The sequence below is a fragment of the Rhodococcus sp. ACT016 genome (assembly GCF_050477185.1).
Taxonomy (GTDB): domain Bacteria; phylum Actinomycetota; class Actinomycetes; order Mycobacteriales; family Mycobacteriaceae; genus Prescottella.
Map to the genome: position 1 here is coordinate 5,424,972 of NZ_JBEAET010000001.1, position 57,671 is coordinate 5,482,642.

Genomic DNA, 57,671 nt, shown 5'->3' on the forward strand with positions numbered 1-57,671 from the left:
TCATCGAGCGCCGGCACGCCGAGTGCCCGCTGACGACCTACCTGCTCACCGGGTTTTCGCAGGGCGCGGTGATCGCGGGTGACGTCGCGGCGCGCATCGGCGCCGGAGACGGTCCGGTGTCGCCGGATCTGGTGCTCGGCGTGGGCCTGATCGCCGACGGCCGACGGGATCCGGCTGCCGCACCGACCGTCGGTCCCCAGGTCGCCGGTGTCGGCGCCGAACTGTCGCTCTCCGGTCTCAAACTCCCCGGCATCACGATGACCGGGGCCCGGCCCGGCGGGTTCGGGGCACTAGCCGACCGAGCAGTCCAGATCTGCGCACCCACCGACGGTATCTGTGACGCGCCCGCGGACGCACTCAAACTCGGAAACTGGCTCAGCAGCGCATCACGGCTCGGCGAGTACTACAACAATCCGGTTCACGCGCAATACAACTCGTTCGTCGTCGACGGAAACGGGACAACCGCGACACAGTGGATCACCAGCTGGGCCAGCGAGAAGGTCGAAACGGCACCGTCACCCGCGCACGAGTAGCGAGTCTCGCCCGAGTCTGCGCGAAGCGCCTCCAGACTCGGACGTGGGCGGTAGTGTCCGTCCTCGCGACCCGACCACGGGCCGCAGGGGTGGGTCCCTATGCTGATGGGTTGGTGCCGTGTGGCGCCGCCTGCTTACATGCGTGAACGAGGAAGAAGGCTTTGATGAGTTCCACCGACCGCTCGGACGCCATTGCTGGCGTCTCGGTGCCGCGTAAGTTCCGTTTCGCGGCCGGTGGTGAGGGCAACGCCGAGGAGGGCGGCGCCCGTCGATTCGTCAAGCTCGCGCAGAAGGCCGAGGAACTCGGCTACGACAGCTTCATGATCCCCGATCACCTGGGCAACCAGGTCGGACCGATCGCGGCGCTCGGCGCCCTCGCGGTCGCGACCGACAAGATCCGGCTCGGGACGGCCGTGCTCGCGAACGGCTTCCGGCATCCGGCGGTCCTCGCGAAGGACGCCGCCACCATCGACGTCCTGTCGGGTGGACGTCTGGAACTGGGCATCGGTGCCGGCTGGATGCGGGAAGAGTTCGAAAAGGGCGGCATCGAGTACGAGCGACCCGGTGTCCGAATTGCGAAGCTCGAGGAGTCTCTGCAGATCCTGGACACGCTGCTGCGGGGCCAAGAGTGCAACTTCGAGGGCAAGTTCTACAAGATCGACGGCCTGAAGGGCAGTCCGCGCCCGCGGCAGGGCCCGCGTCCGCCGATCGCGGTCGGCGGTGGCGGCCCGAAGATGCTCGCGCTGGCGGCCAAGTACGCCGACATCATCTCGGTGGCCACTCCGACCAGCGCCGACGGCCGTCTGCTGCTGTCGGGCATCACGATGGAGCAGACCATCGCTCGGGTCGAGCAGATCCGCGAGGCAGCGGGTGATCGCTTCGCCGACATCGAGCTGAACTGGACCATCACGGCGATCATGGTCACCGACGATCGGGAGCAGGCCGCCGAAATGGCGCTGGCCGCGATCGATCAGGGCTTCCCGCCGAACATCGAGGCGGACGTCACGTTGTCGGTCGAGGAGATCCTCAACTCGCCGTACCTCGCGATCGGCACCTACGAGGAAATCGCCGACCAGATCCGTAACGTACGGGAGAAGACGTCGATGTCATATGTGGGCGTATTCCCGACTCAGCTGGAAGCTTTCGCGCCGGTGATCCCGTTGCTCCGAGGCGAGTGAGCCGATGCACATCTGTAACATGTTGCTGGTTTCGAGCCGATGGACTGACTCGTAGGTGTGTCGTCTGCGTCCAGATGGTTGCAAGTCGCTACAACTAGGGGATGTAGCGATAACCCGAAAAACAGCAGGCACGACCGACGAAGTAGTGACAATGCAAATGAATCCGCGCGGCGAAGGAAGTCTGGGGCGCAACCATGTCCGTTGATGGTTGTGTGATCGCTTCGACAGGAGAAGGAATGAACGCAATGTTCGACGACTACCTCGACGAACAGGGCCAGATTCGGCTCACGCCGGGTCACACGTTGATCGACTATGTCGACGACCACACGCGCAACAACGCAAGCGAGCTGGTGTACCGCTACGTCGACTACTCGCGTGAACGGGACGGCGAGGCTCACGAGCTGACGTGGGGTCAGTTCGGTCTGCGTCTGCGCGCCGTTGCGGCACGACTGCAGCAGGTGACCGCGCCCGGCGACCGCGTCGCGATCCTCGCGCCGCAGGGCCTCGACTACGTCACGTCCTTCTTCGCCGCGATCCACGCCGGCCGCATCGCGGTCCCGCTGTTCGATCCGGACGAGCCCGGTCACACCGACCGCCTGCACGCGGTCCTCGGCGACTGCGAGCCGGCCGCAATCCTGACGGCTACGTCGTCCGCCGCCGGTGTGCGTCAGTTCTTCCGCTCGCTGCCCGCCGCGAAGCGTCCTCGGATCATCGCCGTGGACGCGATCCCGGACAGCGTCGGCGAGACGTGGACCCGTCCCGACGTCGGCCTCGACGACATCGCCTACCTGCAGTACACGTCGGGCTCCACCCGCACGCCCGCGGGCGTCGAGATCACGCACCGCGGTGTCGCCACCAACGTGCTGCAGATGGTCGACTCCATCGGCCTGAGCGAGCACTCGCGCGGCGTGACGTGGCTGCCGCTCTACCACGACATGGGCCTGCTGACGGTGATCCTGCCCGCGCTGGGCGGCCAGTACATCACGATCATGAGCCCGCGTGCGTTCGTCCAGCGTCCGTACCGCTGGATCAAGGAACTCGCTGCGATCGCGGACGGCGCCGGCACCTACGCGGCCGCGCCCAACTTCGCGTTCGAACACGCCGCGGTCCGCGGTCTGCCCAAGGACGGCGAGCACCTCGACCTGAGCAACGTCATCGGCCTGATCAACGGCAGCGAGCCGGTGACCGTGTCGTCGATGCGCAAGTTCAACGAGGCGTTCGCGCCCTACGGTCTGCCCAAGACCGCGATCAAGCCGTCGTACGGCATGGCCGAGGCCACCCTGTTCGTCTCCACGACGCACCCGGCCGAGGAAGCCAAGGTCATCTACGTCGACCGCGAGGAGCTCAACGCCGGCCGCATGGTCCGCGTCGACCAGGATGCGCCCGGTGCGGTCGCGCAGGTCGCCTGCGGCGCCGTCTCGCGCAGCCAGTGGGCCGCGATCGTCGACCCCGACACCGCGTCGGAGCGCTCCGAGGGTCACGTCGGCGAGATCTGGCTGCACGGCGACAACATCGGTCAGGGCTACTGGGGTCGTGAGCGGGAGACCGCCGAGACCTTCCACAACAAGCTGCTCGAGCGGCTGCCCGCGGGCTCGCACGCCGATGGCGCCCCCGAGGACGCCAACTGGCTGCGCACCGGCGACTACGGCGTCTACGTCGACGACGAGCTGTACATCACCGGTCGCGTCAAGGACCTGGTGATCGTCGACGGTCGCAACCACTACCCGCAGGACCTCGAGTACTCGGCGCAGGAGGCCAGCGCCGCGCTGCGCCCTGGCTTCGTCGCCGCGTTCGCGGTGCCGGCCAACCAGCTGCCGCCGCAGGTGTTCGAGAACTCGCACTCGGGACTGGTGTTCGACCAGGACGACGCGTCCGAGCAACTGGTCATCGTCGCGGAGCGCGCTCCGGGTGCCGGCAAGGCCGACCCGCAGCCCATCGCGGACACCGTCCGCGCCGCCATCTCGTCGCGCCACGGCGTCACCGCACGGGACGTGCTGCTGGTTCCGGCCGGTTCGATTCCGCGTACGTCCAGCGGAAAGCTGGCGCGACGGGCGTGCAAGGCGGCCTACGTCGAGGGGACGCTGCGCGGCGGCCACGTCCAGATGGCATTCCCCGACAGCGTTTCCGACTAGTCCTAACCTGACCGATTGCTTGGTGATTTGATGGCTGAACACGAGATGACGGTCGCGCAGCTGCGCGAATGGCTGCGCAACTGGGTCGCGGAGGCCACCGGGCAACCGGCCTCGGCGATATCCGACGATCGACCGATGGAGGAGTTCGGTCTCTCCTCCCGCGACGCCGTCGCGCTGTCGGGTGAGATCGAGGATCTCGTGGGTGTCACGCTCTCGGCCACGATCGTGTACCAGAATCCGACCATCGCCTCGTTGGCCACACGCATCATCGAGGGCGAGCCGGACACGCCGGAAGACGTCGAGGACCCTTCGTACTACCGCGGCGGCGTCCCGGCCGGGCAGTCCCACGACATCGCGATCGTGGGCCTGTCCACCCGCTTCCCGGGCACCGGGCACACCCCGCAGGAGATGTGGAAGCTGCTGATCGAGGGCCGCGACGCGGTCACCGAGTTGCCCGAGGGCCGGTGGGTCGAGTTCACCGCCGACCCGTACGTGGCGGCGGCCGTCGAGAAGGCCGCCACCAAGGGTGGCTACCTCGACGACGTGCAGGGCTTCGACGCCGAGTTCTTCGCGATGTCGCCGCTCGAGGTCCAGAACGTGGATCCGCAGCAGCGGCTCGCGCTCGAGCTCACCTGGGAGGCGCTCGAGCACGCGCACATCCCGGCGAGCCAGCTCAAGGGCCGCGAGGTCGGCGTGTTCCTGGGCTCGTCGGCGAACGACTACCAGCTGCTGGCGGTGAGCGATCCCGCGTCGGCGCACCCGTACGCGCTGACCGGTACGTCGACGGCGATCGTCGCGAACCGCGTCTCGTACTTCTACGACTTCCGTGGCCCGTCGATCGCGCTCGACACCGCGTGCTCGTCGTCGCTGGTGGCGGTGCACCAGGCGGTGCGCAGCCTGCGTGAGGGCGAGTCGGAGATCGCGCTGGCCGGTGGCGTGAACATGCTGCTCGCGCCGCCCGCGACGCTCGGCTTCGACGAGGGCGGCGTCCTCACCGCCGACGGCAAGATCAAGGCCTTCTCCTCCGATGCGAGCGGCATCGTCCGCGCCGAGGGCGGCGGCATCGTCGTGCTCAAGCGGCTCGAGGACGCCGAGCGGGACGGCGACACGATCCTCGCGGTCATCGCCGGTACCGCCGTCAACCAGGACGGCCGCTCCAACGGTCTGCTCGCGCCCAACCCGGATGCGCAGGCCGACTGCCTGCGCCACGCGTACCGCGACGCGGGCATCGCCCCGTCGGGCGTCGACTACATCGAGGCGCACGGCACCGGCACGATCCTCGGCGACCCGATCGAGGCGGACGCGCTCGGCCGCGTCGTCGGCCGCGGCCGCGACGCCGACAAGCCGGCGCTGCTCGGTTCCGCCAAGACCAACTTCGGTCACCTCGAGGCCGCCGCCGGCGCCGCGGGCCTGATCAAGGTCGTGCTCGCGATGCAGGAGGACGTCATCCCGGCGTCGCTCAACTACGCGGGCCCCAACCCCTACATCCAGTTCGACAAGGCGCACCTGCAGGTCATCCCGGAGGCGACGGCGTGGCCGCGCTACACCGGCAAGGCCGTCGCGGGCGTCTCGGGCTTCGGCTTCGGCGGCACCAACGCGCACGTCGTGCTCCGTGAGTACACCGGGCCGACGCAGGACGTCGACGCCGAGGATGCTCCGATCGATCTCGAGCACGAGAGCACCACGATCGAGGCCGAGGCCGAGCGGATGCTCGCCGACGCCGCCGAGTCCGTCGGCCTGGCCGAGGATGGCACCGAGCTCGCGGAGACCGCGGTGCTGCTGCCGGTGTCGGCGTCGATGCCGTCGCGCCGCCGCCGCGCGGCCGAGGACCTGGCCAACTGGCTCGAGACCGAGGAGGGCAGCCGCACGCCGCTCGCCGACGTCGCGCGCACCCTCGCCAAGCGCAACCATGGCCGCTCCCGTGCCGTGGTCATCGCGAAGAACCACGCGGAGGCGCTCACCGGCCTGCGCGCCGTCGCCGCCGGCAAGCCCGCCCAGGGCGCGCTGACCGCCGACGCGCCCGCAGCGAAGGGCCCGGTCTGGGTGTTTTCGGGCTACGGCTCGCAGCACCGCAAGATGGCCAAGCAGCTGTACCTGGAGAACCCGGTGTTCGCGGCGGCGGTCGACGAGATCGACGCGCTGATCGAGGACGAGGCCGGCTACTCCATGAAGGAGAAGTTCCTCGACGACTCGCTCGACTATGACGTCGAGACGTCGCAGGTCGGCATCTTCACCATCCAGGTCGCGCTGGCGAAGACGCTGCGCCATCACGGCGCCGAGCCGACCGCCCTGGTCGGACACTCGATGGGCGAGGCCGCCGCGGCCTACGTCTCGGGCGGACTGTCGCTCGAGGACGCCGTCCGCGTCATCTGCTCGCGCTCGCGGCTCATGGGCGAGGCCGAGGGGCTGCTCGAGGGCGACGACATCCGCCTGATGGCGCTGGTCGAGTACAGCGCCGCCGAGATCGAGAACGTCCTGCCGGACTTCCCGCACCTCGAGGTCTGCGTCTACGCGGCCCCCACCCACACCGTCATCGGCGGTCCCGAGCCCGAGGTGAACGCGATCGTCGCGCGCGCCGAGGCCGAGGAGAAGCTGGCCCGCGTCCTGCAGACCAAGGGCGCCAGCCACACCTCGCAGGTGGATCCGCTGCTCGGTGAGCTCGCGGCCGAACTGGCCGGCATCGAGCCGCACAAGCTGAAGGTCGGGCAGTACTCGTCCGTCGACCAGGATGCGTTCTACCCGGCCGGGCACGCCCCGATCCATCCGGTCGAGTACTGGACCAAGGGTCTGCGGCACAGCGTGTACTTCACCAACGCCGTGCGGCACGCCGTCGACGCCGGGCACACCACCTTCGTCGAGCTCGCGCCCAACCCGGTGACGCTGATGTCGGTCGCCGCGACCGCGTGGGCGGCCGGTGTCGCCGACACGCAGCTGATCCAGACGCTCAAGCGCAAGGAGGACGAGCCGCTCGGCGTGCTCACTGCCCTCGCGCAGCTGTACGTCCACGGTCACGCCGTCGACCTGCCGTCGCTGCTGCCGACCGGCGCCTACGCCGACCTGCCGCGCACCGCGTTCCTGCGCAAGCGGCACTGGATCGACGCGCGCGTGTCGTCGTCGGGCAACACCCGTGTCCCGGGTGCGCACGTCGCGCTGCCGGACGGCCGCCACGCGTGGGAGATCCAGGCGTCGGCAGTCTCCGGCCTCGGTGTGCTCGTCACCGCGGCCGCGTCGCAGCTGTTCGCGGACGTCGCGCTGATCGGCGCCGTCGCGCACGGTGAGGTGCCGTCGACGGGGACCCTGACCACGACGCTGGTCCCGCACCTCGGTGGTGCGTCGGTGCAGGTGCACGCTAAGAACGGAACGTCGTTCGCGCTGGTGTACGACGCCGTCGTGTCGTCCGGTGAGGCGCTGCCCGAGCCGGTGGTCGCCGCCGTCGCCGCGAAGCCCACGGTGTCCGACGAGGTGTCGACCGAGTCCGCCGAAACGTTCGGGGACCGCTGGGATCCGGCGAGCTCGCAGTCCCTCGAGGACCGTCTGACGCTCATCGTCGCCGAGTCCATGGGCTATGCACCGGAAGATCTGCCTGCCGAGATCCCGCTGATCGAGCTGGGTCTGGACTCGCTGATGGCGGTCCGCATCAAGAACCGTGTCGAGTACGAGTTCGACATCCCGCAGCTGCAGCTGGCGGCGGTGAAGGATGCGAGCCTGCAGGACGTCGCCAAGTACCTGCGCTACGCGGTGGAGAACCGCGAGGAGGTCGCGGCGATGGCCGCGCAGCAGCAGGCCGAGAAGGACGCCGGGGAGCCGGTGTCGGAGGCCGCTGCGCCGGTTGCCGAGCCTGCCGAGGAGGCTCCGGCCGCGTCCGGCGAGGTCGATGTGCCGCCGCGTGATGCGGCCGAGCGTCTGACGTTCGCGTCGTGGGCGGTCGTGACGGGCAAGTCGGCGAAGAGCATCTTCGCGACGCTGCCGATCCTGGACGACGAGGCCGCCGAGAAGCTGGCGGCACGGTTGACCGAGCGTTCCGGCGGCGAGATCACCATCGACGACGTGCTCGACGCCGAGACCATCGAGCAGTTGGCCGAGACGGTGCGTCAGCATCTCGAGGACGGGCTGAAGATCGACGGTCTGGTGCGCACGCTGCGTCCGCGGGCCGAGGGTTCGGATGGCGTGCCGGTGTTCGTGTTCCATCCGGCCGGTGGGTCGACGGTGGCGTACGAGCCGCTGCTCAAGCGGCTGCCCGCGCACACCCCGATGTATGGCCTCGAGCGGGTCGAGGGCCCGATCGACGAGCGTGCCGCGGCATACGTGCCGCTGCTGCGCGAGATCCAGGGCGACGGCCCGTACGTGCTGGCCGGCTGGTCGCTCGGCGGCGTGCTCGCCTACGCGGTCGCCCGCCAACTGCGTGAGCAGGGCGCCGATGTCCGCGTCGTCGGACTGATCGACACCGTCATGGCCGGTGAGAAGGTCGAGGACACCCCCGACGAGATCCGGGCCCGCTGGCAGCGCTACGCGAAGTTCGCGAAGAAGACATACGGTGTGGATGCGCCGCTGCCGTTCGACCGTCTCGCGGAGGCCGGCAGCGACGAGGAGCAGATCGGAATCCTCATGGACCTGCTCAAGCTGAGCGGCGCGAAGATCCCCGGCGGCATCATCGAGCACCAGCGCACGTCGTGGCTCGACAACCGGGCCATCCAGACGGCGGACCTGCAGCAGTACGACGGCGACGTCGTGCTGTACATGGCGGACAAGTACCACGACGACGCGATCAACCTCGAGCCTTCGTTCGGGACGCGTCAGCCCGACGGCGGCTGGGGTGAGGCGGCGAAGAACCTGGAGGTCGTCTACATCGGTGGCGACCACATCCAGATCGTCGACGAGCCCTACATCTCCAAGGTGGGCGCGGACCTGTCGAACAAGCTGGCCGAGATCGAGAAGCGGAGCAACTGAGTGAGCACCACCACCGCAGAAAAGCTTGCGGAACTGCACGAGAAGCTCGAGCTGTCGAAGGCCCCGGGTAACCCCAAGGCGATCCAGAAGCGCAAGGACAAGGGCCTGCCGACGCCGCGCGAGCGCATCGAGATGCTCCTCGACCCGGGCACCTTCGTCGAGATGGGTCAGCTGGCCCGTCAGCCCGGCGACGCGTCCAACCCGTACGGTGACGGCGTCGTCACCGGCCACGGCCTGGTCGACGGCCGTCCGGTTGCGGTGTTCGCGCACGATCAGACCGTCTTCGGCGGTGCAGCCGGCGAGATCTTCGGCCGCAAGGTCGCTGCCGTCAACGACTTCGCCATCAAGATCGGCTGCCCCGTCGTCGGCATCAACGAGTCCGCAGGCGCGCGCATCCAGGACGCCGTGACGTCGCTCGCGTGGTACGCCGAGATGGGTCGTCGCCAGGAGCCGCTGTCGGGCATGTGCCCGCAGATCTCGATCATTCTCGGCAAGTGCGCCGGCGGTGCCGTGTACGCGCCGATCAACACCGACATCGTGATCGCGACCGAAGAGTCGTACATGTTCGTCACCGGTCCGGACGTCATCAAATCCGTCACCGGTGAGGACGTCAGCCTCGACGAGCTGGGCGGCGCCCGCAATCAGGCCGAGTACGGCAACATCCATCACGTTGCGGCCGACGAGAAGGCGGCGTTCGAGTACGCGCGCCAGTACCTCAGCTACATGCCGTCGAGCTGCACCGAGAAGCCTCCGATCATCAACCCGGGCCTCGAGCCGGAGACCACCGAGGACGACCTGTCGCTCGACGCGTTCATGCCCGACGCCGACAACGCCGGCTACGACATGCACGACATCCTCATCAAGATCTTCGACGACGGCGATTTCCTCGAGGTTCGTGGCCAGTCCGCGCAGAACCTCATCACCGGCTTCGCGCGGGTCGACGGCCGCCCGGTCGGCGTCGTCGCGAACCAACCGATGCAGCTGTCGGGCGCGCTCGACGCCGCGGCGTCGGACAAGGGCGCGCACTTCGTGCGGGTCTGCAACGCGTACGACATTCCGCTGGTGTTCGTCGTCGACACCCCGGGCTTCCTGGTGGGCGTGGAGCAGGAGAAGGTCGGCGTCATCAAGCGCGGCGGCCGCTTCCTGTTCGCGTACGTCGAGGCGACCGTCCCGAAGGTGACCGTCGTGGTCCGCAAGGCGTACGGCGGCGCTTACGCGGTGATGGGCTCCAAGCAGCTCGGCGCCGACGTCAACCTGGCCTGGCCCACCGCCCGCATCGCGGTCATGGGCGCCGAGGGCGCGGTCAACCTCATCGGCCGCAAGCAGATCGAGGCCGCCGGCGACAACGCCCCCGCCGTCCGCGCGCAGCTCATCAACTTCTACAACGAGCACGTCGCGACGCCGTACATCGCGGCCGAGCGCGGCTACATCGACGCCGTCATCGAGCCGTCGACCACCCGCCTCGAGATCCGCAAGGCGCTCACCCTGCTCCGCGACAAGACGGTCTTCAAGAACCCGCGCAAGCATCACCTGCTTCCGTTCTGACCCTGTCTTTTGGCCGAATGTCACATGCGTTCAGTTGGATTGAACGCATGTGACATTCGTCCGTTTGCGTTCTAGGCCTTGTTCGTAGGCGGCGACGAGATCGGCGATCACCGTGTGCGGGTCGTGTCGTATCTGCTTGGGCAGGTGGGCCACCACGATGATCCCGTGGCGCTGCATTCTGGCGCGCCGGAGCAGTGTCGCCTCGTGGGCCTGAGCAGTGAAGTGGTGCTTCAGCGAGTCGATCTCCCAGGCGACGGCGACGTCGTCGATCCAGCCGTCCGGGCGTGCGATCCAGGTTCCGTTCGCCGCGACGACGTTCCGGTTGTGCAGCATCGCTGGTAGTCCGGTCGTCGCGTAGAGCTTCTGCGCTTCGATTTCTGCGACCGAGTGCGCGTCGTCCGACAGTTCGCGAACGACCCGACGGGGTAGGGCGCTGCCGCGACAGCTGCCGTTGTCGAGTTCCTCGGCGAGCTCAGCCACCTCGGCGTCGCCGCGTTGGACGGCTCCGATCAGCAGCGCCCGGCAGGTGTCCGGAACAGGGGTGCGCCGGGCCGCGTCGAGCAGGCTGCGCGCGATCGGTGCGATTCGAAGTGTGCCCTTCCGAACGGGAGCAGGCATACGCCATGTCCGTTCGACGGTGACGAACGAGAAGTCCTTGCGGTGCTTCGTCGACGGAATGAGCAGGAGCACATCGCTTTTGCCGGCGGAGTTGTCGTAGCCGTGGATGCCGAGCGCCGCGTGACCGGACAGGACTGCCGAGTCGCCGCCGTAGGTCAGGGCTGCCGTGTTCCGTTGGAGAGTGCTGAGCGGCGCGTTCTGCAGCGCCACCACGCCCGGCAACACCCGCTGCCACGGCCCTCCGCGCCGGCACCGTCCCGAGATTGTCCCGCGCGTCACTCCCGCATCGAGGAGCGTCTGGGTGCGCACGATCCCGTTGGTCGACAACGAGTACAGCCTCGCCGGATCGTCTGCCCATCCTCCGCGTCTCATCTCGCCATGATCGCGGCCCTGCGGACATCTCCGACGGGCTCAGCGACATCTGTGGATAGACATCACCGTTATCCACAACCCTGGCGATGGCCGAATGTCACATGCGTTCAGTCCAACTGAACGCATGTGACATTCGGCCAAAAGGCCCAGGGGCACCTACGGCGCGTACACCCGCATCGTCCCCGGCGACCAGAAGCCGGACCGATTGACCTGCTCGGTGCTGACGTCGGCGGGCTTGGCGTCGGGGTAGTGCCGGTCGTACCGCTCGAGAGAGCCCCAGTCGCGGGCCCAGTCGTTCTTCAGGTACGTCGGGACGGTGGTGGCGCCGGCGAGCATCTCGGTCCAGCCGAGGGGGCCGCCGTTCTCGAGGGACTGCCAGGTGTCGGTGGAGCTGACGGCGAGTGGCCGGTCCGGCAGGATCCGGTAGTTCGGCATCTCGGCGATCCCGTTCAGGTGGTCGAACGGACGCTGGCAGGGGAACTGCAGGCCGACGGCCCAGTCGAGCAGGACGGGCTGCTCGCTGCCGACGACGCTGTTGAGCGACTCCAGCTTCGGCACGCGCGGCGGCGTGAAGGCGAACCACTGGTCGCCGGTGAGGTTGGGGTCGGCGGCGTTGATCCGCACGACGTCGGTGTCGGCGGGTAGCGCGTCGAGAGGGATCCGCAGGTTGCGCCAGGACGGGGCGGGGCCGATGTCGCGGGGCAGGTAGGTGCCCTGGATGTCGACGCTGCCGTCGGGCTGGCGCTTGCCGTATTCGAGGTTGAGCGGCTGACCGTAGGTGGGCTTGCCGGTGTCGTCGACGGACCAGATGCGTCCGGCGGCGGAGATCACGATCAGCGGGGCGTCGTCGCTGCGTTCGGGCAGCGCGTACCAGCTGGAGACGACGGACGCCTGCTGCTGGACGCCTTCCTGGTAGCTGCCGAGCACGGGGGTGCGCGCGGGGTCGAGGCCGAACGGCAGTTTGACGGTGCTGCCGTTGACGCCGCGGGCGCCCTGGCCGCCGTCGGTGCCGGAGCCGGACCCGGTCTCGAACGTGGGGCCGACGCTCTGGTTGTCGGTGTTGCCCATGCCGGCCTTGACCTCGACGTAGTCGGCGGTGAGGTCGCCGGGCACGCCGTTGGGGGTGAAGCCGACAGGCTTGCTGCCGGCGAGGGGGTCGGCGGGGTCGGCGAGCGGGTTCTTCGGATCGGGGACCGGGCTGAGCGCGCCGGCGTTGGGATCCTGCTCGACGAGGACGTCTTGCGCGAGGCCGCACGTCTTGCCGGTGATGGCGTCGATGTTGGACCGGCCGATCGAGTACGCGGGGTACTGCGACACCGCACCCTTGAGCAGCGACAGCACCTCGAACAGCACCATCAGGCCGGCGACGACGGTCAGCGGGGCGGCCGCGAACTTGCGGATCCGTCGGCCCTTGGCGCTGTTGGCCTTCTCCGGCGGGGGAGCGTAGCCCTCACGCAGGTACTGCCACGCGATCAGCGCGAGCGACAGCCCGAACAGGACCAGGAACACGGTGTTCGATTCGCGGCCACCGAGCGAGACGGTCTTGTCGAACCACGGCACGCCGTAGCTGGAGACGTACCAGTAGCCGTTGATGCCGGAGAACGACAGCGCCAGCACGAACAGCAGCCCGGCCAGGAAGACGGTGCGGTTGCGCCGCGACCGCAGCGCGCTGGCCGATACGACGACGGCTGTCAGCGCGGCCAGCGATCCGGCGATGCCCGCGTACGCCCCGAAGTGGTGGGTCCACTTCGTGGGGTTGAACATCATGAAGAAGATCGTTCCGAACACGATGCCCATCAGTCGCCACGACGGTCCGGATGCGACGCCGGGGATGCCCTTGCGGCGCAGGAACACGAACAGCACCGTGAACAGGCACAGCAGCATCGTCAGGAACGCGAAGCGGCGGGCCAGCGAGCCGTCGGTGGTGGGGACGAACAGGTAGTAGTAGCGCAGGAAGTCCTGGTACCACTCGAGGTTCGGGCCGATGATCGTGCGGACGCGGGTAGCCTCCATGACGGTGGCGAACGTCTGGTCGGCGAAGACGACGACGAGGACGAGGGTGCCGGCCGCCGCGAGCGGCAGCAGCTGGGAGAGCGTGCCGATCTGCTTGTGGCGTCGGACGATCAGACGGGTGATCGGGCGCAGGCCCACGAGCAGTGCGGCGATGCACATCAGGCCGGTCGGCGCGGCCGCGAGGGTGAACGCGCCGATGAGGGCGGCGATCGCGGCGGGCAGCAGGCGGCCGGTGGCGATGGCCCGTTCGATCGAGCACCAGGTCAGCAGCGCGCCGACGGCGACGATCGGTTCGGGGCGCAGGCCGTTGTTGTAGGGCAGCCAGAACGCGAGGAACACCAGGCCACCGGTCCACAGCGCCACGGAGTTGTGCCGCACGGCGCGACCGAGGCGCGGCACGACCTCGCGGCTGATCACCATCCAGCACAGGATCGCGGCGATCAGCGCGGGCAGACGCATCCACGGGCTGGCGGTGCTCACCTTCGCGAACGCGGCCAGGACGTCGTAGTACCAGCCGAACGGGGCCTCGGGGACACCGAACCAGCGGAAGTAGTTGGCCATGTAGCCCGAATGTTCGGATGCGCGGGCCATGGTGAGCAGGTAGCCGTCGTCGGAGGTGTTGGCGCCGAAGAAGTGCCAGCCGACGAGAGTGCCGACGACGACGGCATCGACGCCGGTGACCTTCCACCATCGGGTGGGCAGGAAGCGGCGCGAACGGCGGCCGTCGACGCCGTCGAGGCGGTGCAGCGCCACCAGCGAGACGAGCGTCGCGAGCGCCGCGCCGATCATCGCGACGAGCTTGATCACGGTCGGGCTCGACGAGAACCGCGAGTCGACGTCCATCATGAAGGTCATGCCGGGGACGGACTTGCCGTCGAGGTCGGTGAAGATGCCGACCACCTGTGGGCGGTAGTCGTTGATCAGCTGGCCGGCGAGGGGCTTGCCGTCGTCGTTGGTGAGGCCGACGAACTCGGCGGTGGTCTTCCCCACGTCGGAGGTGATGACGATGTCCGAGCACCGCCCGGACTCGACGTCCGAACGCGGCGCCGACGCGACGATCACGTTGCGGTCGAGGACGTCGACGGTCTCCTGCGAGACGCGCACGAACATCGCGTTGACCGCGGCTTTCGTACCCTGCGGGGGTGCGGTGGCCAGCAGCATGCCGCCTTCGGCGGGCAGGTCGGCGACGGCCCGGCAGGGGATGGTCGCCGACAGCGACACCGGCACCTGCGATACCAGCGGTGCCTCGACGTTGGCGGCGACCGAGCTGTCGGGCCACGACACCGTCGCCGCCGTCTGCTTGACCGGCAGGAACGGCGTCGCCAGCGCCAGCAGGACACCGATGAGTCCGGTGACGACGGCGAGCAGCCGTGCCTTGCGGTAGTCCGCGTCGCGGGCTGTCGAAGCCGGGGGCGGAGCGCTGGCTTCGGGACCGGGCGCGGGGGCTGTCACAACGTCTGGCACGGTTGTCGATCGTAGGCGAGATGTTTCCGTTACCTAAACGAGGCCGACGGCTCTCAGCTGCTTCACAGCCTGGTCACGCGGGCGGTGTGTTCCGGATCGGACCGGGCGACCACACGCCGGATCTGGTCGTTTGTTCGACGTCGACGGTCGCGGGCTGCGCCGACGGGTCGATCGGCGTGAACTTCTCCAGCGAGCCCCAGTCCCGACGCCAGTCGTCGGCCAGGTAGGTGGGGATGGTCTGGGCGTTCAGCAGCAGCGGGGTCCAGCCGAGCGGGCCGCCGCCGATGGCGTCCTGCCATGCGTTGGTGGCCACGGCGCCGACGCGGTCGGGGAGGATCCGGTACTCGGGGACCTCGGCGACACCGTCCTGATGGTCGAACGGCCGCTGGCACGGGAACGCCAGGCCCACCGACCAGTCCAGCAGCACGGGTGCGCTGCTGCCGACCACGGTCTGCAGTGTCTGCATGTGCGGGACGCGCGGCGGGGTCACCGCGAGCCACTGATCGGGCGCGAGCCCGGTGTCGGAGGCGACCAGGCGGACGGCGTTCGCGTCGGCGGGCAGCTGGTCGAGCGGCACCCGCAGGTTCCGCCACGACGGTGCCGGGCCGATGTCGATCGGCGCGATGCGGCCGCCGACGTCGATGTTGCCGTCGGCGGTGCGGGTGCCGTACTCGACCTCGAGCAGCCCGCCCTCGGTGACGATGCCGTCGGCGTCGACCGAGTGGATGCGTCCGGCGGCGGCGATCGACAGGATCGGGGCGTCGTCACTGCGTTCGGGCAGCCCGTACCAGCCGGTGACCAGGTCGGCGCGCTGCTGCGCGCCGGTCCGGTAGCTGCCGAGCACCGGTGTGGTGGCCGGGTTCAGACCGAACGGCAACGAGACGCTGCTGCCGTTGACGCCGGCGGTGGTCTCGGTGCCGCCGCTCGTGCCGGCGCGGGTGCGCGTCTGCGACTGGGACTGGGACTGGGAATTCGCATCGGTGCCGGTGTCGACGCTGTTGGCGCCGCCGGTTGTGACGTTCTCCTTGTCGGCGGTCAGGTCGCCGGCCACGCCGTTCGGGGTGAAGCCGGTCGACTCGGTGGCGCCGAACGCGGCGGCACCCGCTGTGTCGGTCGGCGGGTTCACCAGCTTCAGCGTCGACGCGTTCGGGTCGTCCTCGACGAGTACGAAGTCGGCGAGCGCACACGTGTTGCCGGTCAGCGAGCGCAGATTCGACTGCGCGATCGAGTACGCCGGGTACTGCGCGACGGCGCCCTTGAGTAGCGAGAGCACCTCGAACAGCACGACGGCGGCCGCGGCGAGCGTGAGCGGCGCGGGCGACCAGCGTCGGATCCGGGCCAGACGGCCGCCGTTGTTCGCCGGTCGATCCTTCTCGTACGGCGCGCGGATGTGGAACCACGCCGCCAGCAGCAGCGCGAGGACGGTGAGCCCGAGCAGGGCGGTGGAGAAGCCCTTGCCGGCGATGGACGGCGGCTTGTCCCACCACGGGACGCCGTAGCTCGAGACGTACCACCAGCCGTTGGAACCGGTGAACGAGAGCGCCAGGATGAACAGCACGCCGGCCGCGAACAGGGTCCGGTTGCGCTTGGACCGCAGGCTGGCGCCGGCCACCGCGACGGCGGCGAGCGCCGCCGCCGAGCCCGCGAGGCCCGCGTACACGCCGAAGTGGTGGGTCCACTTGGTCGGCGTGAAGCTCATCAGGAGCAGCGAGGCGAAGATGATGCCGAGGATTCGGCGGGACGGCCCCTGCGAGGTGCCGGGGATGCGGCCGCCGCGACGCAGCACCATCATCACGCAGACCACCAGGCACAGCAGCATGACGAAGACGCCGAAGCGGCGGGCCAGCGAGCCGTCGGGGGAGATGTTGAGCAGGGCGTCCCAGCGCACGCGCTCGTCGAACCACGGGACGTTGGGGCCGACGGCGGTGCGGACGCGGGTGGCCTCGAGGACCGAGGCGAGGGTCTGGTCGGCGAACACCGCGACCAGCACGATGGCGCCGGACGCCAGGATCGGCGCGACCTGTCCGACGACGCCGACCTTCCGGTGCCGGCGCACGACGGTCTGCACGATCGAGCGGGCACCGGCGATGAGCGCGGCGATCGCGATCATGCCGGACGGGCCGGCGGCCAGGGAGAACGCGGCGATCAGCACGGCGACCGCGGCCGGCAGCACGCGTCCGGTGGCGATGGCCCGTTCGATCGAGCACCACGTCAGCAGCGCGCCCAGCGCGATGATCGGTTCGGGGCGCAGGCCGTTGTTGAACGGCAGCCAGAACGCGAGGAACACCAGTCCGGCGGTCCACATGGCGACGCTGCTGCGACGCACCGCGATGCCCAGCCGCGGGATCACCTCGCGGCTGATGATCATCCAGCAGAGGATGCCGGCGATCAGCGCGGGCAGCCGCATCCACATGCTCGCGGTGCTCACCTTCGCGAACAGCACCAGCACGTCGTAGTACCAGCCGAACGGGGCCTCGGGGACGCCGAACCAGCGGAAGTAGTTGGCCATGTAGCCGGCGTGCTCGGAGACGCGCGCCATGTTGAGTAGGTAGCCGTCGTCGGAGGTGTTGGCGCCGACGACGTGCCACAGCAGCAGGCCGCCGATGACGACGGCGTCGATGCCGGTGAACCTCCACCAGCGGGCCGGCAGGAAGCGTCGTGCCCGGCGGCCGTCGACGCTGTCGAGGCGGTGCAACGCGACCAGGGAGATGATCGTCGCGAGCACCGCGACGATCATCGCGACCAGCTTGATCAGGGTGGGGGTCGACGAGAACCGGGAGTCGAGGTCGGCGCGCACGTCCAGGCCCGGAGGCGGGGTGCCCTGCAGGTCGGAGAAGATGCCGACCATCTGCGGTCGGACGTCCCCGGTGACGGTGGTGGCCTGCTGGTCGGGCAGTCCGGCGACGGCCGCGGTGGTGCCCTGCGCGTCCGACGTCACGACGATCTGGGTGCAGCCCTGCAGGTCGCTGAGCGGCAGCGACAGCAGTGCCGTGTCGCGCAGGACGGCCTTCAGTCGTGCGGGCTCGGTGTCCGACGCGGCCTCGACCTTGATCACCAGGCCGTCGGCCTCGGCGCGCCCGGCCTGCGGGGGAGCGGTCGCGACGAGCGCGCCGCCCTTGTCGGCGAGCTGCCCGACGGCGGTGCACGGGATCGTCACGTGCAGCTGCTGCGGCGTGTACGACACGAGCGGTGCTTCGACGCTGGTGAGGCTGCCGTTCTGGGGCCAGCTCACCGAGGAGGCGTCCTGCTTCACCGGTAGGAACGGTGTCGCGATCGCGAGGATCGCGCCGAGCAGGCCGCTGACGATGGCGACGAGGCGGGCGATCCGCACGTCGGTCGCGGAGGCGCGTTCGGCGGCCGGGGCTGGGGCAGTCAGGACGTCGGGCACGTTGTTCGACTCTAGGTGAGCGGCTCGATCAGGTCAGATTCCGCACGTCCCAGACCCAGACGCCGTCGACGCGCTGTCCGGTCACGCCGAGGAGCCGGTCGACGGTGGCGCGCAGGATCTGGTCGTTCTTGCCGGGCGGCAGCACGACGACGTCGGCGTTCCAGAACCGCAGGTCCGCGAGCGCGGTGGCGCGGGTGGCGTCGTCGATGGCCGGGACCTCACCGGTGTTCTGCGTCTTGCCGAGCAGCATCGCGGTAGGGCGGTCGTCGGGGCCGTACTTGCCCTCGTCCTCGGGTCCGGCGGGGCCGACGAAGTAGCCGCCGGCGATCGGATACCCGAACTTCTGTCCGACCTGCCACTGCAGCGCCTTGGCGTCCTCGGGGCGCGGCAGCGGGACGGTGACGACGGATCCGTCGGACACGTACGAGCGCCACGTCCCGTCGGCGAAGAACGCGGGCACCGGCGCGCGGTGCGCGACGGGTGCGGGCGCGGGGGCCAGCGGCAGCAGCGAGACGGCCAGCCAGCCCAGCCACAGCAGCGTCGTGGACCGCTGTCCGGCCCGTCCGGCCGAGATCGCGCGATCGGTGCCGAGCGCGAGCAGGATGGCGATGGCCGGGATGCAGCCCATCGCGAAGCGGGACTCGAGCACGGATTCGAGTAGCGGCAGCTTCGCGAACCACGACCACGGCAGCGTGATCCCGGTGGCGTTGTGCGCGACGGACAGCTCGACGCCCATGGACAGGACGGCCATGACGGCAACCGTCGCGGCCGCGGCGCGTGCGACCCGAACGCGCCACAGCCACCCGGCGGTCATCGCGACGAGCAGCAGCAGCGGCCAGCCGAAGAACGCGTTCTCCTCGGTGGCGTTCATGGACAGCCCCACGGCCGATCCCGGATCGCCGGCGAGCGACTGCGACGGGAAGCGGGTGAACGCGTTGACGTCGTTGCCGACCGGGCCGTGCTCGATGGAGTGGTAGCTCTGCGGTCCGAGGAACTGCCACCACAGTGGGACGGCGACGATCGCGAGGGTGACCACACCGGCCACGCACAGGCCCTTGAACCCCCGTCGGGCGGCGGCGATTGCCTGGCCGGGCCGCGATGCGCCATAGGCGATTCCGAAGACCGCGAACGCGATCGAGTAGATCAGCAGCGGCTCTTCGCCGAGGAAGATCTGGTAGGCGACGGCCAGGCCGAGCAGCATGCCGTTGCGCACAGGGCGCTCACCACTGCCGAGGCGGATCACCAGCAGGGCGATGAACGGCAGCATGAACAGCGACACGAAGTTGGGGTGACCGTTGGTGTGCGAGATCATCGCGGGAGCGAAGCCGCAGAACACGCCGCCCACTGCGGCCGCGAACTTCGACGTGACCAGATGCCGGGACAGCACCCAGTACCACGCGGTCGCGGTGCCGGACAGCCCGAGCGTGAGCGCGAGCGTGAATGTCACTGTGGGCCCGAACAGCAACGTGATCGGCGCGAGTGGGACGCTCACGCCGAACATCGCGGTGTTGGCCATCAGGTTCACGCCGAGCGGGTAGTTCTGCAGCGTGCTCGACAGCGGATTCTCGAGATTCGCGAGCGAGTGGGCGGTGTCCGCGAAGAACCATTCCCACATCGTCTGGTCCTGGCCGCTCGTGACCAGGTAGCCGTTGCCCAGGTTCCTCCACTGGCGACCCAGCACGAACAGCGCGAGGGCGACGAACGACGCCGTGGCGACGACGTCGGCCGGGGTGACCCGGATCCGGCGCGCCCGCGTCGGCGCCGCGGTCGTCGTGGTGGTCACGGGATTCCCGTCGACCAGGTTCAGCGTTTCGCTCACGCATCGCCCCCTTCCGCGTCGCAGGACGGTGGGGCGTGGCGCCGCGCAGCCGTCGGTTGGCCGGAGGCGAGAATACCGCAGCTAACTGGGGACTACCTGTGAGAAGAGACCGTTATGGAATGGGGAGCGGGCATAGCGGACGAGCTGATCCGGTCGATCCGGACATCCGCGCCACCCTCCACAATGTGCAACTTAGGGGTTGCACTATCAGCAATCACCTGCAATGCTGTGGTTGCAGATAAGTCTCGACGAAGGAGGGAACCGATGGACGAGTTGGATCGAATCGAGCGGGAGATCGCGATCGACGCCCCCGCGGCGCGAGTGTGGAAGCTCGTGAGCGAGCCGGGTTGGTACGTCAACGACAAGCAGATCGTCCCGCACCGCATCGAGCGCCGCGGGGACCTGCACGTCGTGCATGACCCCACCCACGGCACGTTCGCGTTCGCGACCGTGGAGTTGGACGAACCTCGCTATGCCGCCTTCCGGTGGCTCACCGACGCCGACGCGCCGGACGGGCCGTCGACGTTGGTGGAGTTCCGGATCGAGGAGACCTCACCCGCGAGCGTCGTGCTGAAGGTCATCGAGAGCGGATTCGCGTCGCTACCCGAGAGCGCGGAGGATCGTCGCAGCCGGTACGACAACCACCTCGGTGGCTGGCAGATCGAGATGGCGCTCGCGAAGGGGCACGTGGAGGAGGCGGTGGATGCGGTCGGGTGAATCCCTCGACCCGCCGGTTGTCTTCGCGGCCCTCGCCGACGACACCCGCTGGAACATCCTGCTCCGGCTGGGGCGGTCGTCGGCATCGGCGTCGTCGCTCGCCCGCGAGCTCCCGGTTTCGCGGCAGGCGATCGCGAAGCACCTCGCGGTGCTGCAGGAAGTGGGACTCGTGGAGGCCGAACGTGACGGCCGGGAGGTGCGTTTCGTCGCCGTCGGCGCGCGGTTGAGCGAGGCGGCCGGTCAGCTCGAGCGGATCGCCGCCGGCTGGGACCGCCGCCTGGAGCGCATCAAGATGCGCGCCGAGGCGCCCGATCCGGACTGACCTCGTCGGGGTCGAGGGCCGCGGCGATCTCGTCGAGGGAGATGTCGAGGACGCGCGCGACGGCGGTGATCGTGAAGAACGCCGGCGTCGCGATGCGTCCCGTCTCGATCTTGCGGAGGGTCTCCACGGAGATGCCCGCGTCGAGCGCCACCTGCACCATGCTCGCCTCGCCGCGCGCAGATCGCAGCAGCTCACCGAGTCGCTGCCCGCGTTCGAGTTCCTCCGCTGTCAACGGCACACGCACCATGGTGCCTATAGTAATACCGGTATAGTTATTCGAACCGGAGGAGCGGTGCAGTGGTCGAACTCAAGACCGAATCGGAGATCCAGGGGATGCGGGCGGCGGGCAGGGTCGTCGCCGACGCCCTCACGGCCGCGCGCGACCACGCGCGGGTGGGGGTGAGTCTGCGCGAGCTCGACGCCGTCGCCGCCCGCACCATCGCCGACGCCGGTGCGGAGCCGCTGTTTCTGAACTACCGACCGAACTGGGCTCCGACCCCGTTCCCCGGGGTCATCTGCACGTCCGTGAACGATGCTGTCGTGCACGGCATTCCCTCGGACTACCGACTGCGTGACGGCGACCTGGTGAGCATCGACGGCGGCGCGAAGCTGAAGGGCTGGTGTGGCGACTCGGCCGTCAGCTTCGTCGTCGGCGCCGCCGATCCCGCCGACGAGGCGCTCGTCGCGGCCGCCGACGAGGCCCTCCGCCTCGGTATCGAGGCCGCCCGGGTCGGGAACCGTCTCGGCGACATCGGTGCCGCGATCGGTCGGTACGTCCGCAGGAGTGGCTTCGGGCTGCTCGCCGATCACGGCGGTCACGGCATCGGCCGCGTCATGCACGAGAGTCCGGACGTGCCCAACGAGGCCCGCGCCGGCAAGGGCATGCGACTGCGCCCCGGTCTCGTCCTCGCGATCGAACCGATGCTCATCGCCGACGGCACCGACGACTACCGCCACGACGCCGACGGTTGGACGCTGCGGACCGTGAGCGGCGCCCGCGCCGCGCACAGCGAGCACACCGTCGCGATCACCGACAACGGCCCGGTGGTGCTCACGGCGCGGCACTAGGCTGCTCGTATGCCGGACTGGACGCCGATCTTCGACGCGCTGCGCCGCGCGGGGGTGCGGGACGTCCGGGCCGACGGCACCACCCGGGCGATGTATTCGTCGGACGCGTCGCTGTACCGGGTGCCGCCCACGACGGTGGTCTTTCCGCGCGCGATCGACGAGGTCGCGACGGTGCTCGACGTCTGCCGTGCCGAGGGTGTTCCGCTCACGGCGCGGGGTGCCGGGACGTCCGTGGCCGGCAACGCGGTGGGGCCGGGGGTTGTGATCGACTTCAGCCGACACCTCGGCCGGGTGCTCGACGTCGATCCGGAGCAGCGCATCGCCGTCGTCGAACCGGGTGTCGTGCAGGCCGCCCTGCAGCGTGCCGCGGCCCCGCACGGGCTGCGGTTCGGTCCCGACCCGTCGACGCACAACCGCTGCACCGTCGGCGGGATGATCGGCAACAATGCTTGCGGGGCAAGAACTCTCGGCTACGGCCGCACGTCCGACAATGTGGTCGGGCTCGACCTGCTGACCGGGGCGGGGGAGGCGCTGTCGCTGCCGACCGCGTCGGACGGCCGTGTCCTCGGCGCCCTGCGCGACGTCACGCGATCCGGATTGGCCACCATCCGAACGGAATTCGGCCGGTTCGGCCGCCAGGCGTCCGGGTATGCGCTCGAACACCTGCTGCCGGAGAACGGGTTCGACGTCCTGAGGTTCCTCGTCGGCAGCGAGGGCACGCTCGGCATCGTCACGCGGGCCACCGTCCGACTCGTGCAGGATCCGGCGCATCGCGTGCTGGTCGCGCTGGGCTACGACGACATCGCGTCCGCCGGCGACGACGCCAAGGCCGTCCTCGGGTTCGGTCCCACGGCGTGCGAGGGCATCGACTCGCGCCTGGTCGACGTCGTCCGCGAACGACGCGGGCCGCAGGCGGTGCCGCCGCTGCCGCGGGGTGCGGCGTGGTTGTTCGTGGAGATCGCGGGCGATTCGCGCGACGAGGTGCTCGAACGCACCGGCGCCCTGGCGAAGGGGTGTGCCGCGATCGACGCGTTGGTCGTCGCGGATCCCACGCGGGCGGCGGCGCTGTGGCGGATCCGGGAGGACGGTGCCGGTCTGGCGGGGCGCAGTCCCGCCGGTAAGCCCGCCTATGCGGGCTGGGAGGACGCCGCGGTCCCGCCCGACCGCATGGGTCCCTACCTGCGCGACTTCGACGCCCTGCTCACCGACTTCGGTATCACCGGCCTGCCGTACGGGCACTTCGCCGACGGGTGCCTGCACATCCGGCTCGATCTGCCGCTCGATCGACCGGACGGGACCGCCGTCTTCCGACGTTTCCTCACGTCCGCTGCCGAACTCGTCGCGCTCTACGGCGGATCGCTCTCCGGTGAGCACGGCGACGGCCGCGCCCGCAGCGAACTGCTCCCGCTCATGTACTCGACCGACGCGCTGCGCCTGTTCGGGGCCGTCAAGCACGTCTTCGACCCCGACAACGTCCTCAATCCGGGTGTGCTCGTCGACCCACGACCCGTCGACGCCGACCTCCGGATCCCGCAGACGGCGCCGCTGCGGCGGAATCTCGCACTCGCGTACCGCGACGACGACGGCGACTTCGCGCAGGCCGTGCACCGCTGCACCGGTGTCGGGAAGTGCCGCGCCGACACCACCGGCGCGGGCGGCGTCATGTGCCCCTCCTATATGGCGACGCGCGAGGAGAAGGACTCGACGCGCGGACGGGCCCGCGTCCTGCAGGAGATGGTGAACGGCAGTCTCGTGCGCAACGGCTGGCGTTCGCCGGAGGTGCACGACGCGCTCGAGCTGTGCCTGTCGTGCAAGGGCTGCGCGTCGGACTGCCCGACCGGCGTCGACATGGCGTCCTACAAATCGGAGGTTCTGCACCACAGTTATAGGAGGCGGCTGCGCCCGGCCTCGCACTATTCACTCGGTTGGCTCCCGCGCTGGGCGGCGATCGCCGGCCGCGCCCCGCGCCTGGTGAACGCGGTGACCCGGCTCCCGGGTGTCGCGCCGGTGGCCCTGACGCTCGGGGGAGCGGATCGACGGCGCCACGTCCCGCAGTTCGCGCCGACGTCGTTCCGACGCTGGTTCGCCTCGACTGCCACCGAGCGTCGTACCACCGGCGACCCGGTCGTGCTGTTCGTCGACACGTTCACCGACCACTTCACGCCCGACGTGGGGATGGCGACGGTGCGGGTGCTCGAGGACGCCGGATTCCGGCCCCGGCTCACCCCGAAGCGGCAGTGCTGCGGGCTGACGTGGATCACCACCGGACAGCTCGACGCCGCCCGCCGCATCCTCGGCCGCACCGTCACAGCACTCGCAGAAGAAGGGGTGCCGATCGTCGGGATGGAACCGTCGTGCACGGCGGTGCTGCGCGCCGACGCCCTCGAGCTGCTCGGTACCGACGACGCCAGGGTGGTTGCCGAGTCCACCCGCACCCTCGCCGAAGTCCTCGGCGACCGCGACGGGTGGGCACCGCCGGACCTGTCGGGCACGCCGGTCGTCGCGCAGCCGCACTGTCACCACCACGCCGTCATGGGGTGGGGCGCGGACGAGGCTCTGCTGCGCCGGGCCGGTGCGCAGGTCCAGCGGCTCGGCGGGTGCTGCGGGCTGGCCGGCAACTTCGGCGTGGAGAAGGGGCACTACGAGGTATCCGTCGCGGTCGCCGAGCATCAGCTGTTGCCGGCCGTGGCCCGCGCGCAGCCCGAGACCGTCGTCCTCGCGGACGGGTACTCGTGTCGGACCCAGATCACCGACCTGACTCGACGTGAGGGCGTCCACCTGGCCGAACTCCTGGCCGATCAGGGAAAACGGGGCTGAGGCACAATCCAGCCATGGTCACCACACCGGTCCTCGTCACGATCGTCTCCGTCTGTATCGGATTCGTGCTGTTCGTCCTGGCGGCGAGCGGCGCGCGGGGGCAGTGGGACAAGCGCCTGGTGATCGGGCTGCTGGTCGCCGCCGTTCTGTGTCTGACCGCGGTGCCGCTGTCGGTCGCTCTGAGCGCGGCGGTGTGACGCACATGCGCAGGGGAGGCAACTGGCCCGGCGAATGGCCGACGACGGCCCGTCAGATCTCCGCCGCCACCGACGACGCCATCACCGCGGCCCGCGCCGGGGCGCGCGAGCAGCTGGTCGAGGCACTGGACGAACTGCTCGAGCTTCCGTTCGAGCAGGTGACGATCGTTCACGCGGGAGTTGTGCGGGCGCTGCTCGAAGACCTCCACCCCGACGGCTTCTCCGGCGACGACATCCAGGGCGCGCTGACGCGGGTCGCCGGCGCCGCGATCACCTGGCTGCCGGATCTCGATGTCACGGCGCTCGCCGCGGTCCTCACCGGTTCGCTCGGACTGACCGAGATGAGCGACGACGCCCAGAGGATCGGTCAGTCCGATTACCTCCGGAGTGCCGTTCTGGTGATGGCCGATCTGCTCACGGCCGCCGATGTCGACGGTAAGGGGTACATCCGGGCCGCAATAGGGGAAATTGCGCGGGCCGAGACCATCGAGATGCCCTAGAGACGAACTCCTGGGCACGTCGAGCGCCCCGGATGCACCGAATGTTCACCCGAAATACGCCTTTCAAGTGCTCTGACCAGGCGATTTGGCAATCCGTGAACGGTTCGCGTAACTTATTCCAGGTCAGAGCGACACGGACACCGACCCGGACGCGATCTTCACAGGTCAGCGAGGGAAAACGAGGTTGTACGGGGAGCGCCTGGTAATCCGAGTGCAAAACATCCTGTAAGGTTGTGGAGCGCCTTCGGGTGGCCGAGAAAGTCCCGGATTTGCTTCCGGAACTTGATCAGGTTAAGCTAGAACGGTTGCCCCAAAACGAGGAACTGCAAAGTTTCGAGTGATGGTGTGCGCGTGTTCTTTGAGAACTCAACAGTGTGTCGATGAATGTCAGTGCCAATTATTTGGTACTCCACGCCATCATTTTCGATGGGGTGGGTATTTGCTGATCGTCTCATTCTTCCGTCTGGGGCGGTCAGTGCAAGCTAGTTTGAGTTTTTACGCTAGTGATTTGACTCGATGTCTATGGCTGATTGCCGGTTCGCCGGCCAATCTAGAGTCTTCAACGGAGAGTTTGATCCTGGCTCAGGACGAACGCTGGCGGCGTGCTTAACACATGCAAGTCGAGCGGTAAGGCCCTTTCGGGGGTACACGAGCGGCGAACGGGTGAGTAACACGTGGGTGATCTGCCCTGCACTCTGGGATAAGCCTGGGAAACTGGGTCTAATACCGGATATGACCTCCGATCGCATGGTTGGGGGTGGAAAGGTTTACTGGTGCAGGATGGGCCCGCGGCCTATCAGCTTGTTGGTGGGGTAATGGCCTACCAAGGCGACGACGGGTAGCCGGCCTGAGAGGGCGACCGGCCACACTGGGACTGAGACACGGCCCAGACTCCTACGGGAGGCAGCAGTGGGGAATATTGCACAATGGGCGAAAGCCTGATGCAGCGACGCCGCGTGAGGGATGACGGCCTTCGGGTTGTAAACCTCTTTCAGCAGGGACGAAGCGAAAGTGACGGTACCTGCAGAAGAAGCACCGGCCAACTACGTGCCAGCAGCCGCGGTAATACGTAGGGTGCGAGCGTTGTCCGGAATTACTGGGCGTAAAGAGCTCGTAGGCGGTTTGTCGCGTCGTCTGTGAAAACCCGCAGCTCAACTGCGGGCTTGCAGGCGATACGGGCAGACTTGAGTACTGCAGGGGAGACTGGAATTCCTGGTGTAGCGGTGAAATGCGCAGATATCAGGAGGAACACCGGTGGCGAAGGCGGGTCTCTGGGCAGTAACTGACGCTGAGGAGCGAAAGCGTGGGTAGCGAACAGGATTAGATACCCTGGTAGTCCACGCCGTAAACGGTGGGCGCTAGGTGTGGGTTTCCTTCCACGGGATCCGTGCCGTAGCTAACGCATTAAGCGCCCCGCCTGGGGAGTACGGCCGCAAGGCTAAAACTCAAAGGAATTGACGGGGGCCCGCACAAGCGGCGGAGCATGTGGATTAATTCGATGCAACGCGAAGAACCTTACCTGGGTTTGACATATACCGGAAAGCCGTAGAGATACGGCCCCCCTTGTGGTCGGTATACAGGTGGTGCATGGCTGTCGTCAGCTCGTGTCGTGAGATGTTGGGTTAAGTCCCGCAACGAGCGCAACCCTTGTCCTGTGTTGCCAGCGCGTAATGGCGGGGACTCGCAGGAGACTGCCGGGGTCAACTCGGAGGAAGGTGGGGACGACGTCAAGTCATCATGCCCCTTATGTCCAGGGCTTCACACATGCTACAATGGCCGGTACAGAGGGCTGCGATACCGTGAGGTGGAGCGAATCCCTTAAAGCCGGTCTCAGTTCGGATCGGGGTCTGCAACTCGACCCCGTGAAGTCGGAGTCGCTAGTAATCGCAGATCAGCAACGCTGCGGTGAATACGTTCCCGGGCCTTGTACACACCGCCCGTCACGTCATGAAAGTCGGTAACACCCGAAGCCGGTGGCCTAACCCTTGTGGAGGGAGCCGTCGAAGGTGGGATCGGCGATTGGGACGAAGTCGTAACAAGGTAGCCGTACCGGAAGGTGCGGCTGGATCACCTCCTTTCTAAGGAGCATCTCCCCACACACCCCGAACAGTCGGGGAGCGTGTGAGGGCAGAGCCACTTCGGATTCACACGTAATCCGGTGGTGCTCATGGGTGGAACACTGACAAGCTCATCCACGGATCAGCGGGCCCGAGTGCCGGCTGGTGGGTGATATATCGGCATACTGTTGGGTCCTGAGAGAACACGCGAGTGATCTTTCAAGGAAGAAACGACAAGCGGGAAACGCAGGTCATACCGCGGGGCTGAGGCTCTGGTTTGGTGTCTGCATCATGTTTCCTGGTTGTGTGTTGTTTGAGAACTGCACAGTGGACGCGAGCATCTTTGTTGTAAGTGTTTAAGAGCGTACGGTGGATGTCTTGGCACCAGGAGCCGATGAAGGACGTAGGAGGCTGCGATAAGCCTCGGGGAGCTGTCAACCGAGCTGAGATCCGAGGATTTCCGAATGGGGAAACCCAGCCACAGTGATGTGTGGTTACCCGCGCCTGAATATATAGGGCGTGTGGAGGGAACGTGGGGAAGTGAAACATCTCAGTACCCACAGGAAGAGAAAACAACATGTGATTCCGTGAGTAGTGGCGAGCGAAAGCGGAAGAGGCTAAACCATGGGTGTGTGATAGCCGGCGGGCGTTGCATTCGTGGGGTTGTGGGATCCGTCTTGTCAATTCTGCCGGATTGGCCGACAGTAAGAAATCATCGTGTTAGTCGAAGTGGTCTGGAACGGCCTGTCGTAGAGGGTGAGAGTCCCGTAGACGAAAACATGGTGACTGTCGTGACGGACACCCGAGTAGCAGCGGGCCCGTGAAATCTGCTGTGAATCTGTCGGGACCACCCGATAAGCCTGAATACTCCCTGGTGACCGATAGCGGACTAGTACCGTGAGGGAAAGATGAAAAGTACCCCGGGAGGGGAGTGAAATAGTACCTGAAACCGTGCGCTTACAATCCGTCAGAGCCTTCGCACCTTCGGGTGGGGGGTGATGGCGTGCCTTTTGAAGAATGAGCCTGCGAGTTAGCGGCATGTCGCGAGGTTAACCCGTGTGGGGTAGCCGTAGCGAAAGCGAGTCCGAATAGGGCGTTTTCAGTGGCATGTTCTAGACCCGAAGCGGAGTGATCTACCCATGGCCAGGGTGAAGCGACGGTAAGACGTCGTGGAGGCCCGAACCCACTTAGGTTGAAAACTGAGGGGATGAGCTGTGGGTAGGGGTGAAAGGCCAATCAAACTCCGTGATAGCTGGTTCTCCCCGAAATGCATTTAGGTGCAGCGTCGCGTGTTTCACTCTGGAGGTAGAGCTACTGGATGGCCGATGGGCCCCACAAGGTTACTGACGTCAGCCAAACTCCGAATGCCAGAGTGTGAGAGCGCGGCAGTGAGACTGCGGGGGATAAGCTTCGTAGTCGAGAGGGAAACAGCCCAGATCGCCGGCTAAGGCCCCTAAGCGTGTACTAAGTGGAAAAGGATGTGGGGTCGCGAAGACAACCAGGAGGTTGGCTTAGAAGCAGCCACCCTTGAAAGAGTGCGTAATAGCTCACTGGTCAAGTGATCCTGCGCCGACAATGTAGCGGGGCTCAAGTACACCGCCGAAGCCGCGGCATTCACATAACACCCCGGATGGTTTACGGATCGTCCGGCAGTGGTGTGGATGGGTAGGGGAGCGTCGTGCAGCCATGGAAGCGCCGGAGTGATCCAGGTGTGGAGGCTGCACGAGTGAGAATGCAGGCATGAGTAGCGAAAGACGAGTGAGAAACTCGTCCGCCGAATGACCAAGGGTTCCTGGGCCAGGTTAATCCGCCCAGGGTGAGTCGGGACCTAAGGCGAGGCCGACAGGCGTAGTCGATGGACAACGGGTTGATATTCCCGTACCCGTGTGAACGCGCCCCTGGTGAATCAGTGATGCTAAGCGCCCTGAAGCCATCTTCGAACCTTCGGGTTCTCCGGTGGTGGATGCGCGTGAACCGATCTGGTAGTAGCCAAGCGATGGGGTGACGCAGGAAGGTAGCTGAGCCAGTCAGTGGTAATACTGGTGTAAGCGTGTAGGGCGTGACCTAGGCAAATCCGGGTCACATGTAGCCTGAGACGTGATGCGTAGCCGATTGAGGCGAATTCAGTGATCCTATGCTGCCGAGAAAAGCCTCTAGCGAGCTTTCACACGGCCCGTACCCCAAACCGACACAGGTGGTCAGGTAGAGAATACTAAGGCGATCGAGATAACTGTGGTTAAGGAACTCGGCAAAATGCCCCCGTAACTTCGGGAGAAGGGGGGCCTCTGCTGGTGATCGGACTTGCTCCGTGAGCTGGTGGGGGCCGCAGAGACCAGAGAGAAGCGACTGTTTACTAAAAACACAGGTCCGTGCGAAGTCGTAAGACGATGTATACGGACTGACGCCTGCCCGGTGCTGGAAGGTTAAGAGGACCGGTTAGCCAGTAATGGCGAAGCTGAGAATTTAAGCCCCAGTAAACGGCGGTGGTAACTATAACCATCCTAAGGTAGCGAAATTCCTTGTCGGGTAAGTTCCGACCTGCACGAATGGCGTAACGACTTCTCTGCTGTCTCAACCACAGACTCGGCGAAATTGCATTACGAGTAAAGATGCTCGTTACGCGCGGCAGGACGAAAAGACCCCGGGACCTTCACTATAGCTTGGTATTGGTGTTCGGTTCGGTTTGTGTAGGATAGGTGGGAGACTGTGAAGCATGCACGCCAGTGTGTGTGGAGTCGTTGTTGAAATACCACTCTGATCGTATTGGACATCTAACCTCGGACCATGATCTGGTTCAGGGACAGTGCCTGGTGGGTAGTTTAACTGGGGCGGTTGCCTCCCAAAATGTAACGGAGGCGCCCAAAGGTTCCCTCAGCCTGGTTGGCAATCAGGTGTCGAGTGCAAGTGCACAAGGGAGCTTGACTGTGAGACTGACAGGTCGAGCAGGGACGAAAGTCGGGACTAGTGATCCGGCACCGGCAAGTGGAAGCGGTGTCGCTCAACGGATAAAAGGTACCCCGGGGATAACAGGCTGATCTTCCCCAAGAGTCCATATCGACGGGATGGTTTGGCACCTCGATGTCGGCTCGTCGCATCCTGGGGCTGGAGTAGGTCCCAAGGGTTGGGCTGTTCGCCCATTAAAGCGGCACGCGAGCTGGGTTTAGAACGTCGTGAGACAGTTCGGTCTCTATCCGCCGCGCGCGTTAGAAACTTGAGGAAGGCTGTCCCTAGTACGAGAGGACCGGGACGGACGAACCTCTGGTGTGCCAGTTGTTCCGCCAGGAGCACTGCTGGTTAGCTACGTTCGGAAGGGATAACCGCTGAAAGCATCTAAGCGGGAAGCCTGTTCCAAGATGAGGTTTCTCACCCCCTCGAGGGGGTAAGGCCCCCGGCAGACCACCGGGTTGATAGGCCAGAACTGGAAGTCCGGTAACGGATGGAGGTGACTGGTACTAATAGGCCGAGGACTTACCACAAAGAAGCTACGCGTCCACTGTGCGGTATCTGAAACAACACACAGATACCATTCACCCCCAACACCCCGAAGCCTTCGTGGCCGGCGGGTGGTTCGGGCGGGGGAATTGAATGTGTGACAGTTTCATAGAGTTACGGCGGCCATAGCGGAGGGGAAACGCCCGGTCCCATTCCGAACCCGGAAGCTAAGCCCTCCAGCGCCGATGGTACTGCACTCGACAGGGTGTGGGAGAGTAGGACACCGCCGAACATCCTTTCCCGAAGGCCCCCACCAGCAATGGTGGGGGCCTTCGGCGTTTCCGCATATCCGCCGGCGAAATGCCCCGGGCGTTCGCGCCGGGGCATTTCGGATAACCGGTGGTTTCGCCGACGTCAGTGCCAGATTTCGGCGACCGACTTCGTGAGGGCTAGGCCTTGGTCGTAGCCTCCTCGTGCGGCCTGCAGACGCGTCGATGGATCCAACGCATTGGCGTCGAACACGTCACCGGCGCCGCCGTCCGGGAAGACGGTCTCGACCCGGCTGCCACCTGCGCGCAGCTCGTCGACTTGGGTTGCGAGATCCATGCCCCACTCCAGCGGCATCCGCGACCTGCCACCGAATGGTGACAGCACCAGCACCCGCCCGCATCCAGCCGCCAGATCGGCATTCTCATTGCGTCGATAGCCGCCGTTGATGTATCGGTTCTCGCCGATGCGGTAGGGAGGGAAGGGCCCGAAGCCGTTGCTGGTGCTGGCGGCGACGGCGTCCACCAGATCGATTCCGCTGTGACGATCGAACACGACCGGCTCCCCGGTCCGCGCATCGACCGCCGCGATGAGCACAGGCTGTGGCGGCCAATGCTGACTGGGAAGCCGGCCCGCGACGATGTCGCGCCAGCGCGTGCGGCTCGAGCCGTCGGAAACATCCATTTCGAGCGCCGCGGCACCCATCTTGCGGCGCATGTCGGACGCATCCTCGGCAGAACCGATGATCTGGTTCGACCACTCCATGTAGTTCGGCCCGGAGAACTTCGGGCCGCGTCCCCTGCCTGATGCGGCGGCGCCTGAATGTTGCTGAGGTACCTCGGCGAGGATGGCGGCGTACAGTTCGGCCGGCCGTGTCCCGCTGGTGATCTGGGCCGCCACCGTCGATCCGGACGACGTCCCGATGATGAGGTCAGCCTCGGTGAGCTCGACCCCGGCGTCGGACAAGCCGGCGATGAGACCGAGCGCCCACGCATTGCCTGCCGCTCCGCCGCCGGCGAGAACCAAGGCTCGTTTGGTCGAGGTGTCCGCCTGTCCTGTGGCGTCGACCTGCGGCTGATTCTGGGAAGAAGGTGTTGTGTTCATGGGAGTCGCCTTTCGCGAATTGCCTGGCGGGCGCTCCCGGTGGCGACTAGATCGGTCGCGGAATCGTGGACTGCAGGGGAGCACCCAATGCGGATACTGCGTTCATGGGTCTCACCTCCTGCCGACGGGCCACGATCGCCAAGACGCTAGCACGCCGGCGGCGCGAGGGCGCAGTCGGCATCAGATCCGATCGGCGTCGTCGCTGTTGCGGGCGATCCGCCGCAACAGTCGTGCCAGTACCTCGCGCTCCTCTGCGTCGAGTCCCTCGAGGAGCCGACGATCTCGGTCGACTCGCCCTGGGAACTCGCGGTCGACGAGGGCCCGTCCCGCATCCGTGACCTGGAGGAGCACGACGCGTCCGTCGCGCTCGAAGCGCTTTCGTTCCACGAGTCCCAGCTTCACCAGGCGGTCGGCATGCTTGGTCGTGGCAGCGCTGCTGACCATGGTGACCGCCGTGACCTCGCTGGCTCTGAGCGGTCGGTCGCAGCGGGCCAGGGCGCACAACACCTCGAACTCGGCGCGAGAGACGCCGCTCGAATCCAAGGAGCGGTCGAGCTGATGGAGTGCCTGCGAGCTGATTCGCGTGATCCGTCCCATGATCTCGATCGGTGACGAGTCCACGTCCGGGTAGGAGCGGGTCCATTCCTGGCGAACCTTGTCGATGAAGTCGCGATCAGGACTTTCGGTCGAATCCACTACCTCATCCTAGCCAGGCAACGTGTTCTGTTCATTAGTATTTTACTAGTGAAATAACGCGCGTACACTGGTGCCAGTGACTGCACTCGACGCCCCCACGCCCACTCGGTTGGCCCACGCACGCGGTGCTCTTGTGCGTGCCGTCGTGCCGAAGATCTGGCGGGGAGCGTTCGAGCTGCGGGCGGCAGACGCAACCATCGCGCCGGCGCTCCGCGTCGGACTGGCCACCGCCATCGTGCTTGTCGCCGGCGGGCTCCTCGGCTATCGGGAACTTGCCGGCTTCGCGGCGCTGGGTGCGCTCGCCGCGGCGTTCGGACGATATGAGCCCTACCCGCGCTTGGCGGGCAAGCTCGCGCTCGTGGGCATCGCACTCGTCGTGTTCGTGGCGTTCGGTGGCGCGCTGGGGGCCGCCGGGCCGTCCTCCTGGGCACTCATCGGTGCGCTGTCGCTTGCGGCCGGTGTAGCCTCGGCATATCTCAATGCCTTCCATCTGATCGGTCCCGGACCGGTCATCATGATCTTCGCTGCCACTGGCGCCGCCGGATACTCGACCTCGGCGAGCGACGTCGTCGCCGTGACGGTTGCAGCCGTCGTGGGTGTGCTGGTGGGGTGGATCGCGGCGATGCTGCCGGGTCTCGTCCTGCCGTTGGGGCCGGCGCGTCTCGCCGCCGCACGCGCCCTGGTGGTCGTCGGATCGCTGGAACGTACCGGGGCCGAGGGCATTCCCGCGGCACGAGCGGCGCTCGATCGCGCGCGGGAGGTGCTCGCGGCGAGCGGTCGTTCGCGAGCGGAGCACGGTCACGGCAGCGACCTCGCGAAGCTGTTGGATGCTGCCGACGACGCGATCGACGCCTGGGTCGCCGACGGTGACGACGCCCTGATCCGAGACATCGCGCAGCACGAACGGGAACTGCGCAGGGTCAAGCGGGCGAGCGTTCTCGGAGGTGTGGGCGACCGGCCGTCGCCACGCACGGAGCTCCCGCCGCCCACCCGGGTGCTGAGGACGGCGCGTGTCAACATCACGTCGGCTACGCTGCGCCACACCGCGTTCCGGGCGATGATCGCCTCCGCGGCGGCGGGATGGATCGCGTCGGCCTGCGGCTTCGAGCACCCGCTGTGGGCGTCGATGGGCGCGATCGCCGCGCTGCAGGGCCTCAACTACACCCACACCGTCCAGCGTGGCGTTCAGCGTCTACTCGGCAATGTGGCCGGCGCGGCCATCGCCGCCGGGCTGATCGCGTTGTCGTTGGGCTACTGGGAGGCGGTGATCGTGGTCGTGATCCTGCAGACCGCAGCGGAACTGATGGTCGTCGTCAACTACGCCCTGACCACGCTCGCGGTGACGCCGATGGCGCTGGTGCTGACCGGATTCACCTCACCGATCTCGCCGGAGGCCGGGATGACGCGGATCGTCGACACGCTCATCGGTGTCGTGATCGGTGTCGTCGTCGCCGCGGTGACCGTGAGCCGGACCGACCGCCACCATCTGGCCTGACTCAGCCGGCACGCGTCACGATTACGAACGGTCCCGCTTCGTCGAGGGTGAAGCGCGGGTCGTCGAACAGCTTCTTGGGGAACGTGATGCTGTAGCGCCGGACGTTCGGATCGTTCGGGTAGACGTCCTCGGCGAGCCGGAGGGTGTAGCCGTCGGCGCTCTTGCGGAACACGAAGACGTCCGGCGCACGCCACGGCAGTCCGTCGAGTGCCGACACCAACTGGTCCGGCGTCTCGAGTTCGGTCCAGCTCTCGATCGCCTCCGAGCGTTCCCGGAACTGCGCCAGCGGATTCGCGTAGTGCGACGTCAGCGCCTGGAATCCGTAGTACGGGTAGATGCTGAGGAAGCTCGTGTCCGAGGTGAGGACGACGGTGTCGTGGCGTTCGCCGGGGCGGCGTTCCATGATGATCCGGTCCACGTCTCCGTAGTACGCGGCCGCGCCGGGCCCGCGCTTGTCGGCACGGACGCCGTCGCCGTCGGTGTCGGTGTACGCCACGGTGATGTCGCTCGCGAGCACCTGAGGGATGTTCTGTACGAACGCGATCAACCCGGCGAGCCCGACCACCACGACCGAGGCCTTGACGCGGGGATTCTCGCTCGTGGCGAGCACGAGCCAGCGGGCGAACTCGAAGAAGCCGAAGACACCCGCCGTGCCGAGCAGCAGAATCAGCACCGGCTCGAGTCGGAAGGAGAGCAGGGTGCCGCCGAGCACGGTGAAGGCCATCGACATCAGCGACCACAGGTAGATCGCGAGCACCCCGATGCCGAGCGCCTGCGCACGCCGTGACGACGTCGCGCGGCTCACCAACCAGATCGTGCCCAGCAGGCACAGCGCGCCGGCGATGGAGAACTGGAACATCGGAAGTGGCAGGCGCGCACCGGCGTCGGGCAGGTAGTGGGTCGCGGTACCGCTGTCGGCCGGCGACCCTTGCGCGGCCTCGAGCAGGTACGGCAGCCACACGATGAGCGCGATCGCGACTGCGATCGCCGCGGTCACGGCCAGTCGCAGCAGCGGATCGAGCAGCGCTCGCCACGACCCCTGTGCGCGGACCGCGAGTACTGCCGCGACGAGTGCCATCAATGTCACCGCGAACGCGGTCAGGCCCAGGTAGAGCGTGTAGAACGCGGCCGCGAGCCCGAGGAACACGCCAGTGCCGACGACGGCGCCCCATCCGCCGCGACCGGCCTTGTCCGGGCGGTGCAGACCACCCCACGCGAGCACGAGCACCGGCGGGATGAGGACCGCGATGACGGCGCCGTACGGCTCCGCGGACCCGTAGGCGACCACCAACGCTGCGCCCGCGAGCGCCACCACGACGGCCCAGTCTGCGCGAATCAGCTTGTTCCACAACACGAGCGCGAGGACGGCTGCCACCGCGATCGATCCGATCGCGTACGGCTTGAACGTCTCCCAGCCGTCCATGCCGAGGAGGTTCGCGACGCGTCCGCCGATCCAGAACCAGCCTGCGGGATAGTAGGGAGGCAGGTCCGCATAGGTCATGTCGTGCAGGGCGGCCGAATCGGTGAGCCGCGTGAGGTATTCGGTGCGGAACTCCTGGTCCACCGAAATGCCGTGCAGGTACAGCTTGGTCGCGCTCAGCGGCATCCCGAGCGTCACCGTGACGAACCCGGACAGGCCGGCCCACGAGAGCACCGTGGCCGCGCGGATCCACCGCCGGGCACGGAAGAGGACCACGCACAAGGCAAGTACGGCGATCGTGACGACCTGGCCCACGGTCGTGACGGCCTGCGTGACGTTCGACGACGGGAACGCCGGCCACGACACCTGGCCGAAGGCGAACAGTCCCACCGCGGCGACGATCGCGGCCACGATGCCCGCCAGGATCATCTCGGCTGCGGTTCCGCCGGCCAGTCGGGCAGGGGCGACTCGCGGCTCTGCGAGGGGGGCTGCACCTGATTGCGACACGGCCCGAGCTTACTTGGGCGTCGTGTCCGAAACGGTCTTCAGTAGGTTCGAGGAATGAGTGACGAGCGCCCGCAGACTCCGCAGTGGTTCCGTGACGCCTTGACGGTCCCGGTGGACACCGGCAGCGTCGAGGTCGACGGCGCCGACATCCGGTTCCGGGCGTGGGGCGAACCCGGCCGACCGGGCATCGTGCTGGTGCACGGCGGTGCCGCCCACTCGCGCTGGTGGGATCACGTCGGACCGCAGCTCGCCGGGGACCGTCGCGTGGTCGCCCTCGATCTCAGTGGGCACGGCGACAGTGACACCCGCGAGCACTACTCGCTGGACCAGTGGGCCCACGAGATCGTCGCGGTAGCGTCGGCGTCGGGCATCGAGGGGCGACCGGTGCTGGTGGCGCACAGCATGGGCGGCATCATCTCGTTCGTCGCGGCCCACCTGTACGGGGACCGGCTGGCCGGCGTGCAGATCATCGACTCGCCGATCCGTCAGCGCACCCCGGAGGAGGAGGCGGCCCGCCGCAAGGCGGCGTTCGGTCCCAAGAAGGTCTATCCCACCCGGGAGGAGGCGCTGGCGCGGTTCCGGTTCGTCCCACCTCAGGAGACGGCCGTGCCGTGTGTGCGCGAGCACGTCGCCGAGACGTCGCTCATGGCTGTCGAGGGCGGATGGTCGTGGAAGTTCGACCCGACCATGTTCACCCGCACCGGCGGCGACACGCTGGCGGTTGCGGAGCCGCGGTGCCCGCTCGCGTTCTTTCGGGCGCAGCACGGCATCGTCTCCGACGAGCTCATGGAGCACATGCGCGAGCGGTTCGGGCCGTCGGCGATCGTCGCCGAGATCCCCGACGCCGGTCACCACGTGATGATCGATCAGCCGCTCGCACTGGTCGCCGGCATTCGCACGGTGCTCTCGGCGTGGGAGTCGGCGCGGATTGTCACCGGCCGCTCGTAGGGTCTGCGCGACGGGCCGCGCGGCCCACCGATCAGGAGGAGCCAGGGATGGGGACGTGGGGTTCGGGACCGTTCGAGAACGACGGAGCGGGCGATCTGCTCGCGGCGCTGCGGGCCGGTGACTTCGAGATCGACGATTTCTGTGGGCACGTCGACGAGGAGTACCTCGAGGTCGACGACGCGCAGGCGGCCATCGCGCTCGCGGAGGTCGTCGCGGCGGCCCACGGGCTCCGTCCGGCGTCCCAGGAGCTCGACGGCATCGACGTGGCCGTGTACGTCGGGTCCTTGACCCCGGAGCAGCGCGCGTGGATTCTCACGACGCTCGAGCGCGCGATCGCCGACAGTGACACCTCCGAACTCCACGAGTTGTGGGCCGAGAACGGTCCGGAGGATCTCGAGGAGTGGCGGGCGCCGATCGCGAGCCGGTTGGCGAGCCTCAGGCCGTTGGGCTGATCCGGTCGGGCCACACCCGCTGCGCGAACGGGATCAGTCGATCGGTTCGGTCAGCGTGATCGCGCGCGTGAGCGCGGCCGCGGAGAAAGACGCGAACTCGGCCGGGTCGAGGTGCGAAGCCCAGTTGTTCACGATCGTGTCGGCCACGCCCTGCAGCCCCGACAGCAGGAACGGGAGGGCCGCGTCGTCGTCGAGCAGTGTCCGGCCCTCCTTCAGGGCGGCCTCGGTGACGGCCCTGAGGAGTTCCTCGTTGTAGAGCGCCGCTGTTCGGTGCACCTCTCGGATCGATTCGCGGTCCGGACCGGTCGAGCCGTCGGTGTCGCGCCAGATCGACGTCACGCGTCCGACGCGGCCCCACTGGCGGGCAGACTCGGCGATCACCTCGGTGAGCAGCGCCGTGACCCCGCGGTCGCGGGCGAGTCCGGCAACGAATGCCGTTGACTCGAGCTGGCTTTCGTTCAGGAGAGCCATGAAGATCTCCTGCTTGTCCGCGAAGTACTGGTAGATCAGTCCGGTGCTCGTGCCCGAGCGCTTCGCGACGGACCGGATGGTCAGAGCGGAGTAGCCGCCCTCGTCCAGCAGCGCCGCGGCAGCGTCGAGCGTCCTGCGTCGCCGAGCCTCCGCGTCGCCGTAGATCGACCCTCCGTTCGATTCACCCATCGCACCACCGTAGCCGGGTAGCGGGCGGGGACCAAGCTCCGGCACGGCAACACGCAGCAAAGAATGAACAATGTTCGTTCTGGGATTGAACGATGTTCATTCTGTGGTTACAGTCACTCTCATGACGAATCGAGCCGTGACCGAGAAGACCGTCGACCTCGCGACCGGGCGGGACGGCGACGGGCACGCCGCAGTCGAGATCGCAACCGAGGCTGGAAGATTGCTGCTCGACCACCGGCAGAAGCTGGCCGTGGCCGACGCCGACCCGGCGGAGATCCGTCGCGCAGCCGATCGGCTCAGCCACGAATACATCGTCGGCGCGCTCGCCGACCGCTTCCCGGGCGATTCGGTGCTCTCCGAGGAGGGCGCCGACGACCTCGCGCGGATCGGCGCGGAGCGAGTGTGGATCGTCGATCCTCTCGACGGCACCCGGGAGTTCGGCGAACTCGGCCGTGCCGACTGGGCCGTCCACGTCGCGCTCGTCGAGCGCGGACGACTGACGGTGGGTGCGGTCGCGATGCCGGCGCCCGGCGTCACGTACTCGACCTCGGACGCGCCGACGCCGGCGGCACCGTCGGGCGGTGCCCCCAAGGTGGTCGTGAGCCGAACCCGCCGTCCCGAACCCGTCATGGCGATGGCCGACGCGCTCGGTGCCGAACTGGTCGAGATGGGTTCGGCCGGTGCCAAGGCGATGGCGGTGGTCCGCGGCGACGTCGACGTCTACGCCCACGTCGGCGGCCAGTACGAATGGGACTCGGCGGCACCGGTCGCGGTGGCTCGCGCTGCGGGACTGCATGTTTCGCGGATCGACGGCTCCGAACTCGTCTACAACCGGGAGAACCCCTGGTTGCCCGATCTGCTGATCTGCCGCCCCGAACTGGCCGGCACTGTACTGGAGGTACTGGCACGATGACACGTGCGCTGACCCACCTCGAACGACTCGAGGCCGAGAGCATCCACATCATGCGGGAAGCCGTCGCGGAGAGCGAGAACCCCGTGATGCTGTACTCGGTCGGCAAGGACAGCGCGGTGATGCTGCACCTTGCGCGCAAGGCGTTCTACCCGTCGAGGCTGCCGTTCCCGCTGCTGCACGTGGACACGACGTGGAAGTTCCGCGACATGTACGAGCTCCGCGACAAGAGCGCGGAGGCAGGGGATTTCGATCTCATCGTCTATCGGAACCCGGAATGCGTGGAGAAGGGGATCAACCCGTTCACGCACGGGTCGTCGGCCCACACCGACATGTGGAAGACCGAGGGCCTCAAGCAGGCCCTCGACCTCCACAAGTTCGACGCCGCGTTCGGTGGCGCGCGCCGGGACGAGGAGAAGTCGCGCGCCAAGGAGCGGGTGTTCTCGGTTCGGTCCGCCGAGCACCGCTGGGATCCCAAGCGGCAGCGCCCCGAGCTGTGGCGGATGTACAACGTCCGGAAGTCGCCCGGCGAGACGCTGCGGGTGTTCCCGCTGTCGAACTGGACGGAACTCGATGTCTGGGAATACATCCGGCAGGAGAACATCCCGATCGTGCCGCTCTACTTCGCGGCCGAGCGGCCCGTCGTGGAACGCGACGGCACGCTCATCATGGTCGACGACGACCGGATGCCGCTGCGGCCCGGCGAGGTTCCGGAGCTCAAGAGTGTCCGGTTCCGGACGCTCGGGTGCTACCCGCTGACCGGCGCCGTCGAGTCCACGGCCACGACATTGACCGACGTCATCCAGGAGATGCTGCTGACCACCACGTCCGAGCGTCAGGGACGCGTGATCGACCACGACAGCAGTGCCTCGATGGAGAAGAAGAAGCAGGAGGGGTACTTCTGATGGCCCACTCGTCCAACCTGATCGCCGACGACATCGAGCAGTACCTCGAGCGGCACGCGAACAAGAGCATGCTGCGCTTCATCACGTGCGGCAGTGTCGACGACGGCAAGAGCACGCTGATCGGCCGGCTGCTGTACGAGTCGAAGCTCGTCTTCGAGGACCAGTTGAGTGCCCTCGAGAGCGACTCGAAGAAGGTGGGCACGCAGGGCGAGGGTCTCGACTTCGCGTTGCTCGTCGACGGTCTGGCGGCCGAGCGCGAGCAGGGCATCACGATCGACGTCGCGTACCGCTACTTCACCACCGAGCGGCGCAAGTTCGTCGTCGCCGACACCCCGGGCCACGAGCAGTACACGCGCAACATGGTCACGGGTGCCTCGACGGCGGAACTCGCGGTGATCCTGATCGACGCCCGCAAGGGGGTGCTCACCCAGACCCGCCGGCACTCCTACCTCGTCTCCCTGCTCGGTATCCGGCACGTGGTGCTCGCGGTCAACAAGCTCGATCTCGTCGACTACTCGCAGGAGGTGTTCGAGCGCATCGCCGACGAGTACAACTCGTTCGCGGCCGAGATCGGCCTCGAACACGTCGTCGCAATCCCCATGTCCGCGTATGTCGGTGACAATCTCACCGAGTCGAGCCCGAACACGCCGTGGTATCAGGGTCCGACGCTGATCGATCATCTCGAGACGGTCGAGATCGAGGACGAGCTCCGGAGCGCACCGTTCCGGATGCCGGTGCAGTGGGTGAACCGGCCGGATCTGGACTTCCGCGGGTTCTCGGGGCAGATCGTGGGCGGCGTGGTGCGCCCCGGCGATCGGGTTCGGGTGCTGCCCAGCGGCAAGGAATCCACGGTCGACCGGATCGTCACGATGGACGGCGACCTCGACGAGGCGGTGGCTGGTCGGTCGGTCACCATCACCCTGGCCGACGAGATCGACATCAGCCGGGGCGACGTCCTCGTTGCGGCCGAGGCCCTTCCCGGGGTGGCGGACCAGTTCGAGGCGCAGGTGGTGTGGATGGGCGAGGCCGACATGCTGCCCGAGCGCCCCTACCTGTGCCAGATCGGCACGATGACGGTCCAGGCCCGCATCACCCGGCCCAAGTACAAGGTCAACGTCAACACACTCGAGCAGACCGCCACGAACACGCTGGCGCTCAACGAGATCGGCGTGTGCAACATCAGCTTCGACCGTCCGGTCCCGTTCGACGCGTACACGGACAACCGTGACATGGGCGGCTTCATCCTGATCGACCGGCTGACGAACACGACCGTCGGCGCGGGCCTCATCCGCCACTCGCTGCGGCGCTCGGACAACATCCACTGGCAGGCCGTGGACATCAACGAGCAGGCGCGTGCGACGCTGAACGGGCACAAGCCGCAGATCCTCTGGTTCACCGGGCTCTCCGGCTCGGGCAAGTCGACCATCGCCAATGAACTCGAGCGCCGCCTCTACGCGCTCGGCTGCCACACGTACCTGCTCGACGGCGACAACGTCCGGCACGGCCTCAACCGCGACCTGGGCTTCACCGAGGCCGATCGGGTCGAGAACATCCGGCGGGTCACCGAGGTCGCGCGGCTCATGGCCGACGCCGGACTGATCGTGTTGGCGTCCTTCATCTCTCCGTTCCGCACCGAACGCGAGGCCGCCCGCGAACTGGTCGGCGAGGACCGATTCTGCGAGGTGTTCGTCGACACCCCCATCGACGTCGCCGAGGAGAGGGACCCCAAGGGGCTCTACAAGAAGGCGCGGCGGGGCGAGCTGACCAACTTCACCGGCATCGACTCGCCGTACGAGCCGCCCACGTCCCCGGACCTCCGCATCGACACCACGACCACCTCGCCCGAGCAGGCCACCGAGCGGATCATCGAGTTCCTCCGTGACCGTGGGGTTATCGACTGATTCGAGGTTTCCCTCAGCACTACACCGAAAGTTCAACCGACAGACGAAGGAGCAGTTCTTGCCGAGTCGAAGCGAAATCTGTGCCGCGGTGGAGTCGTACATCGAACACCTGGGCAACCACGACGTCGACAAACTGGTGGGGTTGTTCGCGGAGGGGGCCGTCCAGCACGAACCCCTCGGCGCCAGGACCTACCGCGGACTCGACGAGATCCGGGCGTTCGACGAGAAGAACGCGAAGATCCCGTTCACGGTGTCGCTGCTGTCGCCGATCACCGTGACCGGCCGGTTCGCCGCCATGCAGGTGCGCGTCCACAGTGAGGGCGTACCGGACTTCGCGTCCACAGATCTCTTCGAGTTCGACGAGAACTGCAAGATCGTCTCGCTCAGTGTCGTTCTGGACCCGGAGGCGACGGTATGACCGCAGAGTTGACCGTGGGGACGACGCCGAAGTCGCTGCCGATGCTCGACGGCAAGGTGGTCGTGGTGTCGGGTGTGGGTCCGGGCCTGGGCCGGTCGATCGCGGTGCGCAGTGCGATGGCCGGAGCGAAAGTGGTCCTCGCGGCGCGGACCGAGTCCCGTCTGACTGCGGTGGCGGACGAGGTGCATGCGCTCGGCGGCACGGCACTGTGCGTGCCGACGGATCTGACGGACGGAGATTCGGTGTCCGCGCTCGCGGACGCCGTGGTCTCGGAGTTCGGCCGGGTCGACGCGCTCGTCAACAACGCCTTCGTCCAGCCGCCCCACGAGCGGCTGCTGGACGCGGAGTTCGACTCGGTCCGCCAGGGCATGGACATCAACCTGCTCGCCGCGCTCGACCTGACCCGGAAGCTGGCGCCCGCCCTGATCGAGTCGCAGGGCTCGGTGGTGCTGATCAACTCCATGGTGCTGCGCAATCAACTGCCGAACTTCGGCGCCTACCGGATCATGAAGGCGGGACTGCTGGCCCTCGCCCGCAGCCTGTCGGTGGAACTCGGCCCGCTCGGTGTGCGCGTGAATTCGGTGGCGCCGGGGTACATCTGGGCGGACTCGGTCAAGCGGATGTTCGAGAAGCAGGCGGCGCAGCGCGGCGTCCCCTTCCAACAGGTCTACGACGAGGTGGCCGCGGACACCGATCTGCGTCGACTGCCCGAACCCGACGACATCGCGAACACGGTGGTGTTCCTCGCATCCGACTTCGCGCGAGCGATCACCGGGCAGTGTTTGGACGTCAACTGCGGGCACACGCACAACTGATCCTCTCTCACAAGGAAGTACAGATGACACAGCACAGCGACGGCGTGGGCTCGATCGAGGAGTTGCACCAGGCGGCGAGGGAGGCGACCGGGCTCGACGACTTCGGCAGCGACGAGTACCTGGAAGGCCTGCAGGTACTGCTCGACTCGTTCGAGAACGAGGCGGACCTGACGCCGCACGGAAAGGTGATCGCGCGCAAGATGATCGTCGGTGCGCTCTCCGGCCGCGCGATCAGCGAGGCCGGGTTCGCGCGTTACCCGGAGCACGTCGACGTTCCGATCGAGCGCCCCATCTTCGTCTCCGGAATCACGCGCACCGGCAGTACCGCTCTCCAGCGGTTGCTGAGTGCCGACCCGATGCACCAGGGCATCGAGATGTGGCTCGCGGAGACCCCACAGCCCCGACCAGCGCGCGAGAAGTGGTCGGAGAATGAGGATTTCCTCCGCGCGGACGCGTTCTACCGAGCCCGCCAGCAGAACGAGCCGGATCTCATGAAGGTGCACTTCATGGGCGCGGAAGAGGCCGAGGAGTGCTGGCGACTGCTGCAGCAGACGATGTTCTCGATCTCGTTCGAGTGCGTGTCGTACGTGCCGGCCTACTCGAAGTGGTTGGCGCAGCAAGACTGGACCGAGACGTACGCGCGGTACAAGAAGAACCTGCAAATGATCGGGATGAACGACCCGGATCGTCGGTGGGTGCTCAAGAGCCCGAGTCATGTCTTCGCGATCGACGAGATCATGAAGGTCTTCCCGGACGCGCTCATCGTTCGCACGTTCCGTGACCCGCGGACCTCGATGGCGTCGACGTTCAGCCTCGCCGAGCAGGGCAAGCACGACATGTCGAACGCGTTCGACCGGGAGGCCATAGGGCGCACCCAGCTGGACCTGTGGGCGCGGGGCAGCGAGAACTTCAACCGTGCGCGGGCCCGCTACAACCCGGACCAGTTCGTCGACGTGGACTACAAGGACTTCGTCGCCGACCCGATCGGAACCGTCGAGAAGATCTACTCGCAGTTCTCGCTGCCCTTCACCGAGGAGGCGCAGCGCGCCGTCGAGACGTCGCATCAGGGCAGCCTCGCCGAGCACCGGCGCCCGTCGCATCAGTACTCGCTCGAGGACTTCGGGGTGACCGCCGCCGAGGTCGACGCCCGATTCGCCGGCCTCGTCTGACCCCCACGCCCGAACAACCAACCAGAACAAGGAAACTCACCATGAATGCCACCTGGGAGAAGTTCTGTGCCGATCTCCTCGCGACCGGCGACATCCTGCAGGATGAGATCGTTCCGCAGGACCCGCTGACACAGGCCGAGGGCGTCCGCTACCTGACCCGACTGCTGCGTTACGCCACCATCAACTGCGTCGAGTACACCGATCCGCGGTGGCCGCAGTTCAGTTCGGCGCCCAACCCGAACATGATGACGAAGATCGGCGCGGACAACCCCGACAACATGTACATGCGCGCCAACATCTCGGGGAAGTACACGTACCGAATCACCGGTGTCCGCAACACGATTCCGTTGGTTACCTTCGGTTCGCGAGTCAACCGGTACCACATCGACGGCACCATGCTGCAGACCGGCGATCTGCACATCCACGATCTCGAATGCGACGAGCACGGTCGCTTCGAGTTCATCGCGAGCGTCGACAAGCCGGAGAGCGGGGCGTGGCTGCCGCTCGCCCCCGACAGCAACCTCATCTCCGTCCGGCAGACGTACCAGGATCGCCGCAAGGAGATTCCCGCCGAGCTGTCCATCGAATGCCTGAATCCCGACGGCGAATTCGTGCCGCTGAGTTCCGAGGAGATGGGGGAGAGGCTCACCAAGGCCGTCGGCATGGTCCGCGGCACCGCGAACACCTTCCTCGAGTGGTCACGAAAGTTCCAGCCGCACACCAACGAGATCTTCGACTGGGGCCAGGACTACTTCCAGAACGCCGGCGGCGACCCGACGATCTTCTACCTGCACGGGTACTGGAAGCTCGCCGACGACGAGGCCTGGGTCATCGAGACCGAGGTCCCGAACTGCGAGTACTTCAACTTCGTGCTGCAGAACTTCTGGGTGGAGTCCCTCGACTACAACCGGACGAACATATACATCAACAACCACACCGCGAAGCTGAACGACGACGGGACGCTGACGATCGTGGTGTCGGCCGAGGACCCCGGCTACGGCAACTGGATCAGCACCGACGCGCACACCGAGGGGACCTGGGCGATGCGCTGGATCAAGGCGGACTCGCACCCGATCCCGACGTCCAAGGTCGTGAAGCTGTGAGCGTCGGCGCGATGAAGTGGTCGCTCGCGGCGGCGATGATCGACGCCTGGGACCTGTGCGAGCTGGCGCGGGTCGCGGAGGAGGTCGGATTCGACTCGATCGCGATGCCCGACTCGGTGTTCTACCCGGAGACTGTGTCGGCCGACTACCCGTATTCGCCTGACGGCAAACGCATGTGGGCACCCGAGACGCCGATGCCGGATCCCTTCATCGCGATGACGGCGATGGCGGCGGTGACCGAGCGCCTGACGTTCTACACGAACGTGCTCAAGCTGCCGCTGCGCGACCCGCTGCTCACCGCGAAGCAGATCTCGACGATGGCGGTGATGTCGGGCGACCGGATCGCGGTCGGCGTGGGCCTGTCGTGGATCCCGGAGGAGTTCCGGTTCACCGGCACCGAGATGCGGACCCGGGGTGCCCGCACGGACGAGGCGATCCAGATCGTCAAGGCCGTGTGCGCGGGGAACGGACCCGAGTGGGTCGAATTCCACGGCAAGCACTACGACTTCGACCGGCTCATGATCAGCCCGGCCCCGGATCGGCCGGTGCCGATCTACGTCGGCGGCCACAGCGAGCCGGGCCTGCGGCGCGCCGCCCGCCTGGCCGACGGGTGGATCTCCGTCAACGTCGGCGTCGACGAACTCACCACCGCGATCGCCCGTCTGGGTGAACTGCGGGCCGAATACGGCCGTGCCGAAGAACCTTTCGAGATCAACGTGTCGCCCACGGGGGTGCGGGACCTCGACGGGTACCGGGCGCTGGCCGACATCGGCGTCACCGAGTGCCGCGTCTCACCCTGGTACCTCTACGGTGCCGACTTCACGAGTCGGACGGCGCGGCTCGACGCGATCCGCCGGTTCGCGGACGAGGTCATCGCGGTCGCACGCGAGGAAGCCGCCGCCCACTGAAACGCCGAACGGGAGTTCACCACACGCTTCGAGTTCGAAGGTGTGCCGTGAACTCCCGTTCAGGGGTTCGCGGGCGATACTAGATCGGCAGCTTGCGGAAGATCGCGCGCGGGACGTGGCGCAGCGCCATCATCACGAAGCGCCACGGACCCGGAGTCCAGACGATTTCCTTGCCCTTGTCGGACGCGGCCACCGCGAGCGCGGCGACGTCTTCCTTGTTCACCGTCAGCGGGGCTTCCTTGACGTGCGCGCTGAACTTGGTGCGCACCATGCCCGGTCGGACGACGGTGACCTTGGGGCCGAACGGGGCCAGGGCCTCGCCGAGGCCGAGGTAGAAGCCGTCGAGGCCGGCCTTGGTGGAGCCGTAGACGAAGTTGGCGCGCTTGACGCGCTCGCCCGCCACGGACGACATCGCGACGATGCGGCCGAAGCCCTGCGCCTTCATCTTCTCGCCGAGCAGCACGCCGACCGAGACGGACGCGGTGTAGTTGACGTTCGCGACCAGCACGGCCTTGCGCTGGTTCTGCCACAATTCCTCGGCGTCGCCGTCGAGCGCGAACGCGACGATCGCGACGTCCACATCGCCCTTGGACCACGCCTCGTCGATCACCTTGGGGTGGCTCTCGGTGTCGAGCGCGTCGAAGTCGACCAGATCGACCTGCGTGGCGCCCGCGGCCTTCATCTGGGCGACGGCAGCGTCGCGGCCCGGATCATTCGGCAGCGCAGCGAGAATCACTCGCAGCGGCGACTTCTTCAGGTACTCCTCGCAGATCGCCAGGCCGATCTCGGACGTGCCACCGAGCAGCAGCAGGGTCTGGGGATTTCCGACGGCGTTGATCACTGCAGTTCCAACCTTCTGGACATGTCGGAGGCGAAAACGCCTGTGGGGTCGACGGATCGGCGGACCTTGATCCACTCGTTGATCCGGGGGTACATGGCGTGGAACGTCTCGGCCGTGGTCCGCGAGTCCTTCGCGGTGTACAGGCGGCCGCCGAACTCGAGCACGCGCTTGTCGAGTTCGCTCACGAACTCGTTCAGGCCCGGCTTGATTCGGAAGTCGACGCAGATGTTCCACCCGGCCATCGGGAAGCTCAGCGGCGCCTTGTTGCCCTCGCCGAACAGCTTGAAGACGTTGAGGAACGAGTGGTGTCCCGACGCCTGGATGTCGCGGATGATCTGCTTGAACTCGCCCACGGCCTCCGGCGGCACCACGAACTGGTACTGCAGGAATCCGTTGGATCCGTAGCCGCGGTTCCACTCGCCGAAGAGATCGAGCGGGTGGTAGAACGACGTCAGATTCTGGATCTGGTTGTCCGCGTTCTTGGTCTTGCGGTAGTACAGCTCACCGATCACCGAGAAGTTGAACTTGTTCGCGAGCCCGTTCGGGAAGACGTCGGGCAGCGTCAGCAGCGTCGGCGCGTCGAACTTGAGCGGGTCCTTCTGCAGCTTCTTCGGGAGCTGGTCGAGCTTGGCCAGACTGCCCCGCGAGACCGCCGCCCGGCCCAGCTTCGGTTCGGGCGAGATCGCGTCGAACCAGGCGCTCGAGTAGTCGTAGTTGTTCTCGCTGCCGTCGCTGTGCAGCGCGATGGTCTCGTCCAGGTCGGCGGTGCGCCGGCTGTCCGCGATGAAGTACGCGGTCTCCGTCGCCGTCATCTCGATCGTGGCCTTGAGGATGATGCCCGTCAGGCCCATGCCACCGACCGTGGCCCAGAACAGCTTCGAGTTCCGACCGGCCGGCGTGAGGGTGCGGACCTGGCCGTCTGCCGTGAGCAGATCCATCGAGCGCACGTGGTTGCCGAAGCTACCGGCGCTGTGGTGGTTCTTGCCGTGGATGTCGGACGCGATGGCGCCGCCGACCGTGACCTGGCGGGTACCCGGCAGCACCGGCACCCACAGACCGAACGGCAGGGCCGCGCGCATCAGCTGATCCAGGTTGACGCCGGCGTCGACCGTCACCAGTCGGCTGTGGGCGTCGATGTTGTGGATCCGCTTCAGCGCGTTCATGTCGACGACGAGTCCGCCCGCGTTCTGCGCCGGGTCGCCGTACGAGCGGCCCAGGCCGCGCGCGATGACGCCGCGTCGCAGGTGCGACGGCTTCGACTCGTTCTGCTCCGCCACCTGGGCGACCGCCTTGGCGATCACCTCGACGTCGGGCGTGGACAGCACCTGGGCGGTGGTGGGCGCGGTGCGTCCCCATCCGGTGAGGGTGCGGGTCTGCGTGGGGAGCGGCTCGTGCGCCGTCTCGTCTGCTGTCTCGGACATCGGCTACGAGGCTACCTGGCGGTAAGGGCGCCACTCCGAAAAGAGTGCGCCGATCCACAACTTCTTTACCCGCGTTTTGCGCACTTATCGGGCGTTTCCCGGGCTCGGGAACCGCGACAAGTGCGCAAAACGCGGGGGAAGGGGGAACAGATCAGGCGGGGACGATGAGTCCGGCGGTCTGGGTGCGGGCCTTGGCGAAGCGGTCGGCGACGTCGGCCCAGTTGACGATGTTCCAGAAGGCGTTGACGTAGTCGCCCTTGACGTTCTGGTAGTCGAGGTAGAAGGCGTGTTCCCACATGTCGAGCATGAGCAGGGGGGTCAGGCCGATGCTGATGTTGCCCTGCTGGTCGTAGAGCTGGACGATGATCAGGCGCTGTCCGATGGAGTCCCAGGCGAGGATGGACCAGCCGGAGCCCTGGATGCCGTTGGCGTTGGCGGAGAAGTGGGCGCGGAAGGCGTCGAAGCTGCCGAAGAAGTCGTCGATCGCGGCGGCGAGTTCGCCTTCGGGCTTGTCGCCACCCTCCGGGCTCAGGTTGTTCCAGAAGACGGAGTGGTTGGTGTGGCCGCCGAGGTGGAACGCGAGGTTCTTCTCGTGCAGGTTGACCACGGGTGCGACGGCGTCGGCCTCGCGCAGCTCGGCGAGCTTGTCGAGGGCGGCGTTGGCGCCGGCGACGTACGCGGCGTGGTGCTTGTCGTGGTGGAGCTCCATGATCTTGCCGGAGATGTGGGGCTCGAGGGCGGCGTAGTCGTAGGGGAGATCGGGCAGCGTGTAAACGGTCATGCCGTTGATCTTGCAACCTCGAGCGCACTCGAGGTCTATCGGTTGTGTGGGACGTCACCGAGTTACGTCGGGGCGGCTGTTCGGGATCGCCTAGTCTCGTTGCGTGCCCGGAACCCCCCACGCCCACGAGCCGAACGCCCCGCTGCCGGTGGAGATCCCCGTCACCGATTCCGTCGTCGACGAGTCGCTGGATCTCAAGACGCAGATCGTGCGGTTCGTCGTCACCGGTGGCCTGTCCGCGATCGTGGACTTCGGGCTACTGCTGATTCTGCTGAAGGTCGGGTTGCCGTTCGCGGTGGCGAAGTCGATCAGCTTCATCGTGGGCACCACGACCGCGTACCTGATCAATCGTCGTTGGACGTTCAAGGCCGAGCCGAGCCGCGCTCGGTTCATCGCGGTCGTCGTACTCTATGCGCTCACGTTCGCGGTCCAGGTCGGCATCAGCACGTGGCTCAACAGCGTGCTCGCCGACGAGTGGTGGCGCGTGCTGCTGGCGTTCGTCGTCGCCCAGGGCACCGCGACGGTGATCAACTTCGTGGTCCAGCGTGCGGTGATCTTCAGGCTCCGATAGCTGTCTGGACACCTGTCTGTAGAGTCTTCCAATCCAGAGTGGAACGGGTTACATTTCTGGCACCCCAACCGGAGGAGTCAGATCGTGCGCTACGGAATCAGCCTGTTCACCAGTGACCGAGGCATCACCCCCGCGGCCGCCGCACGTGCCGTCGAACAGTGCGGGTTCGACGCGTTCTACGTGCCCGAGCACACGCACATCCCGGTCAACCGGGAATCGAACCACCCCGGCACCGGCAACGAGACCCTTCCCGACGACCGCTACATGCGCACGCTCGATCCGTGGGTCGCGCTCGGCACCGCCGCGTCGGTGACGTCGCGGATCCGGTTGGGCACGTCGGTGGCGCTCCCGCTCGAGCACGACCCGATCACCCTCGCGAAGACCATCGCCTCGCTCGACCACCTGTCCGGCGGGCGCGTCACGTTCGGCGTCGGCTACGGCTGGAACGCGGAAGAACTCGCCGACCACGGCATCGACCCGAAGAAGCGCCGGACGGCGCTGCGCGAGTACCTCGAGGCGATGCAGGTGTTGTGGACGCAGGAGGAGGCGTCGTACGACGGGCAGTTCGTGAGCTTCGGCCCGAGTTGGGCGTGGCCCAAGCCGATCCAGCAGCCGCGTCCGCCGGTGCTGGTGGGCGCGGGCGCGTCGGAGAAGACGTTCGCGTGGATCGCCCGCTCGGCCGACGGCTGGATCACCACCCCGATCGAGCGCGACATCGAGGACAACGTCACGCTGCTGCGCAAGATATGGGCGGACGCCGGACGCTCCGGGCAGCCCGAGATCGTCGTCCTGGCCGGCAAGCCCGACGCCGAGAAGCTCGCGCGGTGGCACGAACTCGGGGTGAGCGAGGCCCTGTTCGGCATGCCCGACAGCTCCGAGGACGAGGTTGTCGCGTACCTGCAGCGGCTGGCCGGCAAGCTCGGCATCGGGTAGCGCGCGTCAGCGCGGCGGGCCCTCCTGCAGCACCAGCGAACCGGATCTCTCCACACCGGCGGCGTCGATCCAGCGCAGCTGCACGGTGTCCCCGGGATGCAGGGCGATCATCCGCAGGTTGAGGTCCGCGGACGACCGGATCGGGACGCCGCCGAATTCGACGATCACATTGCCGCGGGCGAGCCCGACGCCCTCGGCGGGGCTGCGGTAGGCGACGACGGTCACCTCCGCGCCCGAACGGGTTCCGGTCTGTTGATCGCGGTGATCGCGCACGCTCACCCCGAGCAGCGGGGTGGGTCCGACGTGCACGGTGTCGGAGGGCCGGCCCGCCAGCACCTGCTCCACCAGGTCCATCGCGGCGTCGATGGGGATCGCGTACGACTTGGGCGCCGGCGCGGGCTCGGACTTCGCACCCGACTCGACAGCGTTGCCGGCACTGTTGACCCCGACGACCTCGCCGAACGTGTTCACGAGCGGGCCGCCGGAGTCGCCCGGCCGGACGTCGGCGTTCACCTCGATGAGCCCCGACAGCTCGTTGCGGGAGCCGTCGGCGGCGTTGCGGGTCAGGACGTCCACCCCCAACCGGGTCACCGCGCCCGGTGCCGACACCGGTACCCCGCCGCCCTCCGCGTTCCCGATGGCGGTGACGGGGTCGCCGATCCGCATCGAATGCGACGAACCGAGTTGGGCCGACGGCAGATTCGCCGCCCCCGGCAGTCGCAGGACCGCGAGGTCCCGCGAGCTGTCGTAGCCGACGACCTCGACGGCGTACGCCGACCGGTCGCGCATGCTGGTCGCGGCGATCTCCGTGCCACCGTCGACGACGTGATGGTTCGTCAACACGATCGCCGACGACCCGGAGGGTTGGAGCACGATCCCGGTGCCGGCCGTCGTGCCGAGCCCGGAACGGGCCGTGAGCGTGACGATGGTCGGGACGATCCGGTTCGTCAGTTCGTCCGGAGCCAGCGGCGCGGGCGGTGGCGCGACAAGGGTCGTCGAGGGAGACGAGGCGCCCACCGCGCCGTGCTCGAGCAGAGTGCCGTGTTCGAGCGGAATCGACAGGAGCGCGAGGCCCGCCGCGACCAGCACTGCGATCGCAGCGCTCACGCGGCGGATCCCTCGCGCGCTCATCGGCTCAGTCGGTTCCCTCCCGGTACCGGGGCAGCAGCCCCGAGTCCAGCGCCTGCCGGAGAGTCGGGGCGGCGAGATCCTTGTCGGACAGCGTCCACTGCAGGGCGGCGCCGTCGCGACCGACGACCGGCCAGTCGATGCCGATCCCCGGATCCAGCGGGCTCACCTCGTGCTCGCGTTCGGGGTTGTAGCCCGTCGAGCACAGGTACATCACCGTCGAGCCGTCCTCGAGCGAGAGGAATGCGTGCCCCAGTCCCTCCGAGATGAAGATCGCACGGCGGTCGACGTCGTCGAGCAGCACCGAGTCCCACTGCCCGAACGTCGGCGACCCGGCCCGCAGGTCGACGACGACGTCGAGGATCGCGCCCTTGGCGCACGTGACGTACTTGGCCTGGCCGGGCGGGACGTCGGCGAAGTGGATGCCGCGCAGCACGCCGGCCGCGGACACCGAGCAGTTGGCCTGCTGCAGATCGAGCGTGCGGCCGACGGCCGCCGAGAAGCCGGGTTCCTTGAACCACTCGAGGAACACCCCGCGGTGGTCACCGAACTGGCGGGGCGTGATCTCCCACGCCCCCGGAACCTTCAACTCCCGATAATCCATGGTCACCATTCTCTGCCGCGCTCGAGCAGCCCCAGCAGGTACGTGCCGTAGCCGCTCTTGGTCAGCGGTTCGGCCCGCTCCCGCAGTTCGTCGTCGGTGATGAACCCGCGCCGCCAGGCCACCTCCTCGGGCACCCCGATCTTCAGACCCTGCCGCTGCTCGATGGTGCGGACGTAGTTCGACGCGTCCAGCAGCGAGTCGAACGTGCCGGTGTCCAGCCATGCGGTGCCGCGGGGGAGCACCTCCACCTGCAGCCGCCCGGCCTCGAGGTACGTGCGGTTGACGTCGGTGATCTCGTACTCGCCGCGCGCCGACGGCGTCAGCTCACGGGCGATGGAGACGACGTCGTTGTCGTAGAAGTAGAGCCCCGGCACCGCGTAGTTCGACCGCGGCGCCGCCGGCTTCTCCTCCAGGGAGATCGCGGTGCCCGCGTCGTCGAACTCGATGACCCCGTACGCGCCCGGATCGGACACCCAGTACCCGAACACCGCGCCGCCCTTGACGTCGTGGAAGCGGGTGAGCGTGGTGCCCAGGCCGGGGCCGTAGAAGATGTTGTCGCCCAGCACGAGCGCCACCGAGTCCGAGCGGATGTGGTCGGCGCCCAGCACGAACGCCTGCGCGAGACCGTTCGGTTCGTGCTGTACCTGGTAGCTCAGCGAGATGCCGAACCGGGAGCCGTCGCCCAGCAGGTTCCGGAACTGGTCGGCGTCGCCGGGCGTCGTGATGATCAGGATGTCGCGGATCCCGGCCAGCATCAGCGTCGAGAGTGGGTAGTAGATCATCGGCTTGTCGTAAACCGGCACCAGCTGCTTGCTCACGCCCAGCGTGATCGGGTGCAGTCGGCTGCCCGTGCCACCAGCCAGAATGATTCCGCGCATGTAGTGCAGTGTTTCACGTGGGACGACGTGATTTCGGCGGAGTGCAGAGTCACGTCCGCTTTCGGAGAGAACGAGCCTATCGGCGAGTGACCGTCCCGTCGTCGCCCGTTTCCGATCTCGGCGCAAAACCGACACGTGAGTGCCATCACAATTGGGTCGCAAAAGGGGTGAATTCGTGGGTGAAGTGTCGGGCGAGGCGCCCGTGATCGAACGACGTGATCGGGCCGGCGGCCGGTCCGCTCCTGACCGCACGACCGCTGCCGGTGACCCTGGCGCAAGGGCGCCGAAATCGGACATTTTGCAGGCCAAACGCTCGATTGACCATTTGTACCGAACCGTCAATGTGTGAGTGGTGCCACAACTTTCGGCGGCGAATCATCGCCGGGGTGAAATGGGCTCCGCCTCAATATCTTCGGTCGCGTTCGGATCTGAGGCTGATCCAGTTCGTGTAGCGTCGCCGACTGTCAGCGGTTTCGGGGACCGCCCAACAGATCCGTCACTAGACGGGGGTCGACGCTCGGTCCGGAACTGCGGAATTCTCGATGCGCCACCCCCTAAGGCAGGCAACATGTGGGAACGGCGTCTCGGTTACCTTTCGGAAGGGCGTGCGCGGGGGCGCGGCGTCAGCAACCGCACTGTGATGCGGAGAGTGCGCCTACGCCTCTGAAGGCTTGACTCGCGCGCTGAATCGGTTGGTGGACTTGGTATTCGATGCCATTCCCTTCCGTCGGAGCCTAACCGGTCCTGAAGTCTTTGTCGCTTTCGTGTGGGCTCGTTCGTCGCCCCTGCCCGTGGCGACCCTTCGTGATCGACATGATGGCCGGTGGCGGCCGCCGAGTGATCGGTGCGCCAGATCGACCGGTCGCCGACGGCCTGCCCGCATGGCGCCGTCTCGCGCCGGGATCTCAGCCGATGCAGCTCTGGGTGTAACGCCGCTGCGGCATTCGAAGATCAACTAAGACAAGACATTTCGGGTCACCGACATGTCGTGCTTCTCGCGTGGCACGACCCTGGTCGGGGGCCTCTGCGTCGGCGAATCGCCGCAAAGTCACGTACGCCGGGTCGGCAGACCCTCTATCGAGGAAAGTTGTGAGAGATGCGAATCGCAGTATTCGGCACGGGATATCTCGGTGCGACGCATGCGGCATGTATGGCCGAACTCGGTCACGAGGTGATCGGCGTCGACGTCGACCCCGACAAGGTCGCCCGCCTGCAGAGCGGTGAGGCTCCCTTTTTCGAGCCGGGACTGTCCGAGTTGCTGGAGCGACACACCGCCTCGGGCCGGCTACGTTTCACGTCCTCTTACGAACTCGCGGCGCAGTCGGCCGACGTGCATTTCATCGCAGTCGGAACGCCTCAGCGGCCGGATTCGCCTGCGGCCGATCTGAGCCAGGTCGATGCCGTCGTCGAAGCCCTCGCACCCTTGCTCACGAGGCCGGCAGTCGTGTTCGGCAAATCGACGGTGCCTGTCGGCACAGCCGCTCGAATTGCCGAGCGCCTGCAGGCCCTCGCCCCGTCACCGGACGTCAGCCTGGCCTGGAATCCGGAGTTCCTCCGCGAAAGCACCGCGGTGGACGACACTCTCTCGCCCGACCGGATCGTGCTCGGCATCGGTTCCGGAGATCCGAAGCGGATCGAGGCCGTCACCCGCGAGGTCTATGCCCGCTCGCTGGCCGAGGGCACGCCGCTGGTGATCACCGATCTCGCCACGGCCGAACTGACGAAGGTCGCCGCGAATTCGTTCCTGGCAACCAAGATCTCCTTCATCAACAGTGTCGCCGAGGTATGCGATGCCGTGGACGCCGACGTGGCCGTCCTGGCCGACGCGATCGGGCTCGACGATCGGATCGGTCGTCGATTCCTCAACGCCGGAGTGGGATTCGGCGGCGCCTGCCTGCCGAAGGATGTGCGGGCCTTCCAGACGCGGGCCGCCGAACTCGGTGCCTCGTCCGCGGTGCGCCTGCTCGCCGATGTCGAGTGGATCAACTCCCGTCAGCGAACACGCGTGGCGACGATGGCACTCGACGCCTGTCGCGGCATCGACAAGCCGAGAGTCGCCGTGCTCGGGCTGACGTTCAAACCCGAATCGGACGACGTCCGTGATTCGCCGGCCCTCGATGTGGCCTCGCGCCTCGCGGCCGCGGGCGTCGCGGTTCAGACCTGGGACCCGCACGGCATGGACAATGCGGAGCGGCTGTATCCCGAGTTGGAGTACGGCAATTCCCTGCTCGATGCCTGCAAGGCGGCCGACGTGCTCCTCGTGATGACCGAGTGGGACGAGTTTCGTCGCCTCGACCCCCACGAGCTTGCCGGGATCGTCCAAGAACGTGTCGTGATCGACGCGCGCAACTGTCTGGATCCCGCCGCCTGGCGGGAGGCCGGATGGACGTACCGCGCTATCGGACGACGTTGAAGCACACTCACGGAACGGAGTACACATAATGCGGGTCGTCATCACCGGAGGCGCAGGGTTCATCGGATCGCACCTCTGCGAGGCTCTCCTTGCGCGCGGCGACGAGGTGATCTGTGTCGACAACCTCGCGTCCGGACGCGTCGACAACATCCGTCACCTGCTCGAGTCGCCGAGATTCCTGCTCGACGTCCACGACATCCGTAACCCACTCGCGCTCAGTGGCGAGGTCGACGCCGTCGCAAATCTCGCGAGCCTGGCCTCCCCGCCCGAGTACCTTCGTCACCCCGTCTTCACCCTGACGACGGGGTCGGTCGGGACCAAGAACGCCCTGGACCTCGCCGCCGACCGCGGAGCGCGGTTCGTACAGGCGTCGACGAGCGAGGTCTACGGAGACCCGGCCGTGCATCCCCAGCGCGAGGACTACTGGGGCAACGTCAATCCCACGGGCCCGCGCAGTGTCTACGACGAGGCCAAGCGCTACGGCGAGGCACTGGTCGCGGCATATGCGCGGGAGGGCGTCAACGCGGGAATCGTCCGCATCTTCAACACCTACGGGCCGCGGATGCGTCTCGACGACGGCCGCGTCGTGACGAACTTCATCACTCAGGCGCTGCAAGGTCGGCCGTTGACGGTGTACGGCGACGGGAGCCAGACCCGAAGCCTCTGCTACGTATCGGATTTGGTGCGTGGATTGATCGCGATGATCGACAATCCCGTGCCCGGGCCGATGAATCTCGGTAATCCGCAAGAGATGACGGTGCAGCAGTTGGCCGAGCTGACGCGGGACATCGTCGGCTCGACGTCGGCGATCGAGTACCTGCCGTTGCCGCAGGACGACCCCACGCGTCGACGGCCCGACATTCGCAAGGCGCAAACCGAACTCGGCTGGAACCCGTGCGTGGACGTCACCGAGGGACTGGCGAAGACGATCGAGTGGAACATCGCCAACGGTGCTCGGAACGGTCACCTGGTCGATGCCTGACGCCATCCAGGCGGACGAGGTGGGGCGCCACCACGCACCCGACGTCGATGATTCCGCGACGGATGCCGAGGAGTTGCGGGCATACCTGTGCGAGCTCTCCGGCGGGCACGTCGTGGACGTGCGCCCGTCGGGCCCTGTCTTCGGGTCCCTCCCGCCTCGTCGTAGCCCGGGTTCCGACATCCTGCCGCCCGCACTGCCACGGAAAGCCAGGCGCGCGATCGCGGTCCTGACCGCCGGTTGGCTGCTCACCTTCGTCGGATTCACGTCGTGGTGGCTGCTGCCGGCACATCGCATCGCGGTGTTCGGCTTCCTCCTCAACTCG

The 57,671-nt window shown here is 67.2% G+C and carries 42 protein-coding genes and 3 rRNA genes (2 of these 45 cut by a window edge); 30 read left to right on the forward strand and 15 right to left on the reverse strand.

Annotated elements, in window-relative coordinates; translation table 11 throughout:
- The 5 genes from ACQ5DX_RS24815 to ACQ5DX_RS24835 form a co-directional block, all read left to right on the forward strand.
- Positions 1 to 533 carry the 3' portion of a cutinase family protein gene (locus ACQ5DX_RS24815; protein WP_430335129.1) on the forward strand. 460 nt of this gene lie to the left of the window's left edge, so the window shows 533 of its 993 coding nt (coding positions 461-993); its start codon lies beyond the left edge, outside the window; its stop codon occupies positions 531 to 533.
- Positions 534 to 697: 164 nt separating this feature from the next.
- Positions 698 to 1,711: an LLM class F420-dependent oxidoreductase gene (locus ACQ5DX_RS24820; protein ID WP_430335130.1), complete on the forward strand. Its 1,014-nt coding sequence runs from the start codon at positions 698 to 700 to the stop codon at positions 1,709 to 1,711.
- Positions 1,712 to 1,947: 236 nt separating this feature from the next.
- Positions 1,948 to 3,843, forward strand: a complete 1,896-nt coding sequence (fadD32, locus tag ACQ5DX_RS24825; protein WP_430335131.1) for a long-chain-fatty-acid--AMP ligase FadD32 — start codon at positions 1,948 to 1,950, stop codon at positions 3,841 to 3,843.
- Positions 3,844 to 3,888: 45 nt separating this feature from the next.
- On the forward strand, positions 3,889 to 8,790 hold the full coding sequence (gene pks13, locus ACQ5DX_RS24830) for a polyketide synthase Pks13 (protein WP_430335791.1): 4,902 nt from the start codon (positions 3,889 to 3,891) through the stop codon (positions 8,788 to 8,790).
- Positions 8,791 to 10,335, forward strand: coding sequence for an acyl-CoA carboxylase subunit beta (locus tag ACQ5DX_RS24835; protein WP_430335132.1), 1,545 nt, complete (start codon positions 8,791 to 8,793; stop codon positions 10,333 to 10,335).
- A gap of 30 nt (positions 10,336 to 10,365) precedes the next feature.
- Here the strand turns inward: ACQ5DX_RS24835 and ACQ5DX_RS24840 are convergent, their stop codons facing one another.
- The 4 genes from ACQ5DX_RS24840 to ACQ5DX_RS24855 all read right to left on the reverse strand — a co-directional run bounded on the left by ACQ5DX_RS24840 (position 10,366) and on the right by ACQ5DX_RS24855 (position 20,009).
- Entirely contained in the window at positions 10,366 to 11,325 is a 960-nt protein-coding gene (locus ACQ5DX_RS24840) for a hypothetical protein (protein WP_430335133.1), read from the reverse strand.
- A gap of 156 nt (positions 11,326 to 11,481) precedes the next feature.
- Positions 11,482 to 14,802, reverse strand: a complete 3,321-nt coding sequence (locus ACQ5DX_RS24845; RefSeq protein ID WP_430335134.1) for an arabinosyltransferase domain-containing protein — start codon at positions 14,800 to 14,802, stop codon at positions 11,482 to 11,484.
- 73 nt (positions 14,803 to 14,875) lie between these two features.
- Positions 14,876 to 18,190, reverse strand: coding sequence for an arabinosyltransferase domain-containing protein (locus tag ACQ5DX_RS24850; RefSeq protein ID WP_430335135.1), 3,315 nt, complete (start codon positions 18,188 to 18,190; stop codon positions 14,876 to 14,878).
- Positions 18,191 to 18,218: 28 nt separating this feature from the next.
- Positions 18,219 to 20,009 (reverse strand): glycosyl transferase, encoded by a 1,791-nt coding sequence (locus ACQ5DX_RS24855; RefSeq protein ID WP_430335136.1) that lies wholly within the window; start codon positions 20,007 to 20,009, stop codon positions 18,219 to 18,221.
- A 264-nt stretch (positions 20,010 to 20,273) separates the two neighbouring features.
- Here ACQ5DX_RS24855 and ACQ5DX_RS24860 point away from each other — a divergent pair, with 264 nt between their 5' ends.
- Together ACQ5DX_RS24860 and ACQ5DX_RS24865 are read left to right on the forward strand one after the other, a co-directional pair.
- The gene (locus ACQ5DX_RS24860) at positions 20,274 to 20,726 is read left to right on the forward strand and encodes an ATPase (protein ID WP_430335137.1); all 453 of its coding nucleotides are present in this window, start codon (positions 20,274 to 20,276) and stop codon (positions 20,724 to 20,726) included.
- A complete protein-coding gene (locus ACQ5DX_RS24865; protein ID WP_430335138.1) occupies positions 20,713 to 21,048 on the forward strand; it encodes an ArsR/SmtB family transcription factor in 336 nt (111 codons plus the stop codon). Before ACQ5DX_RS24860 ends, ACQ5DX_RS24865 begins: the two co-directional genes overlap by 14 nt.
- Here ACQ5DX_RS24865 and ACQ5DX_RS24870 read toward each other — a convergent pair.
- A complete protein-coding gene (locus tag ACQ5DX_RS24870) occupies positions 21,014 to 21,295 on the reverse strand; it encodes a helix-turn-helix domain-containing protein (protein WP_430335139.1) in 282 nt (93 codons plus the stop codon). The genes ACQ5DX_RS24865 and ACQ5DX_RS24870 overlap by 35 nt on opposite strands.
- A 50-nt stretch (positions 21,296 to 21,345) precedes the next feature.
- On the opposite strand from ACQ5DX_RS24870, the gene map reads away from it, so the two are divergent.
- The 7 genes from map to rrf all read left to right on the forward strand — a co-directional run bounded on the left by map (position 21,346) and on the right by rrf (position 31,411).
- Complete coding sequence (gene map, locus ACQ5DX_RS24875) at positions 21,346 to 22,116, forward strand: type I methionyl aminopeptidase (protein ID WP_430335140.1); 771 nt, start codon at positions 21,346 to 21,348, stop codon at positions 22,114 to 22,116.
- 9 nt (positions 22,117 to 22,125) lie between these two features.
- Entirely contained in the window at positions 22,126 to 24,933 is a 2,808-nt protein-coding gene (locus ACQ5DX_RS24880; protein WP_430335141.1) for an FAD-binding and (Fe-S)-binding domain-containing protein, read from the forward strand.
- 14 nt (positions 24,934 to 24,947) lie between these two features.
- Complete coding sequence (locus ACQ5DX_RS24885; protein WP_430335142.1) at positions 24,948 to 25,130, forward strand: hypothetical protein; 183 nt, start codon at positions 24,948 to 24,950, stop codon at positions 25,128 to 25,130.
- A gap of 5 nt (positions 25,131 to 25,135) precedes the next feature.
- Positions 25,136 to 25,630, forward strand: coding sequence for a hypothetical protein (locus ACQ5DX_RS24890; protein ID WP_430335143.1), 495 nt, complete (start codon positions 25,136 to 25,138; stop codon positions 25,628 to 25,630).
- A 559-nt stretch (positions 25,631 to 26,189) separates the two neighbouring features.
- A 16S ribosomal RNA gene (locus tag ACQ5DX_RS24895) occupies positions 26,190 to 27,708 on the forward strand.
- Positions 27,709 to 28,033: 325 nt separating this feature from the next.
- Positions 28,034 to 31,163, forward strand: a 23S ribosomal RNA gene (locus ACQ5DX_RS24900).
- A 131-nt stretch (positions 31,164 to 31,294) separates the two neighbouring features.
- Positions 31,295 to 31,411, forward strand: a 5S ribosomal RNA gene (rrf, locus tag ACQ5DX_RS24905).
- Together the 16S, 23S and 5S rRNA genes form the textbook arrangement of a ribosomal RNA operon.
- A 122-nt stretch (positions 31,412 to 31,533) precedes the next feature.
- Here rrf and ACQ5DX_RS24910 read toward each other — a convergent pair.
- Both ACQ5DX_RS24910 and ACQ5DX_RS24915 read right to left on the reverse strand, forming a co-directional pair.
- Entirely contained in the window at positions 31,534 to 32,490 is a 957-nt protein-coding gene (locus ACQ5DX_RS24910; protein ID WP_430335144.1) for a patatin-like phospholipase family protein, read from the reverse strand.
- 180 nt (positions 32,491 to 32,670) lie between these two features.
- Positions 32,671 to 33,186, reverse strand: coding sequence for a MarR family winged helix-turn-helix transcriptional regulator (locus tag ACQ5DX_RS24915; RefSeq protein WP_430335145.1), 516 nt, complete (start codon positions 33,184 to 33,186; stop codon positions 32,671 to 32,673).
- Between the two features lie 76 nt (positions 33,187 to 33,262).
- On the opposite strand from ACQ5DX_RS24915, the gene ACQ5DX_RS24920 reads away from it, so the two are divergent.
- Positions 33,263 to 34,681: an FUSC family protein gene (locus ACQ5DX_RS24920; protein ID WP_430335146.1), complete on the forward strand. Its 1,419-nt coding sequence runs from the start codon at positions 33,263 to 33,265 to the stop codon at positions 34,679 to 34,681.
- A 1-nt stretch (position 34,682) separates the two neighbouring features.
- On the opposite strand, the gene ACQ5DX_RS24925 is transcribed toward ACQ5DX_RS24920, so the two are convergent.
- Positions 34,683 to 36,530, reverse strand: a complete 1,848-nt coding sequence (locus tag ACQ5DX_RS24925; protein ID WP_430335792.1) for a galactan 5-O-arabinofuranosyltransferase — start codon at positions 36,528 to 36,530, stop codon at positions 34,683 to 34,685.
- Positions 36,531 to 36,662: 132 nt separating this feature from the next.
- Between ACQ5DX_RS24925 and ACQ5DX_RS24930 the strand changes: the two genes are divergently transcribed.
- Together ACQ5DX_RS24930 and ACQ5DX_RS24935 are read left to right on the forward strand one after the other, a co-directional pair.
- A complete protein-coding gene (locus tag ACQ5DX_RS24930; RefSeq protein ID WP_430335147.1) occupies positions 36,663 to 37,556 on the forward strand; it encodes an alpha/beta fold hydrolase in 894 nt (297 codons plus the stop codon).
- Positions 37,557 to 37,603: 47 nt separating this feature from the next.
- Positions 37,604 to 38,008, forward strand: coding sequence for a DUF4259 domain-containing protein (locus ACQ5DX_RS24935; protein ID WP_430335148.1), 405 nt, complete (start codon positions 37,604 to 37,606; stop codon positions 38,006 to 38,008).
- A gap of 33 nt (positions 38,009 to 38,041) precedes the next feature.
- Here ACQ5DX_RS24935 and ACQ5DX_RS24940 read toward each other — a convergent pair whose 3' ends face one another.
- A complete protein-coding gene (locus ACQ5DX_RS24940) occupies positions 38,042 to 38,668 on the reverse strand; it encodes a TetR/AcrR family transcriptional regulator (protein WP_430335149.1) in 627 nt (208 codons plus the stop codon).
- A gap of 121 nt (positions 38,669 to 38,789) precedes the next feature.
- Between ACQ5DX_RS24940 and ACQ5DX_RS24945 the strand changes: the two genes are divergently transcribed.
- Genes ACQ5DX_RS24945 through ACQ5DX_RS24980 form a run of 8 tightly spaced genes read left to right on the forward strand, consistent with a single transcriptional unit; the run spans position 38,790 to position 46,797 of the window.
- A complete protein-coding gene (locus ACQ5DX_RS24945) occupies positions 38,790 to 39,581 on the forward strand; it encodes a 3'(2'),5'-bisphosphate nucleotidase CysQ (RefSeq protein WP_430335150.1) in 792 nt (263 codons plus the stop codon).
- Positions 39,578 to 40,483 carry a sulfate adenylyltransferase subunit CysD gene (gene cysD / locus ACQ5DX_RS24950; RefSeq protein ID WP_430335151.1) on the forward strand — a complete coding sequence of 302 codons (906 nt, stop codon included), beginning with the start codon at positions 39,578 to 39,580 and terminating at the stop codon, positions 40,481 to 40,483. The genes ACQ5DX_RS24945 and cysD overlap by 4 nt, the downstream gene beginning before the upstream one ends.
- Positions 40,483 to 42,384, forward strand: a complete 1,902-nt coding sequence (cysN, locus tag ACQ5DX_RS24955) for a sulfate adenylyltransferase subunit CysN (protein WP_430335152.1) — start codon at positions 40,483 to 40,485, stop codon at positions 42,382 to 42,384. The genes cysD and cysN overlap by 1 nt, the downstream gene beginning before the upstream one ends.
- A 58-nt stretch (positions 42,385 to 42,442) precedes the next feature.
- Positions 42,443 to 42,802 carry a nuclear transport factor 2 family protein gene (locus ACQ5DX_RS24960; RefSeq protein WP_430335153.1) on the forward strand — a complete coding sequence of 120 codons (360 nt, stop codon included), beginning with the start codon at positions 42,443 to 42,445 and terminating at the stop codon, positions 42,800 to 42,802.
- Positions 42,799 to 43,617, forward strand: a complete 819-nt coding sequence (locus ACQ5DX_RS24965) for an SDR family oxidoreductase (protein WP_430335154.1) — start codon at positions 42,799 to 42,801, stop codon at positions 43,615 to 43,617. Before ACQ5DX_RS24960 ends, ACQ5DX_RS24965 begins: the two co-directional genes overlap by 4 nt.
- 23 nt (positions 43,618 to 43,640) lie before the next feature.
- Positions 43,641 to 44,786 carry a sulfotransferase family protein gene (locus ACQ5DX_RS24970; protein WP_430335155.1) on the forward strand — a complete coding sequence of 382 codons (1,146 nt, stop codon included), beginning with the start codon at positions 43,641 to 43,643 and terminating at the stop codon, positions 44,784 to 44,786.
- A 41-nt stretch (positions 44,787 to 44,827) separates the two neighbouring features.
- A complete protein-coding gene (locus ACQ5DX_RS24975; RefSeq protein WP_430335156.1) occupies positions 44,828 to 45,889 on the forward strand; it encodes a DUF1214 domain-containing protein in 1,062 nt (353 codons plus the stop codon).
- An 11-nt stretch (positions 45,890 to 45,900) separates the two neighbouring features.
- A complete protein-coding gene (locus tag ACQ5DX_RS24980; protein ID WP_430335157.1) occupies positions 45,901 to 46,797 on the forward strand; it encodes a TIGR03619 family F420-dependent LLM class oxidoreductase in 897 nt (298 codons plus the stop codon).
- A gap of 79 nt (positions 46,798 to 46,876) precedes the next feature.
- Here the strand turns inward: ACQ5DX_RS24980 and ACQ5DX_RS24985 are convergent, their stop codons facing one another.
- The 3 genes from ACQ5DX_RS24985 to ACQ5DX_RS24995 form a co-directional block, all read right to left on the reverse strand.
- Positions 46,877 to 47,638 carry a decaprenylphospho-beta-D-erythro-pentofuranosid-2-ulose 2-reductase gene (locus ACQ5DX_RS24985; RefSeq protein ID WP_430335158.1) on the reverse strand — a complete coding sequence of 254 codons (762 nt, stop codon included), beginning with the start codon at positions 47,636 to 47,638 and terminating at the stop codon, positions 46,877 to 46,879.
- Positions 47,635 to 49,059, reverse strand: a complete 1,425-nt coding sequence (locus ACQ5DX_RS24990; RefSeq protein WP_430335159.1) for an FAD-binding protein — start codon at positions 49,057 to 49,059, stop codon at positions 47,635 to 47,637. Before ACQ5DX_RS24990 ends, ACQ5DX_RS24985 begins: the two co-directional genes overlap by 4 nt.
- Positions 49,060 to 49,210: 151 nt before the next feature.
- The gene (locus ACQ5DX_RS24995; protein ID WP_430335160.1) at positions 49,211 to 49,840 is read right to left on the reverse strand and encodes a superoxide dismutase; all 630 of its coding nucleotides are present in this window, start codon (positions 49,838 to 49,840) and stop codon (positions 49,211 to 49,213) included.
- 103 nt (positions 49,841 to 49,943) lie between these two features.
- Here ACQ5DX_RS24995 and ACQ5DX_RS25000 point away from each other — a divergent pair, with 103 nt between their 5' ends.
- Together ACQ5DX_RS25000 and ACQ5DX_RS25005 are read left to right on the forward strand one after the other, a co-directional pair.
- A complete protein-coding gene (locus ACQ5DX_RS25000) occupies positions 49,944 to 50,411 on the forward strand; it encodes a GtrA family protein (RefSeq protein ID WP_430335161.1) in 468 nt (155 codons plus the stop codon).
- An 84-nt stretch (positions 50,412 to 50,495) separates the two neighbouring features.
- Complete coding sequence (locus tag ACQ5DX_RS25005; protein ID WP_430335162.1) at positions 50,496 to 51,344, forward strand: LLM class F420-dependent oxidoreductase; 849 nt, start codon at positions 50,496 to 50,498, stop codon at positions 51,342 to 51,344.
- 6 nt (positions 51,345 to 51,350) lie between these two features.
- On the opposite strand, the gene ACQ5DX_RS25010 is transcribed toward ACQ5DX_RS25005, so the two are convergent.
- The 3 genes from ACQ5DX_RS25010 to rfbA are packed head-to-tail and all read right to left on the reverse strand — an operon-like array spanning position 51,351 to position 53,954.
- Positions 51,351 to 52,475 (reverse strand): S1C family serine protease, encoded by a 1,125-nt coding sequence (locus tag ACQ5DX_RS25010; RefSeq protein WP_430335163.1) that lies wholly within the window; start codon positions 52,473 to 52,475, stop codon positions 51,351 to 51,353.
- Positions 52,476 to 52,479: 4 nt separating this feature from the next.
- The gene (locus ACQ5DX_RS25015; protein ID WP_430335164.1) at positions 52,480 to 53,076 is read right to left on the reverse strand and encodes a dTDP-4-dehydrorhamnose 3,5-epimerase family protein; all 597 of its coding nucleotides are present in this window, start codon (positions 53,074 to 53,076) and stop codon (positions 52,480 to 52,482) included.
- A gap of 2 nt (positions 53,077 to 53,078) precedes the next feature.
- On the reverse strand, positions 53,079 to 53,954 hold the full coding sequence (gene rfbA / locus ACQ5DX_RS25020) for a glucose-1-phosphate thymidylyltransferase RfbA (protein WP_430335165.1): 876 nt from the start codon (positions 53,952 to 53,954) through the stop codon (positions 53,079 to 53,081).
- A 1,096-nt stretch (positions 53,955 to 55,050) separates the two neighbouring features.
- On the opposite strand from rfbA, the gene ACQ5DX_RS25025 reads away from it, so the two are divergent.
- The 3 genes in view from ACQ5DX_RS25025 to ACQ5DX_RS25035 are tightly spaced (at most 28 nt apart) and all read left to right on the forward strand, a layout consistent with a single transcriptional unit that may run on beyond the window.
- Positions 55,051 to 56,367 carry a UDP-glucose dehydrogenase family protein gene (locus ACQ5DX_RS25025; protein WP_430335166.1) on the forward strand — a complete coding sequence of 439 codons (1,317 nt, stop codon included), beginning with the start codon at positions 55,051 to 55,053 and terminating at the stop codon, positions 56,365 to 56,367.
- Positions 56,368 to 56,395: 28 nt separating this feature from the next.
- The gene (locus ACQ5DX_RS25030) at positions 56,396 to 57,349 is read left to right on the forward strand and encodes a UDP-glucuronic acid decarboxylase family protein (protein ID WP_430335167.1); all 954 of its coding nucleotides are present in this window, start codon (positions 56,396 to 56,398) and stop codon (positions 57,347 to 57,349) included.
- Positions 57,342 to 57,671, forward strand: partial view of a glycosyltransferase family 2 protein gene (locus ACQ5DX_RS25035; RefSeq protein WP_430335168.1) — the 5' portion only. Its footprint extends 1,536 nt past the window's final position; only the first 330 of its 1,866 coding nucleotides appear in the window; the start codon lies at positions 57,342 to 57,344; its stop codon lies beyond the right edge, outside the window. Before ACQ5DX_RS25030 ends, ACQ5DX_RS25035 begins: the two co-directional genes overlap by 8 nt.

Bases quoted from the DNA above. Each gene is read 5' to 3' on its own strand.
- ACQ5DX_RS24910 (WP_430335144.1), bottom strand. From the start codon at position 32,490: ATGAACACAACACCTTCTTCCCAGAATCAGCCGCAGGTCGACGCCACA.
- rfbA (WP_430335165.1), bottom strand. From the start codon at position 53,954: ATGCGCGGAATCATTCTGGCTGGTGGCACGGGCAGCCGACTGCACCCG.
- fadD32 (WP_430335131.1), top strand. From the start codon at position 1,948: ATGAACGCAATGTTCGACGACTACCTCGACGAACAGGGCCAGATTCGG.
- ACQ5DX_RS24885 (WP_430335142.1), top strand. From the start codon at position 24,948: ATGGTCACCACACCGGTCCTCGTCACGATCGTCTCCGTCTGTATCGGA.
- ACQ5DX_RS24925 (WP_430335792.1), bottom strand. From the start codon at position 36,530: ATGATCCTGGCGGGCATCGTGGCCGCGATCGTCGCCGCGGTGGGACTG.
- ACQ5DX_RS25030 (WP_430335167.1), top strand. From the start codon at position 56,396: ATGCGGGTCGTCATCACCGGAGGCGCAGGGTTCATCGGATCGCACCTC.
- ACQ5DX_RS25010 (WP_430335163.1), bottom strand. From the start codon at position 52,475: ATGAGCGCGCGAGGGATCCGCCGCGTGAGCGCTGCGATCGCAGTGCTG.
- ACQ5DX_RS24935 (WP_430335148.1), top strand. From the start codon at position 37,604: ATGGGGACGTGGGGTTCGGGACCGTTCGAGAACGACGGAGCGGGCGAT.
- ACQ5DX_RS24880 (WP_430335141.1), top strand. From the start codon at position 22,126: ATGCCGGACTGGACGCCGATCTTCGACGCGCTGCGCCGCGCGGGGGTG.
- ACQ5DX_RS24940 (WP_430335149.1), bottom strand. From the start codon at position 38,668: ATGGGTGAATCGAACGGAGGGTCGATCTACGGCGACGCGGAGGCTCGG.
- ACQ5DX_RS24970 (WP_430335155.1), top strand. From the start codon at position 43,641: ATGACACAGCACAGCGACGGCGTGGGCTCGATCGAGGAGTTGCACCAG.
- ACQ5DX_RS24865 (WP_430335138.1), top strand. From the start codon at position 20,713: ATGCGGTCGGGTGAATCCCTCGACCCGCCGGTTGTCTTCGCGGCCCTC.
- ACQ5DX_RS25025 (WP_430335166.1), top strand. From the start codon at position 55,051: ATGCGAATCGCAGTATTCGGCACGGGATATCTCGGTGCGACGCATGCG.
- ACQ5DX_RS24860 (WP_430335137.1), top strand. From the start codon at position 20,274: ATGGACGAGTTGGATCGAATCGAGCGGGAGATCGCGATCGACGCCCCC.
- ACQ5DX_RS25015 (WP_430335164.1), bottom strand. From the start codon at position 53,076: ATGGATTATCGGGAGTTGAAGGTTCCGGGGGCGTGGGAGATCACGCCC.
- ACQ5DX_RS24990 (WP_430335159.1), bottom strand. From the start codon at position 49,059: ATGTCCGAGACAGCAGACGAGACGGCGCACGAGCCGCTCCCCACGCAG.
- ACQ5DX_RS24975 (WP_430335156.1), top strand. From the start codon at position 44,828: ATGAATGCCACCTGGGAGAAGTTCTGTGCCGATCTCCTCGCGACCGGC.
- cysD (WP_430335151.1), top strand. From the start codon at position 39,578: ATGACACGTGCGCTGACCCACCTCGAACGACTCGAGGCCGAGAGCATC.
- ACQ5DX_RS24930 (WP_430335147.1), top strand. From the start codon at position 36,663: ATGAGTGACGAGCGCCCGCAGACTCCGCAGTGGTTCCGTGACGCCTTG.
- pks13 (WP_430335791.1), top strand. From the start codon at position 3,889: ATGACGGTCGCGCAGCTGCGCGAATGGCTGCGCAACTGGGTCGCGGAG.
- ACQ5DX_RS24870 (WP_430335139.1), bottom strand. From the start codon at position 21,295: ATGGTGCGTGTGCCGTTGACAGCGGAGGAACTCGAACGCGGGCAGCGA.
- ACQ5DX_RS24820 (WP_430335130.1), top strand. From the start codon at position 698: ATGAGTTCCACCGACCGCTCGGACGCCATTGCTGGCGTCTCGGTGCCG.
- ACQ5DX_RS24840 (WP_430335133.1), bottom strand. From the start codon at position 11,325: ATGAGACGCGGAGGATGGGCAGACGATCCGGCGAGGCTGTACTCGTTG.
- ACQ5DX_RS24890 (WP_430335143.1), top strand. From the start codon at position 25,136: ATGCGCAGGGGAGGCAACTGGCCCGGCGAATGGCCGACGACGGCCCGT.
- ACQ5DX_RS24965 (WP_430335154.1), top strand. From the start codon at position 42,799: ATGACCGCAGAGTTGACCGTGGGGACGACGCCGAAGTCGCTGCCGATG.
- ACQ5DX_RS24945 (WP_430335150.1), top strand. From the start codon at position 38,790: ATGACGAATCGAGCCGTGACCGAGAAGACCGTCGACCTCGCGACCGGG.
- ACQ5DX_RS24980 (WP_430335157.1), top strand. From the start codon at position 45,901: ATGAAGTGGTCGCTCGCGGCGGCGATGATCGACGCCTGGGACCTGTGC.
- cysN (WP_430335152.1), top strand. From the start codon at position 40,483: ATGGCCCACTCGTCCAACCTGATCGCCGACGACATCGAGCAGTACCTC.
- ACQ5DX_RS24995 (WP_430335160.1), bottom strand. From the start codon at position 49,840: ATGACCGTTTACACGCTGCCCGATCTCCCCTACGACTACGCCGCCCTC.